Raw genomic sequence first — 56,819 nt, forward strand, 5'->3', positions numbered from 1 at the left:
CGATGACCTCGACGACGTCCACGAGAAGGGTCATCTCGATCCCCGTGTAGGCGTCCAGGTCCTCGTGCACCCTCTCGTCGAGCAGACCCGCGTAGGCGTCGTCGATGTCGTCCGGACCGCGTATGTCCGGCACCTCGACCGGGCTGTACGGCGCCAGTGCGTTGTCGTCGTCGAGACCGCCACAGGCGGTGACGCCGAGTCCGGTGGCGGCGAGCAGTGCCGTCAGGACGCGGGCCGTCGGCCCCCGGTGTGCATGAGCAGGCACTGCTGGGACTCCTCTCCGAGGTCACCCGGTCGGCGGCTGCCGCTGGTCACGCACCCCCCAGGGTGGGCTCGGTCACGGTGTGCCCGGGCCATGGCCGCCCACCCGGCTCCGGGCGCTACGTCACCCAAGCGTCATGTCGCGCGCTCCACGCGGGGGAGCCGATGCTCGGGTCAGCCGCCCGCCCGGTCGCGGCGTGCCGGTGTCCTCGTCGTCGTCCCCCAGACCCCCGGTCCCGGTCGGTGCTGTCGGCCTCCTCGTCCCGTCGAGCTCCTCACGCGAGCCGTCCTCGTCGGCGTCACGTCGGGATCGATCCGGTGGCGCAAGGGGGCCGATGTCACCCCACGGCCGGCTCGTCCGCTCCCGGCGGTCGGAGCGTGCGGAGCGATCTCCGGATGTTCTCCACGATCCCGCTCGCGACGAGGAGGTCCTCATCGGTCGTCGCCCTCGTGCGACGCAGCTGCGCTGTCAGCGTCCTCAGTGCGTCACATGCCCGTTCGGCCGCCACCGGATCCGGTTCCTGCCCGTCCACGCTCCGCAGTAGCGGGGCGAGGCTGCCCAAGGCCTCAGCCACGGGGAGGCGCAGGGATGGTCCCAGTGCCATTCGTTCCCTCCCCGCGACGTCGGCCTCGGTCAGGAACTGCGTGATGCTCGCGACCAGGAAGGCCAGCCGCTGCAACGCTTCGGCCTGTCGCCGCTGGCGCTCCAGGGAGTCGCGGAACCGACCCGCGATCCGGTTGCCCCTTCGCGCCTCCGCCGCTCGGCTCACAGCCTCGCGCGCCTGTGCGACCACAGGGTCGATGGCGTGCACGTGGGCATCCCACTCGCCGGGGGTGGGGGCACCTCCCTGTCGGAGGCCGGCGACGAGGTCCTCCAGCTGATCGGCGAGGGTCGTCCGCAGCCGGTCCAGGGCTGCGCTCGCGGGCGCCAGCGGCAGGGGTGGGAACGCAGTGATCAGAACCAGCCCGATCAGTGCACCCAGCAGGGTCAGCCCGGCGAACCCAGCGACGTAGTGCAGCGGGTGTTCGTTCCCGAGGACCAGCACGAACAGTCCCGATGTGGGCAGCCACGCGGCTCCGCTGCCCAGTCGCTTCCATCCGCCCAGGAGAACGCCGATGCCCACGACGGCGGCCATCGTGGCCAGGTTCCGCCCCAGCAGCGACTCGATCCCGAGTGCCACCGCGGCGCCGAGGGCGATGGCGGTGACGGTCTGCGCCGACTGCTGCGCCGCCCCGGCGATCGTCGTGGACGTGGCGATCACGGCGCCCAGGGGCGCGTAGTAGGGGTAGTCCGCCGCGAAACCCGGTAGGACCTGCACGAATCCCCAGGAGATGGCGGCTGCGACAGCGGCCCTGACGGCGAGCCCGAACCGGGGATTCGTCGCGAGCCTTCGTGCCGCTTGCCGCGACCAGCGCGTTCGGCGCCCACTGCGCTCGGGTTCCTCGCTCACGACGCGGTCCGTCTCCATGCAGTGCGTCTCCTGGCGGCGCCGAGCGCTGGTTCGCCCGGTCGGTCGACGACCGCGCCGGCCGGTGCGAGGCAACCTGGCGGGCCGGTCGGTGTGCACGCATCCGAGGGGACCCCTCCCACCGCTCGCCCCCGCAGGTCTCCCGGTCCCGCCGTCCTCGTGCCTGCTGCACGAGCCGACCTGCGCGACCCGTTCTCCGCCACCCCCCAACCGTGTCCACGCGCTCCCTGCCGCGTCCGCTCGGTCGGTCCTTCGTCACGCGTTCGACACGCCTCCGGTCGTCCGGGAGGCAGCGTCGTTGCGGTGGGGTGACAAGCGGGGCCCCCCGTGCGCGGGCTCGTCCTCACCGGGCACCTCCCTGGCCGACAGGACCAGGTGCCGGACGTCCTCCAGCGGCTCGGCCGCAGGTGGCGCCCGGCCGACGAGGAGGAGACCCCGTGTCGACCGTCAGATCTCCGATCACCCGCATGCTGGGCGTGCCCGCGCTCGCCCTGTCCCTGACCTTCGGACTGGCGGCCTGCGGCGACGACCCCGAATCGGCGGTGACCCTCGAGGACATCAACGAGGAAGGCGCCGAGGACCTCGGGGGGGTCCAGTCGCTGGAGGACGAGGTCAGCGAGGAGGACATCGCGAACGCTCCCGAGGAGGAGAGCGAGACCGCCCTCTTCGACGCGACGCCCGGCACTCCCGTGACCGTCGAGGGCAAGATCGTCGAGGTGCTCAACCCGCAGGCCTTCGTCATCGGGCAGGGGGACCGGGCGACCCTCGTCGTGCGGCCGGTCCCCGACGGCGTCGCGCTGCTCCCCGGGTACACCGCGCAGGTCACGGGCACGGTGGGCACGTTCGTCCTGCTGGAGGTGGAAGCGGAACTCCAGGCCGATCTTCGCGACGCGGAGTTCGAGGTCTTCGAGGGCGGGCCCTACGTCGCCGCGGTCGACGTCAACCTCCTCGACGAGGACTGAGCGGTGAGGGACCGGCGTGGTCGCGGGTCAGTGCGGATCGGCGCCCGGGCTCCCGTCGGGGACGCAGGGGTCGGTCATCGCTGAGCAGGCGGCGTGCGGTCGGGGCCGGGGGTGTGGCCACCGGAACCGGCTGGGAAGCGGTCGGTCGGGGCGGACACGTCCGCGGTGGGCAGGAGCAGCACGAAGCGGGCGCCGCCGCCGGGGCGGTCCTCGATGCGCAGGTCACCGCCGGCCAGACGGGCGTGCAGGCGGATCAAGCCGAGTCCCAGGTGGCTGCCGCCGGTGGTGGAAGCGGTGGAGGTGCCCATCAGATCGGTGAACAGCCTCTCCCGGCGGTCGGCGGGTACGCCCGGGCCGGCGTCCTCGACGGTCACCCGGGCCTCCTCCGGGGTTCCGGCGACGTGCACGGCGGTCGCGCCGCCGGCGTGCCGGTCGGCGTTGTCCAGCAGGTTGGCCAGGATCCGGCGCAGTCGCAGGTGGTGGATGGTCACCAGCAGCTCGGCCGCACCGGGGCCGGGCTGCACCGGCACCGTGCGGCGGTGCCTGCCCACCGTCTCCACCACCTCCGGCAGCAACGCGGTGGCGCGGGTCGACGGAAGCTCGGCGCGGGCCAGGTCCAGCAGCTCGAACAGCAGGCGCTCCTGCCGCTGCAGCTCGTCACCGAGCAGGTCGAGCGCTTCCTGACCGGCCGGGTCCAGCTGGCTTCGCTGACCCAGCAGGAAGTCCTCGGCCGACCGGGTCACGGTCATCCCGGATCGAAGGTCATGGGCGAGCAGAGCCACCACCGACCGCGTCTGCGCCAGCCGGTCGAGGGCGCGTTCCCGGTCGGTGGCGGCCAGCAGGGCCAGGCCGGCCAGCGCGGCGAACGCCGATCCGGTGATGCCGCTGTGCGGGGTCAACGCGCCCGCCGTCGTGGCGGATGCGTTGAGCGAGCCGGCCACCCCGGAGCCATCGGGCAGCGGCACGCTGAGCATGGCCCGCACGGGTAGCCGCGCGGCGCGGGCGGTGAACCGCGGCCAGCGCGTCTCGGTCGCGACATCGCCGACCAGGACGGTGTCGCCGGTCAGGCTCGCGGTCACGCAGGGACCCTCGCCGGTCCGGTACTGGACCTCGTCGACCTGCCGGGCCAGCGGCCCGCTGGCCGCCGCGGTGACCAGCCGACCCGCCGCCGGCACGGTGACCGAGACGTGTTCGGCGCCCGGCATCATCGCCGGCGCCAGCAAGACCACCTGCGACAGCACGGCGACCCGGGTCCGCGCCGCGGCCAGCCGCTGCGCGGCACCGTTCAGCTCCGCTGGTCCCACGGTGAACCCGGGTCCGGACACGTCCGCGCTCCTTCGGTCGAGAGCGGGGCCTTCGAGGAGTTCCCCGGCCCGGTGGGGAACCACGGCATCGGCCGACTCGCCAGTGATCCGGATGCCGGGTCGCCACCTTCGCCACCCGGTCACACGCGCCGCGAGCCTCGCTTCGACCCGCCCGGATGCTACGCCCACGAGCGGCACCGGCTGGGGGCAGGGTCGGCGGACCCCCTGTGCCCCGACGCACCGGCCGGATGACGTCCCCGCGGGTGGTGCAGGTCCAGGTCACCGTTCCCGTGGGGATCCACCGATCGCAGCGTGCGGGCCGTCGCCCGACCAGCTGTGCACACCGACGAACTCCCGACCGGCCCGCGCCGGCCCGCGCAGCCCCCGGTTGCGGCGCCGGCTCGGGTGGCATGACCGCCCGGGGGCTGCCGGGGGGAGCCGACCGGTTCAATAGGCGCCGGCGAGGGGCCGAAGGTCCAGCTCCAGGTCGGCGCCGTCGCCGCCGACGACCTCCACGCGGGTCACGTCCCCGGCCGGCAGGACGAGCTCGGTGATCACCGAGCGCCCGTCGGCGCCGAAGACCTCCAGGGAGTTGCGGTCCCGCAGCACGTGCAGCGTGATCGGGTCCTCGGCGCCGGTCGGTGCCACCGGCGTGGGGCCGGGGAAGGTGGGCGCCACCTCGAGGTTGCCCTCGTCGGGTCGCTCGACGAGGAAGCCCTCGCCGGGCAGCACCCGGACGGTGGCGGCGACGTCCCCGGACTCCAGCAGCAGCCGCAGCTCGACGGGCGAGCCGGCGCCCGCGCCGAGGGCGAGCCGGGCCTCGAAGGCGTCGAGCTCGTCCGGATCGAGCTCGGCCAGGGCGTCGGTGAGCTCGCCGGCCGAGCCGGTGGCGGTGACCTCACCGGTGCGCAGGGCTTCCAGGTCACCGGCCGGCTCCTGCGCCAGCCGGGGCCCGTCAGGGGTCGGGACCAGGGACAGCTCGCGGGCCAGGGTCATGCTGCCGCGCCAGGGATACGTGGGCACCTGCGGGGCGTACAGCCAGTCGTTGAGCCAGCCGAGCCACAGCTGGCGGCCCGGTTCGTCCACGCCCTCGGCGAAGGTGGTGGCGCAGTAGAAGTCCCTGCCGTAGTCCACCCACAGCGGGGCGGCGTCGGGCTCGTCGGGGACGAAGGTCGTGCCGTCGAACCGGCCGACGAAGTACTGCCCGCCGGAGCCGCCGGCGACGTGGCCGGGGTTGAGGTCGACCTTCATCACCCAGCGGGTGTCCTCCGTGCCTTCCACGGTGAGCGGGAACAGGTCGGGGCACTCCCAGATGCCGTCGACGGCGCCGGCCGGACCGAACTCGCTGAGCGGCTCCCACGCCAGCAGGTCGGGGGAGCGGTACAGCAGCACCTGCCGCTCGATGGGCAGCACGACGACCATCACCCACGAGGCGGTGGGCTCGTGCCAGAAGACCTTCGGGTCGCGGAAGTCGGTGAGCCCCAGGTCGAGGACCGGGTTGCCCTCGTACTTGGTCCAGGTGCGACCGCGATCGGTGCTGACCGCGACGTCCTGGGTCTGGATCGTCCGCTCCCCGAGGTCGCGGTGGGTGGTGTAGATCGCTACGAGGCACGCGCCCGGCTCGGCCTCGGCGCACAGCCCGCTGGTGTCGTCGCGGTCGACGACGATGCTGCCGCTGAAGATCAGCTCGGCGTCGGTGGGGGCCAGTGCGACCGGCAGCGGCTGCCAGTGGACGAGGTCGGTGCTGACCGCGTGCCCCCAGCCGATCCGGCCGAAGTCGACGCTGTAGGGGTTGTACTGGAAGAACAGGTGGTACTCGCCGTCCACGCGGACGAGGCCGTTGGGGTCGTTCATCCACCCGAACGGCGGGGACCAGTGGAACTGCGGTCGCAGCTCCTCGGTGTACAGACCGAGCGCCGGGGAGGGGAGCTGCTCCAGGGGCGGGGTCTGGGTGGTGGCGGCGGGAACCGTCCCGTCGTCCGCGCTCGTGCAGCCGGTCAGGAGCGCCAAGGCCACCAACGGGGCGGCCCGGCGCCCGGGGCGCACCCTCACGACTGCGACTCGAGCATGGTGTGCTGGCCGACGATCCGGATGTCGAACAGCGGCCCGGGGGTGCCGCCGAAGTGCTCGCGCTGCCACTGCCGGGACTGCTCGCCGATCTCGGACAGCGACACGTCACCCAGGTTGACGTAGTTCACGTAGTTGAGGACGTTGCCGCCGGGCAGCACCAGGAAGCTGTACAGCTCCTGCGGGGCCTCCGCCGGGTTGGCCAGCACCAACCCGTTGTCGTTGAGCGGCAGGTAGTGCCCGCGCACGGACGCCGAGTCGGCCACGAAGCCGTACAACCCGGCCGGTGCCTCGATGTCCTCGGCGAAGCTGAACCCGTGCGTGGTGACGAACAGGTAGTACCGCCCGTCCTGCACCACGATGTGCGGCCGCTCGAGCTGGCTGTTCGTCCCGGTGGCGTTGAGCAGCGCCGGCAGCGTCCGCCAGGTGCCGTCGGACAACCGCTCCGCCGCGCCGACCACCGCGGCGTGCGACCCCTCGTACAGCGCCGAGGACGCCGCGAACAGCAGGTACTCCCTGCCGGTCCTGGGATCGAGGAACCAGAACGGGTCGCGGAACACGTAGGGCCCGTTGCCCCGCCGGCTCATCTCCGCCGTCACGTAGTACTCGCCGTCGGCGGTCAGGATGATCTCGTGCGGCGCGAAGTCGCTGAAACGCACGCCGTCCCCGGTCACCACCTGCGCGCTGGTGGCGGCGATCTCCTGGCGGGACTCGGCGGCCGGGTCCTCGAACTGGTCGGCGTCGTCGTAGCGGGCGTCGTCGGGGAGGTTCCCGCCGAGGGCCGAGTAGTACATGGTGGCCCGGCCGGTCGCGGGGTCGTAGACGGTGCTGCCGGCCCACTGCCGCTCCCCGAGCGCGGTGCCCTCGGGGAACACCGGCCCGCCCTCGATCCACTCCTCGCCGCGGGTGAAGTAGTAGCTCCACTGGGCCAGGCCGTGCCGCTCGCCCGGGATGTTGCCCTCCCGCGGAGCGGTCAGCGCGACGAGGACGACGTAGCCGTCCACGACCGCGACCTCCCCGGTCGGGGTGCGCATCGGCCAGTTGTCCCAGACGTAGGCGTCGGTGTCGATCAGATCGGGGATCTCGACGACCGGCAGGGTCGTCGTCCCGTCGGGCGTGATCCCCCGGGCCGAGGACTCCAGCCACACGCTGGTGAACGCGCCGTCGAACTCGTAGCCCTCGGGCAGGCCGGGCTCGTCCTCGACCAGCGCCCCCCCGCCACCGGGGTCCTCCCCGGCGGTGGTGGGCTGGGGTGCCCCGGGCTCGGGGCCCTGGTCACCCTGCCCGTCCGGGGACGGGCCGGCGGTGGGCGGCGGCGAGGGCGCCGGGGAGGGCGGTTCGGGCGCCTGGGCGGACGCGGCGGTCGCGGGCCCGGCGAGGGCCACCGCCGTGGCCACCAGCAGCGCAGCGGTCTTCCGGGTGGTCATCGCGGCACCTCCGGCAGCGCCTGCTCGAGGATCGGGATGCCCGGTCCCGGGGTCGTCGGCTCCTGCGGCACGGGTGTCGGCTCCGGTACCGGCGGCCGGTCCTCGTCACCCAGCGGGGTGAGCGCATCGGCGATCCACGCCCGGTCCTCCGTCATCTGCAGCTCGAACATCGGGGCCGGTTCGCCGATCCAGCCGCCCGGGTACTCGTCGCTGTCCGGGTCCCCGGCGTTGTTGAGGTAGGCCATGACGTGCCCGGAGGGCAGCACCAGCCACGAGTAGGCCTGGGTGGGTGCCGTCGGCGGGTTGCCGGCGACCAGGCCACCCCCGTTGAGCGGCCGGTAGCCCGCCCGCCAGTCCGGACCGTCGGTGACGAACCCGTAGAGCCCCTCCGGGCCCGCGTACGCCGGCGCGAACGTGAACGCGTGGGTGGTGAAGTACAGGTAGACGTGGTCGTCGCGGAACACCAGGTGCGGCCGCTCCAGCTGGCTGTTCACCTGGTCGGCGGCGAGGATCGGCTCCTCCAGCTCCCAGGAACCGTCCTCGGTCCGGTGGCCGACCCCCACGACGCCGTTGTGCGGGCCCTGGATGAACGTCGCGTTGCCCACGAACAGCAGGTACTCGTCGCCGGTGTCCGGGTCGGTGAAGACCCACGGGTCACGGAAGCCGTAGATGACCGCGTCCGGGTCGAACTGCTGGAACGTCTGGTAGATCTCACCGTCGGGTTCCAGGATCACCTCGTGCGGCGCCCAGTCGGTGAAGGTGACGCCCTCGTCGTCCACCACGACCTGCGCGCTGGTGAGCGCGATCTGCTGCAGCACCGGCGGGCGGCCGGCGGCCGGGTTCCCCGGCGCGAAGTCCTCCGGGTAGGACGGCGGCTCGGGGTTCGGCGACGGGGGACCGGCCTCGGGCGACGGTGCGCCGCCCTCGCCCGGCGTCTTCCCGACGGCGGTGTAGTAGAAGCTGGCGCGCCCGGTCTGCTGGTCGTAGCGCACCGAGCCGGCCCACTGCCGTGCGCCGAGGGCGTCGTCGCCGAACAGGTAGCCGCCGTCGATCCAGCGGCCGTCCTTGGTGAAGTAGTAGCGCCACTTGGCGACGGTGAAGAAGGCCTCGCCGTCGCCCGGTGTCCGGTCGGACGCCAGGGTGACCCACACCTCCCAGCCGCCCGGCAGGGTCGTGATCTGCCCGTCGTCCATGTTGCGCATCGGCCAGCTGTCCCAGAGGAAGTGCTCCGGGTCCAGCAGCTGCTCGGGCGGCACGTAGAGCGGGATGGTGGTCCGCTCGGTGCGGTTCTCCGCGATCCCCTCGACCGCGTCGATCGTCCACAGCGAGACGTCCTGGCCGCTGACCTCCACGGTCGGCACCCCGGGGTCGTCGGTGCCGGCCGTCGGCGGGCCCTGCTGCTCCGCCGTCGGGGGCTCGGAGGTCGGGCCCGGCGGTTCGGCCGTCGGGCTGGGCGGTGTCGGTTCGGGCGACGGGGAGGCGAGCGCCGTGCCCCCGGCCACCAGCCACGCCGTCACCAGAGCCACCACTGCGGCGCTCCGCCGGCGGATCACCGCGTGCCTCCGGGGGCGACCTCGAGCGCGAGCACCGCGGAACGCCCGGTCCAGGCGCCGAGGGCCTGGTCGTCGAGCTCCAGGCCCAGCTGCTCCTCGAACATCGCCTCGTCGAACGTCCGCACCTTGCCGGTCACCTCGACCGTCTGCCCGGGCTCCAGTGGGATCCCGGCCTGGTGGACCACGAGCACGGGATCCCCGGAGGTCTCCGACAGTCCCTCGGCCACGAAGGTCTGATCGGTCAGGACCTCGACGACGTCGACCGGCTCGGTCACGGTGGGCCCGGGCGGCGTGACCGCGGGAGCGTCCTCCTCGACCGCGGCGTCGAGCTCGGTCTCCTCGGCCCCGGCGCCGGTCGTACCGGCGCCGGCCGAGGTGTCCTCGTCGGCAGTGCAGGCGGTCGTACCCGCGGCGATCAGCAGAGTGGCCAGCAGCCAGGCGGTCCGGCGGGGACCGCAGCGTCCGTTCATGGAACCCTCGAGAGAACGAGGAGGTTGGAACGGGACTGATTCCGGCGCCCCACTACCCGGGCCCTCGATGAGCGCAACCGCGGGCACCGCGACCGTCACACAGCCGTAACTCCAGCGGACCGGCCCCGGTCGGGGGCCTGGAGGAGCAGGCGGCCGGAGGATGGCGTCATCCGGGCCGCCTCGTCGCGATGACGATCAGACCGCCGGTGCGGGCGGTCCGTGACGCCGGTCCGCCGGTCGGTGACCGCGGTCACGCGGATCCGGGATCCGTGTGGCCGGGACGGGTCGATGCGGGGCCCGCAGCTGACGACCGCGGTGGCGGCCTGCCCGGGGTGATCTCCCGGTGCCGGTGGTCGACCGGATCCCGGTGCAGGCCACGCGGATCCGCGCCGAGCCAGGCGCCACGGCCTACCCTCCCGGTGACCCGGTAGGCCGTGGCGACACCGCACCTCCTCGACCCGGCCCCCTCTACGACGGCAGTTGGTCGTCGGGGACGTCGAGCTGGGTGGCCAGCTCGATGGCGCCGCAGGTCAGTGCGTCCTGGACCAGCAGGTGACATCGCTGGGCTCGGGACAGGACGTCGTCGCCGACCGGCTCCTGCCGTCGGGTGTCCCGCAGTTCGGCGCACAGCCGCCGGCTGTCGCGTTCTGCTTCGGCGAGCAGGTGGGCGAGGCGGCGGGCGCGCTCGGCCGGCCTCGGCCCCGCTCGGCCCCCGGTCCCCGCCTCGGCGGGGCGGGAGTGGGGGCGGTCGGCGATCCGGACGGCCAGCAGCGTCACGTCCTCGTGCCGTTCGGGTTCGACCAGCTCGTCGAGGACCCCCTGGCAGAGCGCGGAGGGGGTGGCCGTGCCGGGCACGGTGGCGAGGGTGTCGGCGACCATCTCGATCGCCTCCCCGGGACCGACCTCCCGCTCCTCGGTGAGGCCGTGCAGGAGGCTGTCGGTGTAGAGCAGCAGCGTGGCGCCGGCCGGCAGGTCGGTGGCCGCCTCCGACCGTGGTCGGTGCCCCTGCGGGGGGACGCCGATCGGGCCGGACGCCGCGCCGGCCAGTCGGGTCACCGCGCCGTCGGGACCCCGGAGCAGGGGTGGGGGGTGCCCGGCGTTGCCGTAGAGCAGCAGCGCCCCGCCGGTGTCGACGACCAGCCGGCCGTAGAAGACCGTCGCCTGCTCCGCCAGCCGGAACCCCTCGACCAGCCGGTCCATGCGGTCGAGCACCAGGGAGGGGCTGGCGCCCTCGTAGGCGTAGGAGCGCAGGACGCTGCGCAGCTGCCCCATCGTCGCCGCCGCGGTGCCGTGGTGGCCCACGGCGTCGCCGATGACGAGCCCGACCGCGCCGTCGGGCAGCGGGAACAGGTCGTGCCAGTTCCCACCCATCCGGTCGGCGCGGACATCGGCCACGTGCCGCACCGCGGAGGCCAGCCCGGGCAGGGCCGGTAGCTCCGGCAGCAGGCTGCGGCGCAGTTCCTCGACCACGCGGTGCTCGACGGCCCGGCGGCCCTCCTCGGCGTGCCGCTGCTGCAACTGGTCGAGGATCACCGCTCCGTGGCGGGCGAGCGTCCGCGCGGTGCCGCGGGGACCGTCGCCGAACGAGCCCGGCCGCCCCGCGTAGACGTTGAGCGCGCCGATGACACCGTCGTCGGCGCGCAGCGGCACCGACAGCGAGCTGCTCACCCCGGTCGACCGGGCCAGCCGGGCCAGGTCGGGCCAGCGCCGGTCGACGGCGTAGTCGTGGCAGGTGATCTCCTCGCCCGCGCGCAGCGCCGTCAGGCAGGGGCCCTCGCCGTCGCGGTACTGCACCTCGTCGAGGAGCCGGGCGGACTCGCTGGTCAGTGCGACGGTGTGGACCTCGCCGTCGATGGCCAGGGACACCCCGACCCCCAGGCAGCCGGGAACGGCCTCGGTCGCCAGCGACGCGACGTCGGCCAGCGCCGCGTGGGCCTGCTCGGCCACGGGTCGGGACACCCCGGCCACGTCCACCCGCACGCTGCGCGATCCGCCGGTCGACGTCACGGCCCGACCACCTCCCGGGCGTGCTCCGCCGGCCTCACGGCGCTCAGTCCAGGCAGGGGGCGGTGCCGGTCCGTGGCGCACCGGGGGCCGGCCCCCGCGCACCGCCGGCCAGCGGGACCCGTGCGGCGTCCGACCCCCGGTCGGAGGCGAGGACGTGCCCGTCCAGGCGCAGCCGGGACAGCGCTCGGACCAGCGCCGGCGGCGCGCCGACCAGCGTCATCCGCCGGTCGTGCCGCAGCGCCCGGCGGTAGGTGGCGCCGATGGCCCGCAGCCCGGAGTGATCGCATGCGGTCAGCCCGGTGACGTCCACCGTCCAGCGGCCGGCACCGGCGCGCACCAGGCTCGGGACGGCGGCGAGGAGCAGGTGCGCGGTGCGCGCGGTCAGTGCTCCGGCCAGCTCCATGCGGCCGGTGACGAGATCGATCCGGACGAGGAACGTGGGGGTGCCCGCGGGGCGCGGTCCACAGGGGGAGGAGGAAGGGAGGGGCAAGCGATCACCTCTGCCGGCGAGCACGGGGCGCGGCCCGGTGCGGGCCCCCCGACGCGCTGCCTGCCGGTGAGCGGTCGGGCCGTGAGCTCGACCCGGGGCCAGGCTATCCGGACGCGGCACACTCCCCGTAGGACCGGACGGCCCCCTCCGATGCGAGTCCTCCGGTGCACTCAGTCCTCCTCGGATGCAGGCGGAACCGTCGGCGGCGGTCCGGCCGTCCGGTGCACCGCCGTACGCCGGGCTCGCCCCGGGACGGCGGTGCGGACGGCGGGCGCGACGTGAGTGCCGGCCACGGTCATCGCCTCCGGTCCTGCTCCGAGGGGCGCCGGCCCGGCACGGGGGAGGCCGGGCCGGCGCCTCTCCCACGGTGAGCGGGACGGCAGTCCGTCGACCACGTCCGCCGGTGCTCGTCAGGGAGACGTCACATCGACCGCTCGCCCCGCTGGCGCCAGATGACGAGCCCGCGACTCGGTCGGCAGGGCCCGAGCGGGCAGCCGGGCACCCTGGCCGGGGCGCTCGCCCGACCGGCGATCCGGCCCGACGGCGGCGGACCCTACGCCGCGCGGTCGGCCTCCGACAGCCGGGACCTCTCGTGCCGACGTCCCCACTGCAACACCAGGAGACCCGCGACCAGCGAGCCCAGCATGCCGGCGAAGAGATCGACGATCGTGTCGGTGTAGCCGACGATCATGCCCGCGGGGCTGATCTGCTCGACCACCCACTCGTAGAACTCCCACAGGGTCGCTGCGGCCAGCCCGACCGCCGTGACCCACACCACCGGAGCCCAGGGGCGGAGCCGCTCGGGCGGGGCGACCACGGTCGGCATGAGACGCCAGTGGACCAGCGCGAAGTAGGACACGGCAGCCAGGCTGCCCGGCGTCAGGAAGTGCACCAGCACGTCGAACCAGCTGAAGTCCCGGTACCAGTGCTGCACCGACGCCCAGGTGGCCAGCAGCAGGAAGGTCGCGAAGGCCGCGGCGAAGGACGGTGGGACGTCGGAGGCGCGGGGCAGGTACATGAGCACCGCGACCCCGGCGAAGCGGAGGGCCGCCTCCCAGTCGCCGACCACGCCCTTGCCCACCGCACTGGCCAGGGCCAGCAGTATCGCGAACGCGAAGATCGCGCGCCCGACCGAGCGAGCGTCCATCCCACCTCTCCTCTGCTGTCCTGATGGCGACGGGCGACCGGGCGCGGGGCTGCCACGTCCGCAGGTCTCCGGCCCGACGCCCCCCCGGGGCGGTCCTCGTCATCGCAGCCCCGCCGTACCGCTTCACGCGGGTGCTCCTGCAGCGGAACACCCACCCGTGTCGCCGTTCCGTCGCGGCCATCGATGCGGCCCTCAGCTTCGTGTCGGTTCGCGAGGAGACCGGGCGGAGGAGGTCGAAGGACTCCTCGGCGGTGAGCCTCAGGCGCTCCCTGCCCTGCTGCTGGGCCGGGCGGTCCCACCTCCGGCAGAAGACCGCGGTCGGTCGGTTCTCACTGTCGGCCGTCCCGAGACGATCTGTCAACGATCCATGCGGTCCCCGGGTGCAGCGGAGCCGTGGACAGCCCCCCGTTGCGGGAGGTCCTCGTTCCTCTCGCGCCACATGCGTCCCGTCTCTGCGACGGGGGCCGAGGCCGGCAGCCGCCCGCGCGCCGCCGGAGCGGACCGGTGGCAGCAGCCGGTGGCGGTGCCCGTCCGAGCCGTGTGGCGTGTGCCTTGCGCTTCGGTGTCAGCAGTGGGTCACGACCGCTGAGCCCCCGGGTGCAGGGGCATCGACGGTGCACGGTCCGGCGCCCGCCGGCGCCGCTCGGCACCACACCTGCACGAGGAGAACGCCATGCGTACGTCTTCACGCCGATCCGTGGCGGCCATCGACGCCGACCTCCACGACAACCGGACCGTCAGGAGGGCGGCGCTGACCGAGCTGGCCGTGCTGCGGCGACGTCAGGCCGAGCTCGCCGACATCGAGGCCGAGCTCGTCGTGGCCGTCGGGTTGCGCGGCCGGCGCATCGACGCACTGCTCGATGAACGGCTGGGAGCCGTCCGCGAGGACGCCGGACAGCGTCACGCCGCATCTGCCGTCGGGTACGCCGCCGGCGTCCGCTGAGGACCGGCGCGGGCGCCGGTTCCCGCAGGTGCCCACGGCCGCGGCGGACCCCCGCCAGCCGGGAAGCGACGAGGAATGTTGCACCAGCCTTGCGGATGGATGTCGGAAGCGTCGCCGCCCGCGTCCACGGGAGTCCCTCGGGCAGGCAGGCGGTGCCCGAGGAGGCGGCGCTGCACCACGCAGCGCTCGGTGACGAAGAGGAGAAGCTATGAGCACGAGCCGGCGCCTGACCGCACTCCATGGTCGGGGTCCCGCACGCGCGGCTGCGGCCCTCGTGGCGGCCGCCATCGGCATGGGCGGGCTTGCCGCCTGTGGTGACTCAGCCGGTCCGGAGGCCGGGGGCGTCACCACGGAGGACCTCCAGGGGATCCAGGACGACATCGGTGCCCTCGACGACCGGGTCGGCGCCCTGGAGGACGGTGTCGGGGACGCCGACGCACCGGTGGACCCGGTGCCCCCGGTCCCCGAGGACGAGGCGGGGGTCTTCGAGGATGCGCAGGCCCTCATCGGCCAGGAGGTCACCGTCAGCGCCGCGGTGTCCGAGGTGCTCACCACGACCGATGTGGGCAGTGCCTTCCGCATCGCCGACGAGACGGGCGAACCGATCGCGGTCATCTCGGCCAACCCGCCGGCCGAACTGGACGTCGACGACGTCGTCCGGGTCTCCGGCACGGTGGTGCAGGTGCAGCGGGACACCTTCGAGCAGGACTTCGGCATCGCGGCCGATGGGCTCTTCGACGACGCCGAGGCCTTCTTCTCCGCGTTCGAGGGTGAGGCCGCCATCGCTGCCGACCAGCTGGAGGTCCTGCAGGAGCAGAGCGGGGGGTGACGCGAGGTCTGCTGGTGCCCCGCAGACGGCCGGCCGGGTCTCGATCCGCACGGGACGGTCTACGCGGCCTGCCCCTGCGGGCACCTCGGGGTGCCGTGGCCGTCGCGACGGCGACGCGTCGTGCGGTGGCCGTCGCGACGGCGACGCGTCGTACAGCGGCCGGAGGTCCTCGACAGCCCACCTGCCGAGGAGCGGGTCGGGTCCGTTCCTCGACGACCGGCGGGCAGGGCCCGGTACGGGTCGGTGACGTGACCGGTGGTCGTTGCACGGGCGTTACGCCTCGATGACGGACCGTCGGGGTCCTGGATGGCGGTGTCGGAGTCCGGGCACAGCGGGTCCGGCACCGAATGGTCCCCGGCCCACCGCCGGTCGTCCGAAGGAGAGTCATGAATCCCAGCCCCCTGCCCAGCCGTCGGAGCAAGTGGCGTTCTGCTGTCGCCGGCATGGCCGTGGCCGCATCGGCCTTCACCGTCGCCGCCTGCGGTGAGGAGCCCGTCGAGGAGGAGGGCGTCGTCGAGGAGGAGGGCGTCGGCGAGGAGGAGGTCGGCGAGGAGGAGTCGTCGGAGGACGAATGAGAGACCTCCGGCACGGGTGACGAGGGGACCCCTCATCCGCCGCGGGGTCCGGCAGCGGCGGCCCCGGCCCGAGCCCTCGAGCCGGCACGGAGGAGAGATCATGGCCACGGACGCCTGCTGGCCGGCTCCTCCTGCGGCGCGCACGGCGCCGGGCCGGAACGGCGGACGGGCTGACGGCCTGGCGCCTGCTGTTCATCCCCTCCCCTGATCGCCGTCATCACGGGCGCGGTGGACCTCACCGACCGGCTCGGAGCGCGGGTGGGTCGCCGATCGCTGCTGGGGTGCGTCTGGTCCTGGCCGCGGTCGGCCCTCCTCGCCGCCGCTGACCCGGCCGCCGGACCGGAACCGCCCGGCGCGCCACACCACGGGAGGCACCCGGTTCCATCCAGGCAGGGTGCCTCCTCCCGTGGGCGGGAGAACGAGGGGAGGCGGCGAGCAGGGGTGCAACTGGTCGCCGGGACGGGCCGCGCCTTCGCCGGAGCGCTCCTGTTCGCCATGCCCCTCCTCATGACCATGCAACTGTGGCGGATGGGGCTGGCTGTGGACCGCTACCGGCTGGGGCTGCTGCTGGCGGCGACCGTCGTCCTGGTGATCGGCCTGTCCCGTCAGCTGGGCGGCGCCACCCGACGACCGGGCTGGCCGGGGTGTCTGGCCGACGCGGGCGTCGCGTTCATCATGGCTGTGCTGGCCGCCGCCGTCGTCCTCACCGCGCTGGGCACGGTGGCCTGGTGGCAGGACTGGCGGGACGCGCTGTCCATCGTGGTCATCGGGGCCCTGCCGGCGGCGGTGGGCGCCTCGTACGCCCGCAGCCAGCTCGGCACCGCCAGCGAGGGGCCCCGGGGGAGCGGTTACGGCCACGAGCTGTTCCTCATGGCCGCCGGCGCGGTCGTCTTCGCGGCCAACGTGGCCCCGACGGAGGAGATCCTCCTGCTGGCCGCGGAGGCCACCGCGTGGCACGGGCTGGCACTCGTCGCACTGAGCCTCGCGCTCATGCACGGTTTCATGTACCGACGGGGCTTCCCGGGGTCAGGAGGCGCACGGTCGGCCGCTGCGGTCCTTCCTGACCCTCACCGTGGTCGGCTACGCGATCGCCGTGGCTGTCTCCGCCTCCCCGCTCTGGACGCTGAGCCGGTTCGACGACACGGGCTGGTCCGCTGTGGTCCTGGAGTCCGTGGTCCTGTCCCTGCCGGCGTCGATCGGCGCCGCCGCCGCCCGGCTGATCCTGTGAGGACCACGTGGACGCATCGAGGAGCACCCCCGAAGACCGGGACGGCTCGACCAGCCCCGGTGAGTACCTCGTCGGTGCGCTCGGCGGTCTCCTGGTCCTGGCCCTCGTCGGCTTCCTGACCTACCAGGCCCTGGGCGTCCGCGAGACCGGGCCGGAGCTGGCCGTCGTCGTGACCCGTCTCGACCGGAGCGCGGCCGGCTGGACCGTGTACTACGAAACCGTGAACACCGGTGGACGGACGGCCGAGGCCGTGCAGATCGGCGGCACCCTCGTCCGTGACGGCCGCCCGGTCGAGCAGGCGTCGAGTTCCATCGCCTACCTCCCTCCGCACAGCTCCCGCGTGGGGGCGCTGGTGTTCTCCACCGACCCGGGAAGCGGCGAGCTCCGCGTGGGCACGCGCGGCTACCGAGTCCCCTGAGCGCGGCGGTGGGCGTCTCCGGCCGGTCCTGGACGCCGGGGGAGGGGCACGGCGACGCAACGGGCCGGCGAGCTCAGCGCCCCGGCCGGACCCGACGGCGCGCCCCCCGGCCTGCCTGGGGGAGCGTCACTGGCGTCAGGTGTCCCGTCGGCCCCGGGCGGCGCGCCGTCACGGCACCTCCCGGGTTCCGGCCGCCGCCACCGGCGCCGGTGCCGGGTGCAGTCGGACGTGGTCGGCGACGCGGTAGACGACGGCCATGAGGGGGACGGCCAGCAGTGCTCCGGCCAGGCCCCACAGGAGGGTCCCGGTGGTGACCGCCACGAGGACGGCGGCAGGGTGCAGGCGCACGGTGCGCCCGACGATGAGCGGCTGCAGCAGGTTGCCCTCGACCTGTTGCACGACCAGGACGACCACGAGGACGACGAGCGCGTCGGTGAGGCCGTTGGTGACCAGGGTGACCAGGACGGCGACCGCGCCGCTGACGGTGGCACCGAAGAGGGGGACGAAGGCCCCGAAGAAGGTCAGCAGGGTCAGCGAGCCCCACAGCGGCACCCCCAGTACGAGCAGGGCTGCCCCGATGCCGACGGCGTCGATGAGGGCCACCAGGAGGACACCGCGGACGTAGTGGGACAGGACCGTCCAAGCGCAACGCCCGGCGTCGTCCACCTGCTCGCGGCGACGGCCGGGGACCCTGACCAGCAACCAGGCCCACATGCGGGCGCCGTCCTTGAGCAGGAAGAACACGAGGAAGGCGACGAGGACGACCGCGGCCAGCAGGTAGAGGGCCATGCGGGCGGTGTCCGCCGGTGGAGGCGTCAGGTCGTAGATCCAGGCGACCACGGCATTGCGGACCTCGGCGACCTGGCCGGCGTCCAGGTCCAGGGGGCCCTCGGTCAGCCACACGCGGATCCGGTCGATGCCGGCGGCCAGCGGCCGGGACAGGTCGCGCAGCTTGGTGGCCGCGCGGAAGCCGACCAGGACGCCCACGCCGGCCAGCACGGCCAGGAGCAGGAGCACCGACAGCAGGGCTGCCAGGCCCGGGGGCGCCCCCCGGCGACGCAGCCAGCGGGCGAACGGCTCCACCAGGGCCGCCAGCAGGAGCGCCACGGACACCGCGACGGTGATCATGGGCACCCGTAGCAGGAACCAGAAGGCCAACCAGCCGACCGCCGCGAGAGCCAGGACCGCGCCACTCGTGGCGAGGGTGCGGACAGCCCAGGACGGCGTACCGAACCCGGCAGGGGGTCGGCCGGCGCGGTCGTCGTCCCTGATCACCTGTTCGGGGACCGGGTCACCGCGACCCGCCGTGGACGGCTCGCCACCGGGAGGGCGGCTCGCGCCCGGGTCCACCCGCGGACGTCTCACCGGGGCCGGCCGGCGTCTCACCGGGGCCGGCCGGGGGTGCCGCCCGGCGTCCCACCGCTGGAGTCGGGACGGGGAACCGGGGCTCCGGCAGACGGGAGGGACACCTTGGCGAACGCTCCTCGGTCGATCGAGGTGGATCCGGTACACATCCCTGGGTCCTCCACGACCGGACCCAGGAACCATCGTGTCGAGCCGGGTACCCCGCGACGTCCGCCGGACGGTCACCTCCCGCCGTCTGTCAGCGAACCGTCATCCCCGTCAGGTGGCTGCGGCATCGATGACGGCGGCGGGTCAGCCGGCCGACGCCACGGAGGCGCCGTCCTCGTCCGCCCGCCCGGCCACCCGTCCGACGCCGCATCCGAGCACTGCCGGGACGAGGCCGGTGCGCCCTCGGCCGGCGCCTCACGAGCCCCTCTGGTCAGCGTGGAGCGGGGCCGGCCGTGGGGTCGGCGTGCTCCGCCGGCGGACCCGTCGTCGGTGTCGTGGCCGGCTCCGCCGGGGTGACGGACCGGTAGTCCTCGCGGGTCACCGGACGATCCGTCAAGCCGGCGTCCGTCGGCGCCTCGATGGGCGTGCCCTCCCGGGTGAACCGGACGGAGCCCACCGCGGGGAGGTCGGTCAGCGTCCAGACGACCTGTGCCACGGCGAGCAGTTGGTCCTCTCCGTTCAGCGCGGTGAACCCGCGGTTCACCGAGACCGTGGTCGTGCCCGGGTGGAACGCCTCGTCGGCGGCGACCGCTTCCGGGGCGAGCGCGGTCCGGATCCCGCTTGCTGACTCCCGCCGGGTCGGTCCCTCCACCAGCAGATCGAGGGCCGCGACCGCGGTGGCGGCAGACGTGCGCCGCTCGACCGGGGCCAGGTCGGCACCCCGGACGAAGAACACGGTCAGCCTCGGCCCGGCCGGGGGAGCGCCGTCACCGCTGGCCACCGGGGGCTGCGCGACGTCGGGCACCAGCTCGGGCCGGTTCTGGGCAGGGATCCCGCAGCCGGTCAGCAGCACCGCGGCGACCAGGAGCGGCAGCGCACGCACGAGCACCCTCCTCCCGCTCACGGCTGCCGGTGGACCGGGAGTTCCACCACGAACCGCGCGCCTCCCGACGGGCTCTCGCCGGCCGTCACCGTGCCCCCCATCACCTTCACGTGCCGGGCCACGAGCGCGAGGCCGAGACCGGCGCCCTCCGTCCGGGTGCGGATGCTGCCACTGCCGCGGGCGAACCTGTCGAAGACCCGGCTCCGCTCGTCCTCGGGGATCCCCGGGCCGTCGTCGTCGACCAGGACACGGGCCGAGGTGCCGCCGCGGGACACGGTGACCCTGGTCAGCCCTCCACCATGCTTCTCGGCGTTGTCCATCAGGTTGGCCAGCACCCGTTCCAGTCGGCGCTTGTCGGCACGGACCACCACGTCCGAGGCCTGGGCGTCGACCTGGAGGCGGGGAGGCGTCAGGCCGGCGAGTTCCCGCCGGGCCAGGGCCTCCTCCACCAGGGCGGCGAGGCGGATCTCCTCCACGACGAGATCGGCGTCTCCCGCGTCGGCACGGGCGATCTCCAGCAGGTCCGCCACCAGGCGCTCGAACCGGAGCACCTCCGACCGGAGCAGCGCCAGCCCCTCCCGGCCGTCGGGGGACAGCTCGTGCGCGCTGCTCTCCACCACCTCCACGGCACCGAGCATCGCGGTGAGCGGGCTGCGGAGTTCGTGACCCACGTCGACGGCGAACCGTGCGTCGACGCGCACGCGGGCCTCCAGGGCGGCCGCGGTGCGGTTGAACGACGTCGCGATCGGTATCAGGGACGGATCCCCGCCGTGGTCGATGCGCGCGGACAGGTCGCCCTCGGCGATCGCCTCCGCCGCCGTCGCGATGCGGTCGAGCGGGCGCAGCGCCGGGCCGGTGACCCACCAGGTCACCGACAGCAGGAGAGGTACGAGGCCGAGGACGGCCATGCCCAGCACCGTCCCCAGGACGCGGTAGGTCCTGTCCAACTCGACGAGGGGGAAGGCCTCGAAGTACGCCTCGTCGAGGCCGGCGAGCGGGATCCCCACCACCATCATCGGTGCGGCCTGCACCTCGATGCGCTGCCGGGCGGCACTGCCGTCGATGACGGTCTCGGCCAGGAGGTCCGGGATGTCGTCCCGCCCCAGCTGCATCGACGTGGTCACCCACTGGCCGTCGTCGACGTAGAGGGAGATGGAACCCGTCTCGCGGGGGATCTGGCCGAGTACCTGTGCGATGGTCTGGCCCTGCGTCTCCAGGGCGCGCTGCACCTGGACGGCGTTGTCCGCGGCCTGCACCAGCGTGGTGCGTTCCCGCTGGACGAGCAGGTACTGGGAGACCGTGCCCCAGACAGCGATCGCCAGCGTGGTGCAGAGGACCGCGGTGGCCGCGGTCAGGGCGAGGGTTGCCCGCCCGCGCAGGGTCCGTAGCCGGGCCGCTCTCCGCGGGCGCGCCCCGCCGGGAGGCTCCGGGGCGCGGTCAGGTGCGAGTGTGCGGGAGAACAGGTGCGGACGGGACCGGGTTGCCGTCATCCCGGGGTGCGGTATCCCATGCCGCGGACGGTGGTCACGATGGTCGGGTTGCCCGGATCCGGCTCGATCTTCTTGCGCAGCCTCCGGACGTGGACGTCGACCAGACGGGAGTCGCCGAAGTAGTCGTAGCCCCAGACCCGTTCCAGGAGCTCTTCCCGGCTCAGGACACGGCCGGGCCGCTCGGCCAGTTCGCACAGGAGTCGGAACTCCGTGCGGGTGAGGTCGATCAGCTTCCCGTCGCGACTGACCGTGCCGTCCTGCGGTGCGATCTCGAGGGTGCCGACGGTGAGCCGGGTGCGGGGCTCCGAGGTCCGCTTCCGCCGGGCGAGGGCGCGGATCCGGGCAGAGAGCTCCTTGGCCACGAACGGCTTGGACACGTAGTCGTCCGCGCCGGCCTCCAGACCTGCGACGACGTCGTGGCTGTCCCCCCGGGCGGTCACCATGATGATCGGCACGTCGGAGCTGCGGCGGATCTCCCGGCAGATCTCGAAGCCGTCCTTGCCCGGCAGCATGAGGTCCAGCAGCACGATGTCGAAATCTCGCTCGGCCAGCCGATCCAGCCCCGACTCGCCGCTCTCCGTCCCGGCGACCTCCAGGCCCTCCCGCTCCAACATCATCTGGACGATCCGGCGGATCCGAGGGTCGTCTTCGATGATGAGCACCGATCGGGGCACGCCGGAAAGTCTGCTCACCTGCCGTCCCCACCACCAGTCGCCCGAGGACGAAAAGGCCCCTCCCGCCGCCGAAGTCATCAAGCCGTCACGGCAGAGCGAGCACTTCCGTCGGTATGTGACGGTCGGATGACGGGAGGTGGCGTGGTGGCCGGTGTTCCGGCCCGGAGGACCACGTCCCGGAGCCCTGGACCCGCGCCGGCCGGTGCTCCGGAACGGTGCCTCCGGCTGCAGGCCGACCGGGGTGTTCCCTGGTCGTGGCGGTGTACGCGGCCAAGGTGGACGTCCAGCTCCCGGCCGTGCTCCCCAGGCCTCGCCCGGCCCCCCAGGGGTGCGGGCCGCGCCGTGCCGACGATCGGCCTCGAGGAGACGGGTCGGGCCGATGCGGCGCCGATACTGGTCGTGCAGCCTGTGGCGAGCGGTCCGGATCGCCGTCGCGGGGATGCGTCGTCCGGTGTCGCCTCTTCAATTGTCGGACGAAGGGGAATCGGCTCTCCGACCATTCTCTCGTCAGTTCCGGTATCACCCCGACCGGCGACCGACTTGCGACCGACGAACCACCCTCAACAGCCGACGGCGTGCGGTGGGGTGACCCGCCTGACCTGCGTGTCCATCGCCGACCAGCGCCCGCCAACACCCTCGTGGACAACTCGCCGGGTCATCGGTCCGGGTCCGAACGGGGGAGCATCTCCGCGGGGCAGCGGCTCGTCCGGATGATCGTCCGGAACCCCGTCCTGTTCCCCAGTGTGGCGACGTCCGGGGCCGGCTGCTGACCGGGGGCCGTCATCCACCACCGTGGTGGACGCCAGGTGCACGGTTCGTCCGCCGCGGCTCAGCCGCGCGCCGGTCGTCCTCCACGCTCGCCCGGCGGGCCCTGCGGTGGGCCGCCATGCGCACGGGCGCGTTGGCGTCGCCGTATCCGTCGTAGTCCCGGATCCGCTGGACGACCTCGAAGAAGACCCGATCGCCCAGCACCTGGGTGTAGAGGTGGAGGAGGGTCCCGTCCGGTCCCTCGTCGTAGAACACGCCGTACTCGCGCAGGTCGGCCAGCAGTTCCGGGTGGAGGTCGAAGCGGGCGTCGAGGTCGTCGTGGTAGTTGGCGGGCACGGCGAGCAGGGGCGCGCCGGCGGCCCGCAGGGCGCGGGCCGTGGCGATGAGGTCGTCGGTGGCGAAGGCGACGTGCTGCGGGGCCGGGACGTCGGGGGACCAGCCGCCGCGGCGCAGCAACGAGGCGGCCAGCGCCAGCCGCACCGAGCGGTCGCGGGTGGCGACCGCCCGGTTGCGGATGAGCCCGAACGGGGCCGGGATCTCGGTGACCGCCTCCGGGCCGAGGCCGAGGACCTCGCGGTAGAACAGCGTGGCCTCCTCGAAGGAGTCGAAGGGCTGGGTGAGCCCCACGTGGTCGATCCGGGTGAGGTGGGTGCCGCTGTCCGGGGTCTCGCCGGTGGGGAGGAAGTCGGCCGGCCAGCCGTCCGGGCCGGTGCGGGTGAAGAAGACCTGGGTGCCGTCCGGTGCGGCCACGGCGGCGAGCTCGGCCTCGGCCGCGCCGCGGACCCGGGGGAGCACCGGGGCGAGCAGGGCGGTGGCGCGGGCGGCCGACCGCGTCGGGTCCTCGCTCTCGAGACCGAGGGCGGCGACCTCGGCGATGCCCGGACCCGCGGGCCGGACGACGGAGGCGTTGAGCAGCACGCGCGCCTGGCCCTGCTCCCACAGCTGGACGGGCTTGGAGCGGTGCTGGCCGGTGTGGGTGAAGCCGAGGCCCGCGAGGGCCGCGCTCACCCGTGGCCCGGAGACGCCGTCGACGGCGAGCTCGGCGAACGAGTGACCGGTCAGCCGCGGCGCCGGCGGCGGCGCGGCCAGCCCGAGGTCCGGGCGCGCGGTGGCCACCCGTTCCTCGAGCCAGCGCAGCGAGCGCATGGCGTCGACCGCGGTCCGGGCCGGGTCGGCCTGGCGGAAGACGTCGTTGAACACCTCCAGCGACAGCGGCCCCGCGTAGCCCGCGTCGAGGACGGAGGCCAGGAAGCCGGGCAGGTCGAAGGCCCCCTGCCCGGGGAAGAGGCGGTGGTGGCGGCTCCACTGCAGGACGTCCATCTGCAGGTGCGGGGCGTCGGCCAGCTGCAGGAAGAACAGCTTGTCCCCGGGGACGGCGGCGAACCCGGCCGGGTCCCCGCCCCGGGACAGGACGTGGAAGCTGTCCAGGCACAGACCCAGGGCCGGGTGGTCCGCCCGGCGGACGGCGTCCCAGGAGCGGTCCCAGGTCGAGACGTGCCGGCCCCAGGCCAGCGCCTCGTAGGCGATGCGCATCCCGCGGTCGGCGGCGAGGTCCGCCGCGGTCGCGAGCTGCTCGGCGAGCCGGTCGGGGTCCTCGACGGCGTCGGGGGCGACCGACGAGCAGACCAGGACGGTGTCGGTGCCGAGGGCGGCCATCACGTCGAACTTGCGCGCCGCCCGGCGCAGGTTGCGGGCGAACCGTCCGGGGTCGGTGGAGTCCAGGTCGCGGAAGGGCTGGTAGAGGTCGATCGACAGGCCCAGGTCGGCGCTGCGGGCGGCGACCTCGGCCGGCGACCACGGCGCGGCGACGAGGTCGGGCTCGAAGACCTCGATGCCGTCGAACCCGGCGCCGGCGGCCGCGGCCAGCTTGTCCTCCAGGGTGCCGGACAGGCACACGGTGGCGATCGCTCGCCGGACGGCGGGGCCGCTCATGACGGGAGGCCCTTCCGGTCGGGGGCGGGTCGGCCGCCCACGGGGGTGCCGGTGGACCGGCGCAGCCGGAGCTCGGAGGGCACCACCAGCTGCGGGGGTGAGCCCGGGTCCCGGCCGGGTGCCCGGGCGTCGAGGAGCAGCTCCACCGCGGCGCGGCCGACGTTGGTGTGCGCCCCGCCGAGGGTGGTGAGCGACGGGGTGCACAGCTCGGCGGCGAAGATGTCGTCGAAGCCGGCGACGCTGACGTCGGCCGGCACGCGGACGCCGCGCTCGGCCAGCCGGCGCAGCACCCCGATGGCCAGCAGGTCGTTGTGCGCGACGACCGCCGTGGCGCCGGTGGTCAGGGCCGCGTCGGCCGCCGGGCCGCCGCTGGCCACCGTCGGGGTGAACGGGCCCAACCGGGTCGCGTCGAGCCCCAGCTCCAGCGCGGCCGAGCGGATGGCCGCCCAGCGGCTGGCCGCCATCCACGAGTTGCGCGGGCCGGAGAGGTAGACGACCGACCGGTGCCCGAGCGAGGCCAGGTGGGCGACCATCTGCCGGCAGCCCTCGGTGTGCTCCAGGACCACGCTGGCCAGGCCCGGCACCTGGCGGTTGACCATCACGATCGCGTGCGTGGCCGCGAGCTCCAGCAGGTTCTCCTCCGGCTGCCGGCTGGCCGCGAGCAGGAAGCCGTCCACCGACCGGGACAGCCGCCGGACCTGCTCGAGCTCCATCCGCGGCGACTCCTCGGCGTTGACCAGGACGAGGGTGTAGGCCGACGCCTTGGCCCGCATCTCCGCCCCGCGGATCAGCTCGAAGAAGTGCGGGTTGGTGATGTCGGAGACGACCATCGCGATCGTCTGCGTCCGCTGCGAGATCAGCGCCTTGGCGTGCGGGTTGGGTTGGTAGCCGAGCTCCTCGGCGGCCTGCATCACGCGGGCGCGGGTCGCCGCGCCGATCCGGCCGGGGCTGCCGAACGCGCGCGAGACCGTGGACGTCGCCACGCCCGCCACCCGGGCGACGTCGTAGATGGTCGGGCTGCTCACCCCCCCATCACAGTCCGGTCACGACGTTTTGGCAACAATGCGCAACCGTTTGCGCGCCCCCGTCGGGCGCTCCTACGGTCCCCCCGTGCTGTGACGACCGGCACAGCAGCCGGTCGAGGGGAGGGAGCGCGGATGGCCGAGCGGGACGGAGCGCCCCCGGCGCGACGGTGGTGGACGACGCCGGTCGCGGTGGTCACGCGGGTGGAGCTCGCGCTGGCCGGCGCGGCGCTGGTGGTGATGGCGGCCCTGGTGCTGCTCCAGGCCGCCCAGCGCTACCTGCCGGTGGGCGGCTGGTCGTGGACCGGTGAGCTGGCGCGCTTCTGCCTGGTGTGGGTGACCTTCACGGTGGCCGGGGTGCTGGTCACCACCGACTCGCACATCGCCCTGCAGCTGGTGGACACCATCCGCCGGCCCGTCGTCGTCCGGGTGGTCCGGGTGATCGCCAGCGCGGTCGTCGCCGTCATCGGGGTGGCCTTCGCGGTCGAGGCGTGGGAGCTCATGGCCTCCCAGGGGCGGCTGCGCTCCCCGTCGCTGCGGATGCCCCTGTGGGTCCTCTACCTCTTCCCGTTCCTCGGCTTCGCCAGCACCGCCGTGCGCGGTGCGGTGGCGGCCGTGGTCTTCGCGGTCCGCGGCGTCCCGGCCCCGGCCGGCGAGCGGGGGGTGCGCCCGGCATGAGCACCGAACTCGTGCTGCTGACCGTCGGGATCGTGGTCCTGCTGCTCCTGCGCGTGCCCGTCGCCTTCGCCTTCCTCGGCCCCTCGCTGGCCTACATGTGGCTGACCGGGCAGTCGGTGGGGCTCAGCCTGCGGCTGGTCGTCAACGCGACGGCGAGCTTCCCGCTGCTGGCCGTGCCGCTGTTCATCCTGCTCGGCGTCATCGCCAACCGCGCCGGCATCGCCGACCGGCTGTTCGACTTCGCCCTCGCGCTGCTGGGGCGGGTGCGCGGCGGGCTCGGCTACGTCAGCGTCGGCGTCAGCCTCGGCTTCTCCTGGATGAGCGGCTCGGCGGTCGCGGACGCCGCCGCGCTGGGCAAGATCCAGATCCCGGCGATGCTGCGCAACGGCTACCCGCTGCGTTTCGGGCTCGGTGTCACGGGCGCGGCGTCGCTGATCGCCCCGGTGATGCCCCCGAGCATCCCCGCGGTCATCTTCGCCGGGCTGGCGGCGGTCTCGACGGGCGGGCTGTTCGCCGCCTCGGTCGTGCCCGCGCTGCTGATGGCCCTCGGGCTGTGCGTCGTCGTGTTCGTCCTCGTGCGACGCCAGCGGGACATCGTCCCCACCGAGTTCTCCGCCCACCGGCTGGCGGTCACCGGGCGGCGGGTGATCGGGCCGATCCTCGCCCCGGTGATCATCCTGGGCGGCATCCTCGGCGGCTTCTTCACCCCGACCGAGGCCGCCGCCGTCGGCGTCGCCTACATGCTCGTGCTGGGCCTTGCCTACCGGAGCCTGCCCCTGCGGGCACTGCCCGCGGTGGTCACCGAGGCGGTGGTCACCACCGGGGCGATCATGCTGATCGTCTCCTCGGCCTCCCTGCTGGGCTACATCCTCGCCCGCGAGCGGGTGCCCCAGCTGCTGGCCGAGAACGTCTTCGGGTTCACCGAGAACGGCACCGTCTTCCTGCTGATGACCGCCGTCCTGATGCTGGTCCTGGGCACGGTCGTCGACCCGACCGCCGTCCTGGTGCTCGTCGTGCCGATCCTGCTGCCGATCAGCGCCACCTTCGGGGTGGACCCCATCGTGCTCGGCGTCCTCATGATCGTCGCGCTGATGATCGGGTTGCTCACCCCGCCGGTCGGCACCGTGCTGTACGTCCTGAGCACGGTCGCCGACACCAAGGTGAGCAACGTCTTCCGCGGGTCGCTGCCCTTCATCGTCCCGCTGCTGGTGATCCTCGGGCTGATCATCGCCTTCCCGGACGCCGTGCTGTGGCTGCCGGAGGTGCTGGGCCTGTGAGTGCGCACCCCACCGACCGGGCCGCCCGCCTCTCCTGCTCGGCGGCGCTGCTCGGGCAGGGCATCGGCCCGTCGCTGTCCCCGGAGCTGCACGAGCGCGAGGGCGCGCGCCAGGGGCTGCGCTACACCTACAAGCGGGTGGAGCTGGGGGACGACCAGCTCGGCGCCGACCACCTGCGCCCGCTGCTGGCGGCGGCGGTCGAGCTCGGCTTCGACGGGCTGAACGTCACCCACCCGGTCAAGCAGGTGATGGCCCCGCTGGTCGACGAGCTGGCGCCGGAGGCCGCCGCCATCGGCGCGATCAACACCGTGGTCGTCGAGGACGGGCGCACCCGCGGCCACAACACCGACGTCACCGGCTTCGCCGAGGCGCTGGCCGACCGGCTGCCCGGGGTGGCGCTGGACCTGGTGGTGCTGGTCGGCGCCGGTGGTGCCGGCGCCGCGGTCGCCCACGCGCTGGTGGCCGCCGGCGCCGGCGAGCTCGCGGTCGTCGACCGGGACACGGCCCGGGCCCGTGCCCTGGTGGCCTCGCTGCCCGACACCCACCGCAGCGCCGGCGTCGCCGAGCCGGAGGCGCTGCCGCGGCTGCTCGCCGCGGCCTCCGGCCTGGTCAACGCCACCCCGGTGGGCATGGCCGCCCACCCGGGGACGCCGGTGCCCACCGAGCTGCTCGACGAGCGGCTCTGGGTCGCCGACATCGTCTACCGCCCCCTGGTGACCCGCCTGGTCTCCGACGCCACCGCCCGGGGCTGCCGGGTGATGACCGGCGCCGGCATGGCGGTGAACCAGGCCGCCGACAGCTTCGAGCTGTTCACCGGTCGCACCGCCTCCCGCGCGGCCATGCAGGCCGTCTTCGACGAGCTGGTGGCCGCCGAGGTCACCGCAGCCGCACCGCCCGACCGCACCTGACCGTCCCGACGAGGGGAGACCTCATGTCCGTCCGCCCGCCGCACCGCCGCGTCGTCCTCGCCGCGTCCGCCCTGCTGCCGCTGGTCCTCGCCACCGCCTGCGGCGGGGACGACGCCGGCGGGGGAGGAGCCGCCGGGGGAGGTGACGTCGAGCTGACCCTGGCGCACAGCTACACCGAGCAGCAGCCCCAGCACCGCTGCGGCGCCCAGGTCATCGCCGACGAGGTCGCCGCCGCCGACGTCGGCCTGACCGTGGAGATCTACCCCAACAGCCAGCTCGGCGGCGACGCCGACCGCATCCAGTCGGTCGTCTCCGGCGACATCGACCTCGACATCCAGGGCGCCTCCGCGCTCGGTGCGGTGTACGAGCCGATGAGCGTCGTCGACGCCGCCTACGCCTTCGACGACGGCGAGCACCTCGCCCGGTTCTTCGGCAGCGACGCCTCGCAGGAGCTCACCCAGGGCTTCGCCGACGCCACCGGCGTCGAGGTCCTCGGCGCCTGGTCGGCCGGGGCCCGGCACTTCACCGCCAACCAGCCGATCCGGGAGCCGGCCGACCTCGAGGGGCTGCGCATGCGGTTCCCCAACTCGCCGCAGTTCCTGATGAACGCCCGCGCCCTGGGGGCCGAGCCCACCGAGGTCGCCTTCGAGGAGCTCTACCTGGCCCTCCAGCAGGGCATCGTCGACGGCCAGGAGAACCCGATCGTCAACATCGACGCCCTCAACCTGGGCGAGGTGCAGGACTACATCAGCCTGTCCGGGCACCAGGAGAACTCCAACCTGGTCATCGCCGGACCGGCCGTGGCGGAGCTGTCGGACGAGCAGCGGGAGGCCCTGTCGGCCGCGGTCGAGACGGCCGTGGAGCAGGTGCCCGGCTGCGTCGAGGAGGACGAGCAGCAGATCCTCGACGAGTGGACCTCCGGCGGCGAGTTCGAGGTGGTCGAGGACGTCGACACCGACGCCTTCCGCGAGCGGGTGGAGCCCTACCTGCGGGAGAACTTCACCGAGGAGCAGCTGGCCGTCTACGAGGCCATCCGCGACTCGGCCGAGTGACCGCGGCACCGCCCACCACCCCCCGGGACGGCGCCGGCGAGCGCCGTCCCGGGCCGGTGGTCCAGACCCTCCGCGGCCCCGTCCGGCCGGACCGGCTGGGGACGACGCTCATCCACGAGCACGTCTTCGTCACCAGCCCGGAGCTCGACGTCAACCACCCGCACCCCGAGTGGGACGAGCCCGCGGCCCTCGAGCGGGCGGTCACCGATCTGACCCGGCTGCACGAGCTGGGGATCGGCACGCTCGTCGACCTCACCGTCCTCGGCCTGGGCCGCGACATCGCCCGCCTGCTGCCCGTGGCCGAGCGCGTCCCGGTGCACCTGGTGGCCTCGACCGGCTACTACACCGACGACGTCCTGCCGCCGTTCTTCCGCACCCACGGGCCGGGCCGGCTGGTGGGCGGCCCCGACCCGCTGGTCGAGTTCTTCGTCCGGGACATCGAGGAGGGCATCGCCGGCACCGGCGTCCGCGCCGGCATGCTCAAGGTGGTCACCGACGCCCCCGGCATCACCGAGGACGTCGCCCGGGTGATGACCGCCGCCGCGGAGGCGCACCGGCAGACCGGCGTCCCCCTCACCACGCACAGCCGGCCGGACCTGCGCAACGGCCTGGAGCAGCAGGCCTTCCTGCGGGCCCACGGGGTGCCGCTGGACCGGGTGGTGGTCGGGCACTCCGGGGACACCGAGGACCTCACCTACCTGCGGGTGCTCATGGACGCCGGCTCCACGATCGGAATGGACCGCTTCGGCATGGAGCACGTGCTGCCCGACGAGCGGCGGGTGGCCACCGTGCTGGCGCTGCTGCGGCTCGGCTACGCCGACCGGATGGTGCTCTCGCACGACGCGGCCTGCTTCAGCCGGGTCACCCCGCCGTCCTGGCGGGCGGTGCACGCGCCGCGCTGGCACTTCGAGGACATCCCGCGCCGCATCGTCCCGATGCTGCTCGAGGGCGGGGCGACCGAGGCCGACGTCCACCAGATGACCGTGCTCAACCCGGCGCGGCTGCTGACCCCGAGCACGCCGTGACCCGCGTCCGGGTCGTCGCGGCGGCGGAGGCGGCCGGCGTGCCGGTCCTGGTCGGCCACCACCGACGGCACAGCCGCTGCTGGGCACCGCCCGCCGGCTGGTCGCCGACGGCACCCTCGGGCGCCTGGTCGCCGTCCAGGGCAGCGCGCTGTTCACCGAGCCCGACGACTACCTCACCGCCGCCCCCTGGCGCGCCGAGCCCGGCGGGGGACCGATCCTGATCAACATGGTCCACGAGGTGGACGGCCTGCGGTCCCTCTGCGGCGAGATCACCGCCGTGCAGGCCGTGGCGACCAACCGCACCCGCGGCTTCCCCGTCGAGGACACCGTGGCCGTCACCCTGCAGTTCGCCGACGGGCGCGCTGGGGAGCTTCCTCCTGTCCGACACCGCCGCCGCACCGCGCAGCTGGGAGCAGACCTCCGGGGAGGACCCGAGCTACCCCCGGTATCCGGAGGAGGACTGCTACCTGCTCGCCGGCACCCGCGGATCCCTCGCCGTGCCCAGCATGCGGCTGCGCACCTACCCCGGGCGCCGGTCCTGGCGGGAGCCGTTCGAGGCCACCGTCGCGGCCGTCGAGCCGGCCGATCCGCTCGTCCGGCAGCTCGACCACTTCTGCGGCGTCGTGCGCGGGACGGCGACGCCGCTGGTGGACGGCCGGGACGCCTTGTAGACCCTGCGCGGCACGCTGGCCGTCGCGGCCGCGGCCCGGTCAGGTGCCGCCGGTGGGCAGGTGACCGGCGCCTCCGAGCTCGTGCCGCCTCCTGGTGCCGGTGGGGCGTCACCCGGCCCCCCGGGGGCCCGGGTCGTCCCGGGGTTCTTGACGAGGTGGGGGACGGAGGACGTCGAAGTCGGTGGCATGGCCCGCGGCCGGCAACGGTTCGATGAACGTCGCGCTGGCGGCGCTCCGATCCGGACCGCCCACGCGGTGGCTGCCGATCGGCTGCGGCCGTTCGGTGGGCGTCGCGGCGGTCGCGGTGGGCGACGTCGAGGACGGGCCTGCCGTCTGGCGCGGCTGGGTGGTGGAGGGCGACGACCGGCCGCTCATGCCGGGCGCGTGAGCAGCTCGGCGAGGTTGCGGTCGATGACCTCGTTGTCGGCCTCGTTCATGCCCAGGCCGCCGAAGTGGCCCCAGACGGTGTCGAGCACCCGGACCTCGCCGTCGGGGATGTGCTCCGACCAGGCCTGCTCGTCCTCGGGCGGGAAGTAGAGGTCGGTGCGGGCGGGCATGGCCATGAGCGGGCAACGGATGGAGCGCAGTGCGGCCTCCGTGTCGCCGTCGAAGCCCGGCGTCCTGCCGACGTCGCCGTGCTCCCAGGTCCAGAGCATGGCCAGCAGGTCGTTCGGGTCGCGCTCGGCGAGCCAGTAGCCCTCCCAGAAACCGACGAGGAAGTCCTCGAGCGAGGAGTAGCCCATCGAGCGGTACTCCCGCTGCCAGTAGAAGGCCTGGGACAGGCCCCAGCCGGCGTAGATGCGGGCGAACGCGCGGATGCCGGCGGTGGGCGGTGCGTCGGGGGAGTACTCGCCGGCGCGGAACGCGGGGTCGAGGGTGAGCGTGGCGCGCAGGCTCTTGAGGAAGACCTGGTTGTGCTCGCTGGTCCGGGGGGAGCCGACGATCGGGGCGGCGCGCTTGACCATCTCGGGGTGGCTGACCGCCCACTGGTAGGTCTGACCCGCGCCCATGGAGGAGCCGAGCACCAGCTCGATGCTCTCGATGCCCCACTTCTCGGTGAGCAGCCGGTGCTGGGCCTCGACCTGGTCGTGGAAGGTCACCCGGGGGAAGTGCGGCCCGTCGAACGGCGGCGGGGTGTTGCTCGGGGACGACGAGAGCCCGTTGTTGATCTGGTTGGGGACGACGACGAAGTAGTCCTGCGGATCGCACGCCCGGCCCGGGCCGATCGACCACTCGTTGGCGTCGTGCCAGGCGCTGAACCAGGTCGGGTGGACGATGACGTTGGACCTGTCCTCGGCGAGCGTGCCGTAGGTCTTGTACGCCAGCTGCGCGTCCCGGAGGGTTCCCCCGGCCTGCAGGGGCAGGTCGCCGAGGTCGAACGTCTCGTGATCGGTGGGCCGTGGCACGGCGGCTCCTTTCAGGTGAAAGGTTCGCCTGTCAGCCTGGCGCTATCCCGTGGAGCCCCGCAACCCCTGCGCTCGACCGGAGTCCGTCGCCAGCCGCTCCAGCAGGCGGCGCAGGGTGCGGGTCTCCGCCGCCGACAGCGGGGACAGGCCGTCGCGCTCCGCCGCGGCGATGCGGGGGGCCAGCGTGCGGCACAGGGCACGGCCGCGTTCGGCGGCGAAGACGAGGACACGGCGGCGGTCGGCCGCGTCGACGTTGCGGTAGAGCAGGGCGCGCTCCGCCAGCCGGTCGACGACGCGGGTCACCGTCGGGCCGGTGATGCGGGTGCGGCCGGCGATGTCGCTCATCGAGAGGGGGCCGTGCTCGACGAGGGTCCACAGCACGCGCCACTGGTCGAGGGTCAGGTCGGCGTCGCCGAGGATCTCCTCGACGCGGTCGCTCAGACCGTCGGCGGCCTGCCGGAGCAGGTCCACGTGGGGCAGCGAGCTCCCCTCGTTCAGCTGCCGCATGCGTCTCTCTTCTCGCCCCGGTGGCCCTTCCCTCGGCCGGGTGGGATCAGCATAGTGGGCTCTCACCCGGCTGCCCGGTCAGCGCGGTCGCCGGGGCCAGCGCTCCTTCGCCGTGCACGGCCGCCGGGAGGACGGGATGCCTCGGGCCCGAGACGTCGCGCGCATCGGCCTGGTGGTCCCGCTGCAGGGGCCGGCCGGGCTGTTCGGGCCGTCCTGCGAGGCCGTCGCCGCGACGGCGGTCGCCCTGGTCAACGCCTCCGGCCTGCTGGAGCAGGAACTCGAGCTCGAGGTCGTCGACGGGGGCGCCCGTCCCGACCTGGTCGGCGCCGAGGTCGCCCGGCTGGTCGACGCCGGCCGCATCGACGCGGTCACCGGCTGGCACATCTCGGCGGTCCGTCACGCGGTGGCCCCGAGGACCGCCGGCCGGGTCCCCTACGTGTACACGTCCCTCTACGAGGGCGGCGAGGCGCGGCCCGGGGTGTTCTGCTCCGGCGAGACCCCGGGCCGGCAGATCGCTCCTGCTCTCCGCTGGCTGCGCGACGAGTGCGGGGTGCGGCGGTGGTTCGTCGTGGGGGACGACTACGTCTGGCCGCGGGCCTCGGTCGCGGTGACCCGCCGGTTCGCCCGGGAGCTCGGTCTGGACCTGGTCGGGACGGCGTTCGTGCCCCTGGGCACCACCGACTACGGCGGTGTGCTCGAGCGCATCCGACGGACCGACGCGCAAGGGGTGCTGCTGTACCTCGTGGGGCAGGACGCGGTCCAGTTCAACCGGGTGTTCGCCGCGCGGGGGCTGCAGGAGCGGCTGGTCCGCTTCACCCCGCTCATGGAGGAGAACATGCTCCTGGCCAGTGGAGCGGAGGCGACGAGGAACCTGTTCGTGTGCGCCTCGTACTTCCGTTCGCTGGCCACCGCATCGGCGCTGGAGTTCAGCGGCGCCTACACCGATCAGCACGGGCCCGACGCGCCCCCGCTGAACAACGCCGCCGAGTCCTGCTTCGAGGGGCTGATGGCGCTGGCCGCACTCGCCGCCCGCGCCGGCGGACTCGACGTCGGGCGGATGCTCGCCGTGGCCGACGGGCTCGGCTACGACGGGCCGCGCGGCGCGGTGTCCTTCTCCGGCAACCACCTGCAGCAGCGCGTGCACCTCGCGGTGGCCGACGGCTACGACTTCGACGTCCTGGCCTCCCTGTAGGGAGGGGCTTGACAACTCCTTTCACGTGAATAAGTTTCACTCGAAAGGAGTTGACCCATGGCGACCTACGTGTTCCGCTGCCCCGACTGCTCGGTCTTCGAGGTCGTGGTACCGATGTCCGCGGTCCGGCCCACCCACGCCTGCCCGGCGTGCGGGGCCGACTCCACCCGCGTGTTCACCGCCCCGGCGCTGAGCACGACGCCGGCGGCGCTGCACCGGGCCGTGGCCGGCGCCGAGGCCAGCGCCGAGACACCGCAGGTGGTGCGGTCCATCCCCGCCGGCGCGCCGCGGCCGCGCAGCCGCCGGTGGAGCCCGCAGACCGGAGCGACCCCCATCAGCGCCGCCGCCCGGCCGGCCGGTCCCCACCAGCCCCTGCCGCGCTGGTGACGCCGTGGCCACCGTCGGGCTGCTCTACGTCGGCGCGGTGCTCGTCGTCAACGGGATCATGCTGCTCGGGTACGTGGACCCGCGCGGCGCGGCACCGCTGAACCTGTTCGTCGGCGCGCTGCAGGTCGTGACGCCGACGTACCTGATCATCTTCGCGGCCGGCGACCCCGCGCGGATCGCCCTCGCCGCGGGCCTGTACTTCTTCGGGTTCACCTACCTGTGGGTCGGCATCAACGCCATCACCGGGTGGCCGGCCGAGGGCCTGGGCTGGTTCTCCCTCGTCGTCGCCGCCGCCGCCGTGGGGTTCGCGGTCCACTCCTGGGCGGTCGTCGGCGACCGGGTCTTCGGCGTCATCTGGCTGCTCTGGGCCGTGCTCTGGTTCTCCTTCTTCCTGCTCATGGCCCTGCACCGGGACGGCCTGACCGCGGCGATCGGCGTCCTGGCCACGGGGGAGGGGCTGCTCACCGCCCTCGTCCCCGCCTACCTCATCCTCGCCGGCTGGTGGACGGACTCGGTCCCCGCCGCCGTCACCGTCGCCGTCCTCGGCCTGGCCCTGCTCGCCGCGAGCGCGCCGCTCGGCCGGTCCCTGACCACCCCCGCCTCCCGTGTTCCCGCCCAGCCCGGCACCGCGCCGGGCGCCCACTGAGAGAGGAAGCCGCCGTGCCCGAAGTCGTGTTCAGCGTCGACCAGAGCAGGTCCATGCGGGACCAGGAGGTCCCCGGCCACAACCGCTGGCACCCCGACATCCCCCCGGCGGTGACGGTCCGGCCGGGGCAGGACATCCGGGTCGAGTGCAAGGAGTGGACCGACGGCCAGATCGGCAACAACGATTCGGCCAACGACGTCCGCGACGTCGACCTCTCCCACGCCCACATGCTGTCGGGCCCCATCGCCGTCGAGGGGGCCGAACCCGGCGACCTGCTCGTGGTCGACATCCTCGACCTCGGCCCGGTGCCGCAGACCCAGGGGCCCAACTGCGGCGAGGGCTGGGGCTACTCCGGGATCTTCGCCAAGGTCAACGGCGGCGGCTTCCTCACCGACTACTTCCCCGACGCCTACAAGGCCATCTGGGACTTCCGCGGCCAGACCTGCACGTCCCGCCACGTCCCGGGCGTCCAGTACACCGGCATCACCCACCCCGGCCTCTTCGGCACCGCACCCTCGCCCGACCTGCTGGCCCGCTGGAACGCCCGCGAGCGGGCGCTGATCGCCACCGACCCCGACCGCGTCCCCCCGCTGGGGCTGCCCCCGCTGCCGGACAACGTCCTGGGCGGCACGGCCACCGGCGACATCCTGGAGGCCATCGGCCGCGACGGCGCCCGCACCGTGCCGGCTCGTGAGAACGGCGGCAACCACGACATCAAGAACTTCACCCGCGGCAGCCGGGTGTTCTACCCCGTCTACGTCGACGGGGGCCTGCTCTCCGGCGGTGACCTGCACTTCAGCCAGGGCGACGGTGAGATCAACTTCTGCGGCGCCATCGAGATGGGCGGCTACATCGACTTCCACGTCGACCTCATCAAGGGCGGCATGGAGACCTACGGTGTCACCACCAACCCGATCTTCATGCCCGGCCGGGTGGAGCCGCGCTACTCGGAGTTCCTCACCTTCATCGGCGTCTCGGTCGACCACCGCGACGACACCAACCACTACATGGACGCCACGCTGGCCTACCGCAACGCCTGCCTCAACGCCATCCGGTACCTGGAGAAGTGGGGCTACACGGGCGAGCAGGCCTACCTCATCCTCGGCACCTCGCCGATCGAGGGGCGCATCGGCGGCGTGGTCGACATCCCCAACGCCTGCTGCTCGGTGTTCCTGCCGACCGAGATCTTCGAGGAGGACATCCGTCCCGGTGGACAGGGTCCGCAGCGCAAGGACCGCGGGCAGGTCTGCGTCACCTCCTGACCGGACAGGGATGCGCGCGGGCGCGGGCGGGACGGCGGCAGCCGCCCCGCCCGCACCCCTGCCGGTGGCCGGTCGCACCGGCCGGTGACCGGTGAGCCTGCGCAGCAGCGACCGTCGGCAGCCATCCCCCCGGGTGCCGACCGCCCGCCTCGTCGCCTCCGGGGTGACCGCGAACCTCGCCGTGGGGACCCTCTTCGCCTGGAGCCTCGTGGCCCCCCGGGTCATGGCGGACGTCGGAGCGCCACCCGGCGCCGCCCCGGCCGTGTTCGCGCTGGCCATCGTGGTGTTCACCACCGTGCTGCTGGCGGTGGGCCGGGGGTTGCGACGTCTCGGCCCGAAGCGGCTGCTGGCCGTCGCAGCGGTCGCCGCCGGCGCCGGGCTGGCCCTCACCGCCGCCGGACGGCACCCCGCGATGCCCTGGCTCGGCGTGGGGCTGCTGTTCGGCGCGGCCAACGGAACCGTGTACGGGGTCGCGGTGTCCCTCGCCGCCCGCGTGCGCGAGGGGCTCCGGGGGACGGCCAGTGGCCTGGTCGTCGGTGCCTACGCCGCCGGGCCGGTGCTCCTCGGCCTGGTCGCGCCGGCAGCGCTGTCCGCCGCCGGCTGGCGGACCTGCCTCGTGGTGCTCGCCGTCGTCGTGGCCGCACTCGTGAGCCTCGCCGCCGTGCTCGCGCCTCCCGGCCGGGAGGACCCACCCTCCCCGGCCGGGGGCGCGGCACCCGTGGCGGGCCGGACGCTGGTGACCCTGTGGGTCCTGTTCGCCGGTGGGTCCGTGCCCGGTCTTGCGGTGTTCGCCACCGCCGCATCGCTGGCGCTCGCCCGGGGCCTCGACACCCGGGCCGCCGGGGTGGCCGTCTCCCTGCTGGCCGCGGGGAACCTGGCCGGCCGGCTGGTGACCGGCTGGTGCTCCGACCGCACCGGGCGCCGACCGGCCCTGGCGGCCGCGCTCGGGCTGACCGCCGTCGCCCTGGTCGGCCTGGTCGCCCCGGCCGGACCCGCCGTCGCGCTGGTCGCCTTCGCCGTCATCGGCCTGGCCTACGGCGCCGTCTCCGCACTCGTGCCCCCGCTCACGGCCGACCGGGTCGGCGTCCACGCCTTCCCCAGCGCCTACGGCCGGGTGTTCACCGCCTGGGGGTGCGCTGGTCTCGCTGCACCCGTCGTCGGCGGTCGGCTCGCCGCGGCCGCCGACGAGCAGCCGGCGCTGCTGTTCCTGCTGGCATTGCCGCTGGTCCCGGCCGTCGCCGCGCTGGCCAGGCTGGGGCGACAGGGTCGTCCGTCCTCCTCGACGGGGTGAGCGTGCCGGCTGGAGCGGCTTGGTCGGAGCCACGGTCGCGACCGGAGGCGGGGCAGGGGCAGCCAGCAGGCCGGGCAGCGGTTCGCGGTGGTGGTGCGGTCTCTGATCCGCCGGGCCGGCGACATCCGGTCCTCGCATGGGGCCTGGACCCCATCTTGGCCGCGACACGTGGGCCCGGCTCCGCCGATGGCGCACGCTTGGACCGGCAGGAGGCGGGAGGAGGGGTGGTCCATGGCGCAGCGACGTCGCGGGTCCGGGCGGATCGGCTTGCCGTTGTTCTGGCGGGTGTGCTCGATCAACGCAGCGGTGTTCGCGGTGGGCGTCCTGCTCCTCGCCGCGACGCCGGCCACCATCTCCTGGCCCATCGCGGCGACCGAGGCGCTGCTGTTGGTCGTCTGGCTCGCCGTCCTCATGGCCGCGAACGCGACGCTGCTGCACATCGTCCTGTCCCCGCTGGATCGACTCCGCCACGTCATGGGGGACGTCGACCTGCTGCGACCCGGGCACCGTTTGCCGGACGGCGGCAACGACCCGGCCTCGGCCCTGGTCCGCAGCTTCAACGCGATGCTCACCCGTCTCGAGTCCGAGCGCGCCGCCAGCGCCGGTCGGGCGCTGGCGGCGCAGGAGGACGAGCGGCGCCGGGTGGCGCAGGAGTTGCACGACGAGGTGGGCCAGAGCCTGACCGCCGTGCTGCTCGGCCTGCGGCGGGTGGTCGACAGGGTCCCGACCGACCTGGTGCCGGAGATCACCGCGGTGCAGGAGACCGCGCGCACGAGTCTCGACGAGGTCCGCCAGGTCGTGCGGCGCCTGCGGCCGGGCGTCCTCGACGATCTCGGACTGGTCAGCGCCCTGGCATCGCTGGCCAGCGAGCAGGCCCGCCTGACCGGTGCCCGGGTGGAGCGCCGGTTCGGCTCGACGATCCCCGACCTGGACGACCGGGTGGAGCTGGTCATCTACCGGGTGGCCCAGGAGGCGCTGACCAACGTCGCGCGTCACGCCGGCGCGGACTCCGTCGTGGTGGAACTGACCGAGAGTGTCGGAGGAGAGGCGTTGGTGCTGCGGGTATCGGACGACGGGCGCGGGATGAACGGGCATCCCGAGGGCGCGGGCCTACGGGGGATGCGGGAGCGGGCGCTGCTCGTCGGCGCCGACCTGACCATCACCGGGGGCGGCGCTCGAGGGACGGACGTCCGGCTGGAGGTCCCGATGCGTCCACGATCGGAGCGGTCATGAGACCCGGCCGGCCCACCCGGACCCTGGTCGCCGACGACCACGGGGTCGTCCGGCACGGCGTGCGCGCCCTCCTCGACAACGAGCCGGACTTCACGGTCGTCGCCGAGGCCGGGGACGGTGCCGAAGCCGTCGCCCTCGCGAGAGAAGTGGCGATCGACCTGGCGGTCCTCGACGTGGCCATGCCGCGGATGACCGGGCTGCAGGCCGCGCGGGAGATGTCCAGGAGGTGGCCGGCCATGCACATCCTGATGCTGTCGATGTACGACAACGACCAGTACTTCTTCGAGGCGCTGAAGGCCGGTGCCTCCGGCTACGTGCTGAAGTCCGTCGCCGACCGGGACCTCGTCGGTGCCTGCCGCGCCGCGGTCCGCGGCGCCCCGTTCCTCTACTCCGATGCACTGGCGTCCCTCATGCGGGAGTACATCCAGCGCTCACAGCGCGGGGAGCAGCCACCGGACAGCCTGCTCACCGCGCGCGAGGCCGAGATCGTCAAGCTCATCGCCGAAGGCCGGGCGTCCAAGGAGATCGCGTCACTCCTGGTCATCAGCGTGAAGACCGTCGAGCGCCACCGGGAGAACATCTTGCAGAAGCTCGGCATGCGTGATCGGACCCAGCTCACGCGCTACGCCATCAAGTCCGGACTCATCGAGCCATGACGATCGCCGCGGCACAGACCGAGGGCGTCAGCCCGGTGGCCGGGATGCTCGCCGAGATCGTGGCGGCCGCCAGCGCCCGGCACGGCGTCTCCCCCTCCCTCCTGGACGGCTACCCGCAGGCCTTGGTGGCGGTGGCGCGGACGGGACGTCAGCTCAGCCTCGAGGAGGAGGCCACGTGCAGTCGCCTCGGGCGGCAGGCGGTGGAGATGGGCGTGAGTCTCCCAGCGCTGGTCGACCTGCACATGCACACGTCGCGGCGGGTGTGGTCCCGGCTGCCCGAGCTGCTCGGCGCCTCGCGGGAGCGGCCGCTCCGCGGCACCGAGCTGCTGGGCATCGGCGAGGCCGTGTGGCGGGCCGCCGACGCCGCGTTGGGTGCGTTGACCGCGGGGTACGTCGAGGCCCAGCGGCTCGTCGTCCACCAGCAGGAGGAGGAGTGGCGCGAGTTCGTCGACGACCTGTTCACCGGTGGATCCGGCGTCGCCGCGCTCATCGAGCGCGGGGAGTCCTTCGGGCTCCAGCTCGCCGCCGGCCGTCACGCCGTGGTGGTGATCGAGTGCGACCGCGCGGTCCTCGCGGGCAGTGGCATCCGCGGGATCGTGGAGACCGCCGCCCGGGCGCGTCTCGGCAACCGGGGTCTGCTCGTGGCGGCGAAGGACGGGCGGGCGGTCTGCGTCGTCGCCTGCCCGTCCGACGACGGCTGCGGCGCAGATCTCGGGTCGCGCCTGGCCGAGCTCGCCGGCCCTCTCGTGTCACGCACGGTCGGTGGTGCCGCCTGGCGGGCGGGGGTGGGACGGCCGCAGGCCGGACCGCGGGGCGTCCAGCGCTCGTACCAGGAGGCGCTGGCAGCGCTGGACACCGCTGGCCGCCTGGCGCTGCCCCAGCACGTCGTCCACGCCGCGGACCTGCTGGTGTACCGGGTACTGGCCCGGGACGAGACGGCGCTCACCGAGCTCGTCAGCGCCGTGCTGGGCCCGCTGGCGCAGGCTCGTGGGGGAGTGCAACCGCTCCTCGAGACGCTGGAGGCCTACTTCGCTGCCGGCGGCAACGCCACCGAGGCAGCCCGCCGGCTCCACCTGAGCGTCCGAGCCGTGACCTACCGGCTGCAGCGGGTGCAGGAACTCACCGGCTACGCAGCGGGGAACCCTGCCCACCGCCTGCCGCTGCTCGTGGCGGTGACCGGTGCGCGGCTGCTCGACTGGCCGCGACGCTCCGCAGCCAGCGGCTGACCACCGTCCCGGCCGGTCACCGCCACGCTGCCGGGGACGACTTCGCGGCTGCGTGTCGCCCCCACGCGGGCTCGGACGTCGGTCCACCAGGCCGTGACCCCGGTCCAGCCCTGGACGGCGGCCGGCGGTGGTCACCTACTCCTCGGGTGGTCGGTGCGTGAGGTGGGTGGGCCGTCGGGGCGGCCCTGGATGTGGTGTTCGGGCCCGCGGCGCCTGCCGTCGCGCAACCAGTCGTCGAAACCCCGCGGGTCACGCTGCCGGAACTCGGCGAGCAGTGCCTCCTGCCACCGCGCGGCGGCGTGACCGGGGTGGTCCCAGGACGGCCGTCGTTGCCAGGCGCTGCTGCGCCACTCGGCGAACAGGTCGTCGAGCGGCAGCACCCTCAGCAGCTCGCGGGGCGGCGCGGTCTCGGCCTGCGGATCCCGCGGCCGAGAGGGTGGACGGGGGCGCGGGTCCGCGGATCCCGACGGTGCAGTCGAGGACCACACGTCATGGGCCCACACGGCGCTGAGAGCTGCCGACAGCCCCACCATCACGAGGAACAGACGAGCGCCGAGCGTGCCGAGCTGGCCCACCCCGGCGAAGAACGGCACGAAGAGCGCGCCGACGACGGCCGCGGGCAGGAACCGGGTCAGGGGTCCGCTCGTCGTCGCACGCGTCGTCTCGTGCGCGGCTCGGGCGAACAGCAGTCCGAGGAGGCCCGTGCCCGGCGTGGTCACCAGCAGGACGAGCGGCCCGAGGTGCGCGGCACCGATCAGTGCCACGGTCACGTAGAGACCGCCCAGCGTCCACGTGGTCGGCCGGACCAGGGACCGCCACAGGGGCTCGGGCCGGGCGCTGCCGGTGCTGCCGAGGGCGTCGGGCATCCGACCTCCTGCCGGTTCGGGTCGCCGGTGACAGGCCGGCCGACCGGTGCGTCGAGCCCTGAGGACCTCGGCGGGTCCGGGAGGCCCGGCCCGTTCTCCGCGGCGGCCCCGGCCGGCGACACCGTGGACCGGCTGCCGCCCGGACCCTGCGGCCGGGTACGCGGGAGGCCCCGGTGGGACGCCGGCGTCCGCACGAGGCAGAGCTCCTGGCCCTCACCCGTCATCGACCCGAACGCTAGGGGCGTCCCGGTCACTCGTCGAAGGACTACGTCGGCGAAGAAGTTGCGACGGCATTGCCGAACGCGGTCGGTTCGCCTCGCGGGGCCGCTACCTACCGAGGACACCACTGCTCTCCTCCTGGCGGCTCCGCCGACGAGCGGCACCCCACGGTCCCTGCTCCGGCCAGGACGGACCGTCGGGCATCGAGCCCGCGTCCAGGAGAGGTCCACGCCGTGGGGTGGTGCGGTGTTCTGGTCCCGGTACGGGCTGTCGTGGTGGACGGCCGTGCTCGTCGGGGTGTGCACGGGGCTGGCGTTCGCGGTGGTGCACCTGTCAGCTCCCGAGTTGTTGCTCATCGGGGGCGGTATGGCCGTGCTCGGCGTGGTCCACGGCTTGCTGGTGCGGGGCTTCGAGCTCCGCGGCGACCGGCGGCGGGTGCTCATGTCGGGACTGCTGCACGCCCTGCCCACCGTGGCCGTCGGCCTCGTGCACGAGTTCGGGTACGCGGGCCTGCTCGCGACCGCCGCTCTGGGACTCGGAGGGCTGCCGCTCCACCAACGGCACCGGCTGCACACCCGGGTCCAGGCAGCAGCGCCCATCCCGGCGGGGTGGGCTCGCCCCGGAGCCGCACGCCTCGGGGGAGTCTCCCGAAGACACCCCGCAGGTGTCGGTGCGTCGGGCACCGACCGGCCACCGCCGGTGAGCACGTCGAGCACGGCGCAGCTGTGCCACGACTGGCGCCTCAGCCACCGGCAGCTGCAGTGCACCGGCGGCGTCGACGGCCGGCATGCCGTGGTCCGGCTGCGCGCTCGCTACCTCGACGAACTGGAGCGCCGCGATCCGACGGGGTTCGCCCGGTGGCTCGCCGGTGCGCGAGCCGATACGGACCCGGCCCCCTTCATCACCTCGCCACGGCGTCACTGATCCCCGGCCCGCCCCACCCACTCGCCCGCAGCCCGTGGGACCGACCGACGTCCGCAGGGTGACGGCTTCGACCGTGGTCCGGCCGCCGGGCACGAGCGGGCCGCCATCCCTCGACCGGTGGGACGCGGTCTTGCGGACACCGGGCAACCGGGCGGCACCACTGTCGTCCGATCGCGGGCGCTGGCCGTTCCGGGCCGGCGGCCTACGTTCCCGGCATGACGCACGGAGACCTCCTCGAGGGCAGGCCGGCGGCGGCCCGGGGCGGTGCACAGCGACGCCCTGCGCCGGTCAGCGACGCACTCCCCGGGCCGGTCGACGGTGCGGCCCCGGCCACGCCCGCGTGGGATCTCACGATCACCGTCCGGTGCGGGGACCCGCGGCCGCTCCTGCAGATCGGCGGTGAGCTGGACCACGGGTGCGCGCCTCTCGTCGCGGCGATGGTCGACCACGTCGAAGCCGTTCACGGCCGGCCGGTGCTCGTCGACCTGACCGGCGTTCCCTACGCCGACACCCACGGCCTGGCCCCCCTCCTGCGCAAGGGTGTGGAGATCCGGCGGACCTCACGGCAGGTGCACCGGCTGCTCCGTCTGCTCCTCCTCGATCCCGGTGAGCGGCCCCTCACGGTGTCGTCACCGGCCTGAGCGCCACCGGGAACGAAGCAGGCGGGGTCGCCGCTGCTCGGGTTCGACGGGAGCTGGGGTTCGTCGTCGAGGAGCCGCGCTCCGGCGGGCTACCTGCCGCCGCGGCCGGCCTTGCCGACCTCCGGCAGCACCCGGCCTTGCCAACCTCCGGCAGCACCCGGCCTTGCCAACCTCCGGCAGCACCCGGCCCGCACGTCGTCCTGTCGGCACCGTCGTCCCCCGCCAGGTCGCTGCCTACCGTCCGGTCCATGCGAGGGCCCCCCGAGACAGAGCCGGCCCGGTGATCGGCGCGGTGCCGTCGCCGGAAGCGGGGTGGTGCGGGACGCATGGCCCCGTGCGTTCCGGGCCGTCGACCGGGACGTCCATGCGGTCGGCCCCCCGGTAGCCGCGGCTCGTGCCCGGTACCCGCGGACACCTGCGAGAAAGGCGACACCGACGTGGATTCCCTGTACTGGATGTTGATCGTGGGGCTCTGGGCGGCCTCGGGTCTGGCTGCCGTGACGCTGCTGCTCACCCGACGTGGCCACCGGGAGGGCAGCTGGTTCGTGATCGGAGGCGTCCTCGGCCCCCTGGTCGTGCCCATAGCGGTCGAACGCGCGAGGAGGGGCAGCCGGCGACTGGAGCGGCGCGTCGATCCACCCTCTGCCCCGGCGCCCTCGACCAGAGGCCGGCTGTGCGTCCTGGTGGGCGTGGACGGGTCCCCGGAGTCGGACCAAGCGGTCCGTGACGCCGCCCGGCTGGTGGCTCCGGACGCCGGCCGGCTGCTCCTGGCCACCGTGGTGGACGCCGACGCGACGGAGGCCCGTGACGGCGGCGACGCGGAGCGCCGGCGTGCCCGGGAACTGCTCGAGTGCTCGGCCCGCTCGCTGCCGACCTCGGCCGTGACGGTGGAGACCGAGATCCTGGCCGGTCACCCGGCGACGGCGCTGCAGGAGCTGGCCGAGGCCGAGGACGTCGACCTGATCGTCGTGGGGCGCCGGGGCAGGGGGGTGTCCCGCACCGTGCTGGGCAGTGCGGCGGCCACGCTGAGCACCAGGTCCCGGTGTCCGGTGCTGCTGGCCGCCCAGCCTGGTCCCCGCAGCTGATCCGCAGCACCTCGGTGGCCGATGCGGCAAGAAGGCGCGCCGTACCTGTCCGGGGAAGCACCGATGCGCCGGGCCACGGGCGGTGAACGCTGCGGGGGCACAGCACCGGGGCCGCGACCGCGGACCCGGGCACGCCACACCGACCGAGGAGAAACCATGATCTGGAACATCGTCGTCCTGCTGGTCATCGGCCTGGTCGCCGGGCTCATCGCCCGGGCGGTCATCCCCGGCAAGCAGGACCTCAGCATCGTCGCCACCATCGGGCTGGGGGTCGTCGGTTCGTTCGTCGGCAACCTGCTCGGCGGGCTCCTCAGCGGCCGGGGCTTCGAGCTGGCACCGGCCGGGTGGATCGGGTCCATCGTCGGGGCGATCATCGTGCTGGGCGTCTACGTCTCCGTCACCGGCCGCCGCGGCACCCGGACCCGCTGACCGTCCGCGGACACCGGCCCCCTCCGCCGGCCGGTGTCCGCGGACAGCCGCCCACCCGGGGGGCCCACGGGGTGATCGGTGACGGCGCCACCCTGCGCGCTGGTGGCCGGGGCGGGTGATCTGGCGGCTGTGCCGGCCGGGGTCATCAGCTCGCCCGTCCGCGTCGGGCTCCCGGCAGGGATCGTCGTCCGGTTGCGGTCGGTGCCGCACCGGCTGTTCCCGGACGCCGTGACCGAGCCCGACGTCCCCCGGCTCCCGCCATCCCTCTGGCGACCCCGTCGGGGCGGCCACCGAGAGGCAGGTGGGGGGCGGCCGGGGACTGACCACGGGAGCGGCCGGTCGCGTCACCGCTCGCCGGCGCTCTCACCGGAACCGTCCCGCCCGTGGCCGGCGCCGAGGTCGTCGCAGCGGGTGCCCGCAGTGACCGGGGCGCCGGAGAGGAGGGCCGCCTCCCCGATCTTGTACCCGGCGATCGGCACGGTGAACAGCTGCAGGACGACGGCAGCCAGCAGGACCACCACCGCAGAGGTGCTCGGGGCCAGCACCACCACACCCAGCAGGACGGACACCAGACCCAGGCTCACCGCCTTCGCGACGGCGTTGGCCCGGTTGTAGACGTCGGGCAGGCGCAGCAGCCCGATCGCGGCCACGCCGATGAGCGAGACCCCGAGCACGACGAAGACGCCACCGACCACCGCCTGCACCGTCACGACGACGACCTCGCGGCGACCAGGCGCGCGAAGGCGACCGTGCCCAGGAACCCCACGAGCGTGGCGACGAGGACCAGGTCGAGCAGCGCCGGGGCCTCCAGGCGCACCGCCAGCAACGCGACGGCGCCGATCACCACGGCGAAGCCGAAGTCGACGGCCAGGACCCGGTCTGCGTCGGTGGGGCCGATCACCAGCCGCAGCACCGCCACCACCAGGGCCAGCGCCAGGACCGCGACGGCGAGGTCCACCACGATCACGTCCTCCTCCTCCCGTCGAGTCCGGAGCCGGCGTCCCGGCACCGGTGCCCCACCGGGCGCCAGGCCGCCAGCATCTGCTCCTCCAGCGCGCGCAGGTCCGCGCGGAAGCACTCGACGTCCCCGGCGTGCATGCCGTGCACCGTCAGCCGGGACCCGTCCGCGCTCAACGCCAGTGCCATCGTCCCCGGCGTGAGGGTGACCAGGCTCGTGTACGAGGCGATCTCGAACCGGCTGCGGCTGCGCAGGGGCACCTCGACGATCGCCGGGGCCAGCCCCGTCCCGGGCGTGACGATCTCGCGCGCCACCTCGTAGTTGGCCCGCAGGAAGCGCAGCAGGTAGGCGCCCGCGAAGGTCGCGATCCGCCCGGCGCGGATCAGCGTCCGGCGCGGCGCCGACGGCGGGCCCGAGCTGCTCACCGTGCGGTCACCGCCGCCACGTACCCCTCGGTGTCGAGGAGGCCGTCCGCTGCTGCGGCGGCGGCCGCCAGCAGCGGCTCGGCCCACAGGCCGAGCACGACGGCGAGGCCGGCCAGCACCAGGGCGGGTGCGGTCAGGGCCGGCCGCACCCGGCTGCGGACGGCGTGCGCGGTGCTGCCCTGCGAGGTGACCTGCACCCCGTCGCCTGGTCGCTCCTCGTCCGGGGCCGGCCCCCAGAACACCGTGTTCCAGACCTTGAGCACGGACGTCAGGGTCAGCAGGCTGACCCCGACGACGACCGCGGCTGCCACGTGCTGCTGCTCGGCCACCGCCGCGGTGGCCAGGCCCAGCTTCGCGACGAAGCCCGACAGCGGCGGGATGCCCACCAGGGCGAGTGCGGAGACACCGAAGGCCACCGCCAGCACCGGCTCCCGGCGCGCCAGGCCGCCCAGCCGGGAGAGCTCCTCGGTGCCGTGGCCCACGAGCACCGCGCCGGCGCAGATCAGCAGCGCTGCCTTGACCAGGACGTACTGGACCAGGAAGAAGACCGCTGCGGCCAGTCCGGCCGGGGTGAACAGCGCCAACCCGAGCAGCATGTAGCCGATCTGGCTGACCATGTGGAAGGTGAGGACCGGGCGCACGGCCTTCTCCCCGACGGCGCCGAGGACGCCGACGACCATCGTGAGCAGCGCGGCGGCCATGAGCACCCGGAGGTGCTCCCGCTCGCCGTCGAAGACCACCGCGTAGATGCGGAACAACGCGTACAGCCCCACCTTGGTGAGCAGGCCGGAGAAGAGCACGGTCACCGCGGGGCCGGCGGCCGAGTACGTCCCGGGCAGCCAGCCGTGCAGCGGGACGACGGCGGCCTTGACGGCCATCGCCACCAGGAGGACCGCCCCGGCGGCCGCGGCTGCCGGGGTCGCCCCGGCCACGCCGGCCAGCTCACCGAGGTTGACCGTCCCGGTCGCCCCGTACATGAGGCCGACCCCGCCCAGGAAGATCGTCGATGCCAGCAGGTTGACCGTCACGTACAGGCGGCCGGCAGCCAGCCGCCGGGCACCGCCGTCCGCGACCAGCAGCACGTAGCTGGGGACCAGCATGACCTCGACGAAGACGAAGAGGTTGAACAGGTCGGCGGTGAGCAGGGCTCCGTAGACCCCCGAGGACAGGACCAGCGCGAGGGGCAGGAAGAACGGGCTCTCGTCCTCCCGGGTGGCCGCCGCGAAGGTCAGGGAGACGAGGACCAGGAGCGCGGTCACGGTGAGCAGGAGGGCGCTGAGGACGTCGGCGACCAGGGTGATCGCGACGCCGGGCGGCCAGCCGCCGAGCCGCAGGGTGGGCCGCTGCCCGGCGAGGGTGCCGGCGAGCAGGATGCCGGCGACGACGAGGACCGCGGCGCTCACCCCGGCGCCGGCCACCCGCCGCACGATCGGTGCGGCGGGCCTGCCCCCGGAGTCGAGCAGGACCAGCAGCCCGGCCGCTGCCAGCGGGGCGACCACCGGGAGGGCGAGCAGGCCGCCGTTCACCGGACCTCCCCGGTGCGCTCGGCCGGCGGACCCTCCGCGCGGTCCGGCTCCACGTCGTCCGCCCGGCTGCCGGCGCGGGCGAGGGCGAGCAGGTAGACGGTGATGCCGAAGGTGATGACGACGGCGGTCAGCACGAAGGCCTGGGGCAGGGGGTCCGCCGCCGCGCGCGGATCACCCTGGCCGATCAACGGCAGGCCCCGCCGGTCCATGCCCCCGGCCGACAGCAGCAGGACGTTCACCCCGTGCCCGAGCAGGACGAAACCGATGACCACGCGGACCAGGCCGCGGTGCAGGACCAGGTACACGCCCCCGGCCACGAGGACGCCGACGGCGACGGCTGCGCTCACGGGACCACCTCCTCCTCGGGAACGCCCGGGGTGGGGTTCCCGTCACGAGCCGCGCCGCCCGCCGAGCAGGGGACCGGTGCGGGCCGCCGGTCCCCGCGGGGGTCGCCGCTGCGGGGCCGGGGCAGGGGGCCGCCCACCCCCGCCCCGAGCCGCTCGACGGCCGCCACCAGCAGGCCGAGGACCAGCAGGAGGACCCCAAGGTCGAACAGCAGGGCCGAGCCGATGCCGAGGGCACCCAGCACGGGGACCTCGACGGGGGTCAGCAGCGGGTCCCCCTGCAGGACGGCGGACGCCCCCGTGCCGAGCGCCAGGACGAGGCCGGCGCCCACCAGCGGCCCGGGCCGCAGGAGTCGCGGCAGACCCGGGAAGTCGTGGGCGCTCTGGTGCAGCGCGACGGCGGTCCCGGCCACCAGCGCGGAGATGAAGCCGCCCCCGGGCTCGTCGTGGCCGCGCCAGAGCAGGTAGGCCGCGAGCGCGGCCATCGCCGGGACGAGCACCCGGCTCGCGACCTGCAGCACCAGGCCGTCATCGGCCCGGCGCGCGGCGGGGCCGGCAGCGGGCGCCGCCCCCGACGCGCGGTGCGGGGCAGGGTGCACCAGGACGAGCAGCCCCAGGGCGGCGGCGCCCAGCACGATGGCCTCGCCGAGGGTGTCCATCCCCCGGAAGTCCACGAGGATCGTGTTGACGACGTTGCTCCCGCCGGTCTCCGGCTCGGCGGAGCCCAGGAACCAGGCCCCGGCGTCGGACAGCTCGCGGCGCCCCGTGGCCGCCAGCGTCGCGGAGGCGGCCGCGGTACCGGCTGCGAGGCCCAGCGCCGCGGCGAGCACCGTCCGCGGTCGGCCGGCCCTGCCCAGCCGCGGCGGCAGGTGCCGCAGGACGAGGACGGCGATGACCGCCGTCAGGACCTCCACCAGCAGGAGGGTGAGGGCCACGTCCACGGCGCCGGCCAGCAGGAACCACCCCGCCACGACCAGGCCGACCATCCCGACCAGGCCCAGGGCCCCCAGCGCCGAGCGCGCCGACACGGCCCCGGTGACCGCCAGGGCGAGCAGCGCCAGCACCGGCCAGTCCAGCGGCTGGTCGGTCGACCCGCGGGGAGGCAGGTCGCCGACCGCGGCGGTGCCGACGGCACCGAGCACCACGAGAGCGACGACGGGTCGGGCCAGGTGTGCAGCCAGGGCGGGGGACCGGTCCGGCCGCCCGACCGCGTACCCGAGGTCGACGACCGCATCGTGGGCGCGGTCGAACAGCGCGGCGCCGTCGGGCAGTGGCAGCCGTGCGAGTGCCCGGTCGACAGGGTCGCGTCGCACGAACAGCGCGGTACCGAGGACGATCGTGACCGCCGACATGAGCACCTCGGGACTGAGACCGTGCCAGAACGCGAACTCCGGCACCGCTCCGACGTAGACCACGTCGGCGGCGGCACGGGTCACCATCGGGTTGAGCAGGTCGACGCCGGGGCCCAGGGCCAGGCCGGCGACAGCGGCCACCACGGCGGGGGCGAGGAAGGCTGCGGAGGGTTCGTAGAGGTCCGGCTGCCGGGTCGGCCCGCCGAAGGCGCCGTGGACGATCCGCATGCCGTAGGCGAAGGTCAGCGCCGAGGCGGTGACGCCCAGGGCGCCGGCGACCGGCCCGGCCCAGGGTGCGACGTCGGCCTGCAGCAGCCCCTGGAACAGGTACTCCTTGCTGACGAACCCCAGCATCGGCGGCACGCCGGCCATGGACAGGGCGGCGAGGCCGGTGACGGTGGCCGTGACCGGCATGACCCGGCGCAGCCCGGACAGTTCCCGGATGTCGCGGCTGCCGGTCTCCTTGTCGATGATCCCGACCAGCATGAACAGCGTCGCCTTGAACAACGCGTGCGCAGCGGTGTGCAGCATGGCCGCCGCCAGCGCGGTCGGGGTGCCGACGCCGATCACCGCGACCAGCAGGCCGAGCTGGCTGACGGTCGACTGGGCCAGGATCGCCTTGAGGTCGTGCTCGCGCAGCGCCATGAAGGCGCCGGTGATCGCCGAGGTCAACCCCACGGTGATCAACAGCGCGGACCAGGCCTGCTGGTCGGCGAACAGCGGGGTCGTGCGCATGAGCAGGTAGATGCCGGCCTTGACCATGGTCGCCGCGTGCAGGTAGGCGCTCACCGGGGTCATCGCGACCATCGCGCCCGGCAGCCACGAGTGCAGCGGCACCTGGGCGGACTTGGTGAACGCCGCGAAGGCGATCAGCCCGCCGATCGGCCAGGCCAGCGGTGAGGCGAGCACCTGCTCGCGGGCGGCGAGGACGGTGGTCAGGTCCGTGGTGCCGACGAGCACCGACAGCATGACCACGGCGAGCAGCAGGGCCAGCCCCCCGGCGGTGGTGATCAGCAGCGCCCGCCGGGCGGGCCGCACCGCCACCCGGCCCGCGGTCGCGACGAGGAAGAAGGAGCAGACGGTGGTCAGCTCCCAGAACACGTACAGGAGCACGAGGTCGGCGGCCAGGACCAGGCCGAGCATGGCGCCGGCGAAGACGGTCAGCAGGCCGTAGACGGTCCCGTTCCGGCCGCTGTCGCCCAGGTACCGCGGGCAGTACGCCATGATCAGGGTGCCGACGCCGAGGACGATGAGGCAGAACAGCCCGGCCAGCCCGTCCAGTCGCAGCGAGAACGACACCTGCAGCGAGGGCAGCCAGGACCAGCTGGCGGTGACCTCTCCGCCGGCGAGCACGGTCGGGGCCGCGGTCACCAGCAGCCCGCCGATCCCCGCGAACCCGACGGCGAGCACGTAGCCGGTGTCGCGGCCCAGCCGCCGGTGGAGCAGCGGGGCGGCCGCGGCCAGGGCGGCCATGGCCCCGAGGGCGAGGACGAGCATCAGCGCCGTCCCGGGCCGACGGCACGGACGGCGAGGCCGGCGCGCGGCGCGACCCGTCCACCACTCAGGCGCACGATGGTCCTCCAGCTGACGTCATGGACTCGGCCTCCGGTACCGACGAGGTCGTGCACGCTGCGGGGACCTGTACGGACCTGAGCCGCGATGTCATCTACCGGCGCGCTCGTGCGCGTCCACGCGAGCCACTCGGCAGGGATGGGGCACCGTGCCTTCCGCGGGACTGCAACTCACGGCTCCGTGGGGCCTTCCGAGCCTTCCGGGACCACCACGGGCCGCCTCATCGGCCCGTCCTCCGTGTGATCGGCACCGGTGGGGTCCCGGCTCGGCCGGTCACCGGTCCTCGCCGGAGGGGGCGCTGCTCCGGGCGGGGGCGTCCGGGCGCCCGGTGCGGTCCGTGCGCCGCAGCAGGCGGTTGTTGCGGGGTTCGCGGCGGGTCGCCATGTCGTCGAGCTGGCGGCGCAGGCCCTCACGCACCCGCTGGACGGCAACCGAGAGCTCACGCTGCGCCGAGCTGGCCACCAGGCGCGGACGTCCGGCGATCCAGCACTCGAGGGTGAGCCGCTGACCGCGGGTGCCGCGGTCCTTCAGGGACACCTCCAGCTCGACCCGGTCGGCCGGGTAGCGCGACAGCTGCGCGTCCAGGCGGGCCAGGAGTCGCACCAGGACGGCGCGCTCCTCCCCGGTGAGGCCGGCGGCGAGCCGCAGCGCACCCGCGACCGTGGCCGGCCGGGCGCCGCCGGTCGGCCCGTCACGGAGGACGGGCCCGTCGGTGTGGGCCCGGCTCATCTCCGTGCCCGTCCCCGGGGGTGGAGGGGCGCGGCGTCGGAGGACCGGTGCGGGCGCAGGAGAGCCCGCGCGCCGCCGTCGCGGTCGGCCCCGCGCGGGTGCCGTCGCCCGTTCCGCGGGCGGGCGCGACCCGTCCGGCGTCGGCCGGCCCGCGCGGCCTCGGTCGGGGACTGGCACAGGGTGGGCCCTCCTGTTCCAGGGCTCGCCGGCCTCGGTGTGACGCGGCTCATCGCGGTCTCCTCGGGATCGGGGTGTGGTTGCCCGGCGACCGGTGACGCGGCGGACCGCCCCGGTTCGCGGGGGTCACCTGGCGCCTCGCGTGGGGGCCTCGCCTCGTCACCGCGCCTCGCGGCTGTCGGGCCGGACGCTAGGTGCCGTCCGTGCGGACGGCGAGGACGGCGATCGGCGAAGAACGGCACGGTCTCCTTGCCGACCGCGCCCGGCAACGGGTGCCGGCCGGGTGGGCACGGTGCGGACGTCGGGCAGGCCGCGGAACGGCGCAGGTCGTGGCGGCTGCCCGCCGGGCCCGTGAACCGACCCCTGGAGTTCCGCATGACCCGCACCCCGATCGACGCCCACGCGCTGCTGTCGGACACCCACACCACGGCGCTGGTGGGTCCGGGCGGCGGCATCGAGTGGATGTGCGTCCCGCAGGCCGACGGCCCGAGCCTGTTCGCCCGCATCCTGGACGCCGAGCGCGGGGGGACATGGGAGATCGCCGTGGCCGGCGGCCGGGTCACCGGGCAGGCGTACCGGCCGGAGACCTTCGTCCTCATCACCCGGTGGGCCGGACCGGACGGCGCGGCGGAGGTGGCCGACCTGCTCTGCGTCGACGCGGGGGAGGGCCCGGACGACCTGTCCGCCCGGCACCTGCTGCTGCGTCTGGTGCGGGTCACCCGCGGCACCGTGCGTCTGGTCGTCGACGTCGACGCGCGCCCGGATCACGCCCGGACCCGGCCGGACTGGCGACGGGACGGGGGTACCTGGACCGATGCGGTGACGGGCGTCCGTCTCCAGGCCGGCGTCCCGCTGGAGGGTGGCGGTGAGCGGTTGGGCACCACCGTCGAGCTCACCTCGGGGGACGTCGTCCCGTTCGCGCTCGCCTACCTGCCGGACGCCCCGGGGTGCACCACCCCGGCCGAAGGGGAGGACCTGGTCGCGCGGACCGGCCGCGCGTGGCGGCGCTGGTGCCGGCGCAGCGGCTACGAGGGGCCGGCGGCGGAGGCGGTGCAGCGCAGCGCTCTGGTCCTGCGTGCCCTGTCGTTCGACGAGACCGGGGCGTTGCTCGCCGCCCCCACGACCTCGCTGCCCGAGGCACCCGGAGGGGAACGCAACTGGGACTACCGGTTCACCTGGCACCGCGACGCGAGCCTGCACGTGCTGTCGCTGTACCTGCTCGGCCACGCAGGGCTCGGCCGGCGCTACGGCGAGTTCCTCGTCGATCGATGCGTGCGGCGGGCCGCCCGCCTGCGCCCCGTGGCCGGGTTGCGCGGCGAGCAGCACGGTGAGGAGACGGTCCTCGAGGGCCTGGCGGGCTACGCGGGCTCTCGGCCGGTCCGTGTGGGCAACGAGGCCTTCGCGCAGGTCCAGCACGACACCTACGGGCACGTCCTCGACGCCGCCTACGCCTACCAGCGGCTGACCGGGCGGCTGCCGCGCGAGCACTGGACGGCGCTGCGCTCGGTGGTCGACACGGCCTGCCGCCACTGGTCGGAGCCCGATTCCGGGATCTGGGAACTGCGCGGCCGCCGTCGGCACCACGTCAACAGCAAGGTGCTCAGCTGGGTGTGCCTCGATCGGGGACTCCGCCTGGCCGAGGACCTCGGCGACGAGACCGCGCCGCTGGCGGAGTGGCGAGCCGCTCGCGACGCCGTCCGGGTGGACGTGCTCGACCGCGGCTTCGACACCGGGCAGGGCGCCTTCACCATGGTCTACGGCGAGCCCGCCCTCGATGCCTCACTGCTGCGCATCCCGCTGGTCGGCTTCCTCCCCGGGGACGACCCTCGAGTCATCGGCACGCTGGACCGCATCGCCGAGCGGCTCGGCGTCGGGCCGGCCCTCGTCCGGCGCTACGACACCGAGACGGTCGACGACGGCGTCGCCGGGGGCGAGGGGGCCTTCCTGCTGTGCTCCTTCGAGATGGTCTCCGCGCTCGTGTTCGCCGGCCGGGTGCAGGAGGCCCGGCGGCGGTTCGACTGGCTGCTCGCCCACGTCGGTCCGCACGGTCTCTACGCCGAGCAGATGGACGTCGACGGCACCGCCCTGGGCAACTACCCGCAGGCGTTCACCCACCTGGCGCTCATCGAGGCGGCGGTCAACCTCGCTCGCGCCGGTGAGGGGAAGGCGCTGCAGGCGTGGGCGATCCGCGACCCGGACCCGCTCGCCCAGGCGTGGTGACCCGGCCGGCGTCCGCATCCGGACACCGACCGGTGTCGGCCCTCGGCAGCAGCCGGCCTCCCCTCCGTTCCGGGACCGCACGGGGTGGCGTCGGGCCGGGGGAGGCAGACCGGGGTCGTTCCATCGACCCCGAGGAGGTTCTCGTGCTGTGGATCGCGCTCGTGCTGCTGCTGGCTCTGGCCGGTGGGTTCCTGGGCACCCTGCTGGAGCTGGCCCTCTGGGCCGTCGTGCTCATGGTGCTCGGCTTCGCGCTGCTGGGTCTCGTCGTCCGGCGGGCGGTGGGGTCCCGCACCGACGCCTCCCGCCGCCTCGGTCCACGCTGACGGCCGGGGGTCGCGTCGTGCCCCGATCGCCGCTGCCGTCCGGGCGGTCGGGGGGACGCGTCCGACCGCCCGGGGACGTGGCGCCTGACGCCCTCAGGCACATGTGGGCGGAGGCCAGCCGTCGGTCAGGGTGCGGCGCCGGCGACCTCGCGGTCGCACGTCCTCGACCGACGTCTCTGGTCAGTGCAGCGAGAAGTCGAACGCGGGGCCGCGGGGGAGGACGCCGGACGGCGGCCCCGTGATCGCGGACACGGTCGTCTGACCGGCTCGGGCGAAGGTCAGGGTCAGCTCCACCGACTGCGCGGCGTCGATGCGCCGGGTCAGTCCGGAGAGGACGACGGTCGGGGTGCTCGTCCCGACGAAGACGGCTCCGCCGGCCGGGAGGAGGACGTCCACGGCGGTGGTCTCCGCGGTGGGCGGCTGCTCGATCAGCGCCATGGCTTCGAAGGCGTCGGGTCCGGGCGAGGACGGGTCCGCGGTCGTGGGGGAGGTGCCGACCGTGGCGGCGCCGAAGTCGGCGCCGGTGATGTCCACCAGCCGGTCGTCGACCCGCCCGCTGTTCACGATCGCCATGGTCGCCTGCGCCTGCTCGCCCACCTCGTGGACGCCACCGGGTGGGTGGACGAGCTGGACGGCGCGAATCGTGATGTCACCCACCTGGCCGGTGCCGCCGGTGGAGTCACGCGCCTGGGTGGCGGTCTGGGTGACCTGGCCGGCGCTGCACCCGATGAGCGCGGTCGATGACAGGAGCAGGAGGACCGCGACTGCCGATCGCGCGGCCCGGTTCACGGCCGGCACCGCTGCGTCCACCTGCCCGCGAGGCCGGGCATGCGACGGCTCGCGGCGCGGTCGGCGTCGCGCCGAGCCACGGCCCCCGCGCCACGCGTGCGTGTCGGTCCCGTCCATGTCACCGCCTCTGTGTCCGGCCCCGGCTCGATGCGCGGGCCGGCGTCCGGACCTGCTCCGGGCCGCACGGTGAGGAGCGGTCGGCGGGGGTGAGTACGCCTGCGTCCGACGATCTCCGCGGTGCCTGCTTGCCGGACCCCTGCAACCGGTCCGCGGTCATCGGGGTGGGTCCTCGGTGCGCTCGGTCGTCGCCCCGTCGGAGCCGGCGCGGATGTGGTCTTCGGGACTTCCCCGCATGCCGTCGAACAGCCAGTTGTCGAAACCGGCCGGGTCACGGTGCCGGAGCTCGTCGAGGAGGGCCTCCCGCCACCGGACGGCGATGTGCCGGGGCACGTCGGAGGACGGGTGCATCTGCTGGGCGCTGCTGCGCCACTCCCCGAGCAGGTCGTCGAGGGACAGTGCGCTCAGCAGTTCGTGCGGTGGGGAGCAGGGCTCCGGGGACTCCTCCGGCGGAACCGGGGGTCGAGGGGGCTCGTCCCCGGTGGTCGGCCGCACCGGCGGGGTCTCCGTCCGGAACGCCCACACCGTGCCGATGACGGCCGCCAGGCCCAGCACGAACAGCAGCAGGTGGGCCCCGAGCCTGCCGAGTTGCTGGCTGCCGGCGAGGAACGGCACGACGAGTCCGCTCGAGACGGCCGCCGGCATGAAGTGGGTCAGCGGTGCGGCGGTCCGGGGGTGCAGGGCCCTGTGCACGGATCGGGCGAGGACGGCGCCGAGCAGCCCCGGGCCCAGAACGCCGAGCAGCAGCAGCCCCGGTCCGATCACGGCGGCGCCGATCAGCGACACGGGCACGTACAGCACTCCCAGGACCCAGGCGGCCAGGTGGATGGCGGACCGCCACGAGGAGCGGTGTTCCCCGGAGCCGGTCACCGGGTGCCTCGGCAGGACAGGACCTCGGTGGCGCGCTCAGCTGGTGCCGACGGGACGAGGGATGCCATGTGACCTCCTGGTGCAGTGGCTGGCCGGCGTCGCCGCGCTGGTGCGGGCGGGCCGACCACGTGGTGACGGGGTGTTGCGGGGCCGGGATGCCGGGAGTGGCGTGGCCACGGGGGCCTCGGTCCTCGCACCGGCGCCCCACCGTCCGTGCGCCCGGTGACACGCGAAAGGGCACCGCTCGGCGGGGACGGCGGCGGGCACGATGCCGACGACCGGAAGTGCCTGCCGTGCCCAGCGGGGAGCGGGGGATCGGCAGGGGCCACGGCAGCGAGGAGGTCTTCGCCGTCCGTATCCGGGCCGGGCAGGCGGCCGGTTGCGGGGCACCGGCAGCCCTCCGCC

54 protein-coding genes and 2 pseudogenes (1 of these 56 running past the window's edge) are annotated in these 56,819 nt (G+C 74.4%); 28 read left to right on the plus strand and 28 right to left on the minus strand.

Features of this window, described 5'->3' with window-relative positions:
• Both ACI8AC_RS07300 and ACI8AC_RS07305 read right to left on the minus strand, forming a co-directional pair.
• Positions 1-265, minus strand: partial view of a hypothetical protein gene (locus ACI8AC_RS07300; protein ID WP_456896643.1) — the 5' portion only. The gene continues 248 nt to the left of window position 1, outside the view; only the first 265 of its 513 coding nucleotides appear in the window; it begins with the start codon at positions 263-265; its stop codon lies off the left edge, out of view.
• A gap of 334 nt (positions 266-599) precedes the next feature.
• Positions 600-1,730 carry an FUSC family protein gene (locus tag ACI8AC_RS07305; RefSeq protein WP_456896645.1) on the minus strand — a complete coding sequence of 377 codons (1,131 nt, stop codon included), beginning with the start codon at positions 1,728-1,730 and terminating at the stop codon, positions 600-602.
• 437 nt (positions 1,731-2,167) lie between these two features.
• Here ACI8AC_RS07305 and ACI8AC_RS07310 point away from each other — a divergent pair, with 437 nt between their 5' ends.
• Positions 2,168-2,692 (plus strand): hypothetical protein, encoded by a 525-nt coding sequence (locus ACI8AC_RS07310; protein ID WP_456896647.1) that lies wholly within the window; start codon positions 2,168-2,170, stop codon positions 2,690-2,692.
• Positions 2,693-2,766: 74 nt separating this feature from the next.
• On the opposite strand, the gene ACI8AC_RS07315 is transcribed toward ACI8AC_RS07310, so the two are convergent.
• The 8 genes from ACI8AC_RS07315 to ACI8AC_RS07350 all read right to left on the minus strand — a co-directional run bounded on the left by ACI8AC_RS07315 (position 2,767) and on the right by ACI8AC_RS07350 (position 13,157).
• Positions 2,767-4,017, minus strand: coding sequence for an ATP-binding protein (locus ACI8AC_RS07315; RefSeq protein ID WP_456896649.1), 1,251 nt, complete (start codon positions 4,015-4,017; stop codon positions 2,767-2,769).
• Positions 4,018-4,443: 426 nt separating this feature from the next.
• Positions 4,444-6,048, minus strand: a complete 1,605-nt coding sequence (locus ACI8AC_RS07320) for a GH32 C-terminal domain-containing protein (protein ID WP_456896651.1) — start codon at positions 6,046-6,048, stop codon at positions 4,444-4,446.
• Entirely contained in the window at positions 6,045-7,490 is a 1,446-nt protein-coding gene (locus ACI8AC_RS07325) for a glycoside hydrolase family 68 protein (RefSeq protein WP_456896653.1), read from the minus strand. Before ACI8AC_RS07325 ends, ACI8AC_RS07320 begins: the two co-directional genes overlap by 4 nt.
• Positions 7,487-9,007 (minus strand): glycoside hydrolase family 68 protein, encoded by a 1,521-nt coding sequence (locus ACI8AC_RS07330; protein WP_456896655.1) that lies wholly within the window; start codon positions 9,005-9,007, stop codon positions 7,487-7,489. Before ACI8AC_RS07330 ends, ACI8AC_RS07325 begins: the two co-directional genes overlap by 4 nt.
• 32 nt (positions 9,008-9,039) lie before the next feature.
• Positions 9,040-9,513 (minus strand): hypothetical protein, encoded by a 474-nt coding sequence (locus ACI8AC_RS07335; protein WP_456896657.1) that lies wholly within the window; start codon positions 9,511-9,513, stop codon positions 9,040-9,042.
• 468 nt (positions 9,514-9,981) lie between these two features.
• Positions 9,982-11,520 carry a PP2C family protein-serine/threonine phosphatase gene (locus tag ACI8AC_RS07340; RefSeq protein ID WP_456896659.1) on the minus strand — a complete coding sequence of 513 codons (1,539 nt, stop codon included), beginning with the start codon at positions 11,518-11,520 and terminating at the stop codon, positions 9,982-9,984.
• 43 nt (positions 11,521-11,563) lie between these two features.
• Positions 11,564-12,010, minus strand: coding sequence for an STAS domain-containing protein (locus ACI8AC_RS07345; protein WP_456896661.1), 447 nt, complete (start codon positions 12,008-12,010; stop codon positions 11,564-11,566).
• A gap of 553 nt (positions 12,011-12,563) precedes the next feature.
• Complete coding sequence (locus ACI8AC_RS07350; protein WP_456896663.1) at positions 12,564-13,157, minus strand: hypothetical protein; 594 nt, start codon at positions 13,155-13,157, stop codon at positions 12,564-12,566.
• A 673-nt stretch (positions 13,158-13,830) separates the two neighbouring features.
• Here ACI8AC_RS07350 and ACI8AC_RS07355 point away from each other — a divergent pair.
• The 5 genes and pseudogenes from ACI8AC_RS07355 to ACI8AC_RS07375 all read left to right on the plus strand — a co-directional run bounded on the left by ACI8AC_RS07355 (position 13,831) and on the right by ACI8AC_RS07375 (position 17,150).
• Positions 13,831-14,100, plus strand: a complete 270-nt coding sequence (locus ACI8AC_RS07355) for a hypothetical protein (RefSeq protein ID WP_456896666.1) — start codon at positions 13,831-13,833, stop codon at positions 14,098-14,100.
• 208 nt (positions 14,101-14,308) lie between these two features.
• Positions 14,309-14,929: a hypothetical protein gene (locus tag ACI8AC_RS07360; RefSeq protein WP_456896668.1), complete on the plus strand. Its 621-nt coding sequence runs from the start codon at positions 14,309-14,311 to the stop codon at positions 14,927-14,929.
• A 386-nt stretch (positions 14,930-15,315) separates the two neighbouring features.
• On the plus strand, positions 15,316-15,504 hold the full coding sequence (locus ACI8AC_RS07365; RefSeq protein WP_456896670.1) for a hypothetical protein: 189 nt from the start codon (positions 15,316-15,318) through the stop codon (positions 15,502-15,504).
• A gap of 513 nt (positions 15,505-16,017) precedes the next feature.
• Positions 16,018-16,732: pseudogene (locus ACI8AC_RS07370) on the plus strand (DUF2391 family protein).
• Between the two features lie 7 nt (positions 16,733-16,739).
• Complete coding sequence (locus tag ACI8AC_RS07375; RefSeq protein ID WP_456896672.1) at positions 16,740-17,150, plus strand: hypothetical protein; 411 nt, start codon at positions 16,740-16,742, stop codon at positions 17,148-17,150.
• 168 nt (positions 17,151-17,318) lie between these two features.
• Here ACI8AC_RS07375 and ACI8AC_RS07380 read toward each other — a convergent pair whose 3' ends face one another.
• From ACI8AC_RS07380 to ACI8AC_RS07405, 6 genes are all read right to left on the minus strand, one after another.
• Entirely contained in the window at positions 17,319-18,698 is a 1,380-nt protein-coding gene (locus ACI8AC_RS07380) for an AI-2E family transporter (protein ID WP_456896673.1), read from the minus strand.
• A gap of 235 nt (positions 18,699-18,933) precedes the next feature.
• Positions 18,934-19,545 carry a GerMN domain-containing protein gene (locus tag ACI8AC_RS07385; RefSeq protein ID WP_456896675.1) on the minus strand — a complete coding sequence of 204 codons (612 nt, stop codon included), beginning with the start codon at positions 19,543-19,545 and terminating at the stop codon, positions 18,934-18,936.
• Positions 19,546-19,562: 17 nt separating this feature from the next.
• Entirely contained in the window at positions 19,563-21,035 is a 1,473-nt protein-coding gene (locus ACI8AC_RS07390; RefSeq protein ID WP_456896677.1) for a sensor histidine kinase, read from the minus strand.
• Positions 21,032-21,709: a response regulator gene (locus ACI8AC_RS07395; protein WP_456896679.1), complete on the minus strand. Its 678-nt coding sequence runs from the start codon at positions 21,707-21,709 to the stop codon at positions 21,032-21,034. Before ACI8AC_RS07395 ends, ACI8AC_RS07390 begins: the two co-directional genes overlap by 4 nt.
• A gap of 780 nt (positions 21,710-22,489) precedes the next feature.
• On the minus strand, positions 22,490-24,409 hold the full coding sequence (locus ACI8AC_RS07400) for a bifunctional sugar phosphate isomerase/epimerase/4-hydroxyphenylpyruvate dioxygenase family protein (RefSeq protein ID WP_456896681.1): 1,920 nt from the start codon (positions 24,407-24,409) through the stop codon (positions 22,490-22,492).
• Positions 24,406-25,434 carry a LacI family DNA-binding transcriptional regulator gene (locus ACI8AC_RS07405; RefSeq protein ID WP_456896683.1) on the minus strand — a complete coding sequence of 343 codons (1,029 nt, stop codon included), beginning with the start codon at positions 25,432-25,434 and terminating at the stop codon, positions 24,406-24,408. Before ACI8AC_RS07405 ends, ACI8AC_RS07400 begins: the two co-directional genes overlap by 4 nt.
• A 132-nt stretch (positions 25,435-25,566) precedes the next feature.
• Between ACI8AC_RS07405 and ACI8AC_RS07410 the strand changes: the two genes are divergently transcribed.
• From ACI8AC_RS07410 to ACI8AC_RS07445, 8 genes and pseudogenes are all read left to right on the plus strand, one after another.
• On the plus strand, positions 25,567-26,109 hold the full coding sequence (locus tag ACI8AC_RS07410) for a TRAP transporter small permease (protein ID WP_456896685.1): 543 nt from the start codon (positions 25,567-25,569) through the stop codon (positions 26,107-26,109).
• A complete protein-coding gene (locus ACI8AC_RS07415) occupies positions 26,106-27,386 on the plus strand; it encodes a TRAP transporter large permease (protein ID WP_456896687.1) in 1,281 nt (426 codons plus the stop codon). The genes ACI8AC_RS07410 and ACI8AC_RS07415 overlap by 4 nt, the downstream gene beginning before the upstream one ends.
• On the plus strand, positions 27,383-28,294 hold the full coding sequence (locus ACI8AC_RS07420; RefSeq protein WP_456896689.1) for a shikimate dehydrogenase: 912 nt from the start codon (positions 27,383-27,385) through the stop codon (positions 28,292-28,294). The genes ACI8AC_RS07415 and ACI8AC_RS07420 overlap by 4 nt, the downstream gene beginning before the upstream one ends.
• A 23-nt stretch (positions 28,295-28,317) precedes the next feature.
• Entirely contained in the window at positions 28,318-29,346 is a 1,029-nt protein-coding gene (locus tag ACI8AC_RS07425) for a DctP family TRAP transporter solute-binding subunit (RefSeq protein WP_456896691.1), read from the plus strand.
• On the plus strand, positions 29,343-30,371 hold the full coding sequence (locus ACI8AC_RS07430; protein ID WP_456896693.1) for a phosphotriesterase family protein: 1,029 nt from the start codon (positions 29,343-29,345) through the stop codon (positions 30,369-30,371). Before ACI8AC_RS07425 ends, ACI8AC_RS07430 begins: the two co-directional genes overlap by 4 nt.
• Before the next feature lie 97 nt (positions 30,372-30,468).
• Positions 30,469-30,732 (plus strand): annotated as a pseudogene (locus tag ACI8AC_RS07435) (Gfo/Idh/MocA family protein); the annotation flags it as partial.
• Positions 30,733-30,868: 136 nt separating this feature from the next.
• On the plus strand, positions 30,869-31,042 hold the full coding sequence (locus ACI8AC_RS07440) for a hypothetical protein (RefSeq protein ID WP_456896695.1): 174 nt from the start codon (positions 30,869-30,871) through the stop codon (positions 31,040-31,042).
• Positions 31,043-31,223: 181 nt separating this feature from the next.
• A complete protein-coding gene (locus ACI8AC_RS07445) occupies positions 31,224-31,430 on the plus strand; it encodes a hypothetical protein (protein ID WP_456896697.1) in 207 nt (68 codons plus the stop codon).
• Here ACI8AC_RS07445 and ACI8AC_RS07450 read toward each other — a convergent pair.
• Together ACI8AC_RS07450 and ACI8AC_RS07455 are read right to left on the minus strand one after the other, a co-directional pair.
• Positions 31,414-32,448, minus strand: a complete 1,035-nt coding sequence (locus tag ACI8AC_RS07450) for an alpha/beta fold hydrolase (RefSeq protein ID WP_456896699.1) — start codon at positions 32,446-32,448, stop codon at positions 31,414-31,416. The genes ACI8AC_RS07445 and ACI8AC_RS07450 overlap by 17 nt on opposite strands.
• 42 nt (positions 32,449-32,490) lie before the next feature.
• On the minus strand, positions 32,491-32,955 hold the full coding sequence (locus ACI8AC_RS07455) for a MarR family winged helix-turn-helix transcriptional regulator (RefSeq protein WP_456896700.1): 465 nt from the start codon (positions 32,953-32,955) through the stop codon (positions 32,491-32,493).
• A 136-nt stretch (positions 32,956-33,091) separates the two neighbouring features.
• On the opposite strand from ACI8AC_RS07455, the gene ACI8AC_RS07460 reads away from it, so the two are divergent.
• The 8 genes from ACI8AC_RS07460 (at position 33,092) to ACI8AC_RS07495 (ending at position 40,848) form a co-directional block, all read left to right on the plus strand.
• Positions 33,092-34,147, plus strand: a complete 1,056-nt coding sequence (locus ACI8AC_RS07460; RefSeq protein WP_456896702.1) for a substrate-binding domain-containing protein — start codon at positions 33,092-33,094, stop codon at positions 34,145-34,147.
• 57 nt (positions 34,148-34,204) lie between these two features.
• A complete protein-coding gene (locus tag ACI8AC_RS07465; RefSeq protein WP_456896704.1) occupies positions 34,205-34,534 on the plus strand; it encodes an FmdB family zinc ribbon protein in 330 nt (109 codons plus the stop codon).
• Positions 34,535-34,538: 4 nt separating this feature from the next.
• The gene (locus ACI8AC_RS07470) at positions 34,539-35,180 is read left to right on the plus strand and encodes an AmiS/UreI family transporter (protein WP_456896706.1); all 642 of its coding nucleotides are present in this window, start codon (positions 34,539-34,541) and stop codon (positions 35,178-35,180) included.
• Positions 35,181-35,194: 14 nt separating this feature from the next.
• The gene (gene fmdA, locus ACI8AC_RS07475) at positions 35,195-36,442 is read left to right on the plus strand and encodes a formamidase (protein WP_456896709.1); all 1,248 of its coding nucleotides are present in this window, start codon (positions 35,195-35,197) and stop codon (positions 36,440-36,442) included.
• 133 nt (positions 36,443-36,575) lie between these two features.
• Entirely contained in the window at positions 36,576-37,733 is a 1,158-nt protein-coding gene (locus tag ACI8AC_RS07480) for an MFS transporter (protein ID WP_456896710.1), read from the plus strand.
• Between the two features lie 231 nt (positions 37,734-37,964).
• Positions 37,965-38,966, plus strand: a complete 1,002-nt coding sequence (locus tag ACI8AC_RS07485) for a HAMP domain-containing sensor histidine kinase (RefSeq protein WP_456896711.1) — start codon at positions 37,965-37,967, stop codon at positions 38,964-38,966.
• On the plus strand, positions 38,963-39,622 hold the full coding sequence (locus tag ACI8AC_RS07490; RefSeq protein WP_456896713.1) for a response regulator: 660 nt from the start codon (positions 38,963-38,965) through the stop codon (positions 39,620-39,622). Before ACI8AC_RS07485 ends, ACI8AC_RS07490 begins: the two co-directional genes overlap by 4 nt.
• On the plus strand, positions 39,619-40,848 hold the full coding sequence (locus tag ACI8AC_RS07495; RefSeq protein ID WP_456896715.1) for a PucR family transcriptional regulator: 1,230 nt from the start codon (positions 39,619-39,621) through the stop codon (positions 40,846-40,848). Before ACI8AC_RS07490 ends, ACI8AC_RS07495 begins: the two co-directional genes overlap by 4 nt.
• Before the next feature lie 131 nt (positions 40,849-40,979).
• Here ACI8AC_RS07495 and ACI8AC_RS07500 read toward each other — a convergent pair whose 3' ends face one another.
• Positions 40,980-41,714, minus strand: coding sequence for a hypothetical protein (locus ACI8AC_RS07500; RefSeq protein ID WP_456896717.1), 735 nt, complete (start codon positions 41,712-41,714; stop codon positions 40,980-40,982).
• Positions 41,715-42,179: 465 nt separating this feature from the next.
• On the opposite strand from ACI8AC_RS07500, the gene ACI8AC_RS07505 reads away from it, so the two are divergent.
• From ACI8AC_RS07505 to ACI8AC_RS07520, 4 genes are all read left to right on the plus strand, one after another.
• Positions 42,180-42,857 (plus strand): hypothetical protein, encoded by a 678-nt coding sequence (locus tag ACI8AC_RS07505; protein WP_456896719.1) that lies wholly within the window; start codon positions 42,180-42,182, stop codon positions 42,855-42,857.
• 215 nt (positions 42,858-43,072) lie between these two features.
• Entirely contained in the window at positions 43,073-43,498 is a 426-nt protein-coding gene (locus ACI8AC_RS07510) for an STAS domain-containing protein (RefSeq protein ID WP_456896721.1), read from the plus strand.
• Positions 43,499-44,187: 689 nt separating this feature from the next.
• Positions 44,188-44,583, plus strand: coding sequence for a universal stress protein (locus tag ACI8AC_RS07515; protein WP_456896723.1), 396 nt, complete (start codon positions 44,188-44,190; stop codon positions 44,581-44,583).
• A 156-nt stretch (positions 44,584-44,739) separates the two neighbouring features.
• Positions 44,740-45,012, plus strand: a complete 273-nt coding sequence (locus ACI8AC_RS07520) for a GlsB/YeaQ/YmgE family stress response membrane protein (RefSeq protein ID WP_456896725.1) — start codon at positions 44,740-44,742, stop codon at positions 45,010-45,012.
• A gap of 344 nt (positions 45,013-45,356) precedes the next feature.
• On the opposite strand, the gene mnhG is transcribed toward ACI8AC_RS07520, so the two are convergent.
• The 7 genes from mnhG to ACI8AC_RS07555 form a co-directional block, all read right to left on the minus strand.
• Positions 45,357-45,722: a monovalent cation/H(+) antiporter subunit G gene (gene mnhG, locus ACI8AC_RS07525; RefSeq protein WP_456896727.1), complete on the minus strand. Its 366-nt coding sequence runs from the start codon at positions 45,720-45,722 to the stop codon at positions 45,357-45,359.
• The gene (locus tag ACI8AC_RS07530; RefSeq protein ID WP_456896729.1) at positions 45,719-45,979 is read right to left on the minus strand and encodes a monovalent cation/H+ antiporter complex subunit F; all 261 of its coding nucleotides are present in this window, start codon (positions 45,977-45,979) and stop codon (positions 45,719-45,721) included. Before ACI8AC_RS07530 ends, mnhG begins: the two co-directional genes overlap by 4 nt.
• Positions 45,976-46,395 (minus strand): Na+/H+ antiporter subunit E, encoded by a 420-nt coding sequence (locus ACI8AC_RS07535; RefSeq protein ID WP_456896731.1) that lies wholly within the window; start codon positions 46,393-46,395, stop codon positions 45,976-45,978. Before ACI8AC_RS07535 ends, ACI8AC_RS07530 begins: the two co-directional genes overlap by 4 nt.
• On the minus strand, positions 46,392-47,921 hold the full coding sequence (locus ACI8AC_RS07540; protein WP_456896733.1) for a monovalent cation/H+ antiporter subunit D family protein: 1,530 nt from the start codon (positions 47,919-47,921) through the stop codon (positions 46,392-46,394). The genes ACI8AC_RS07535 and ACI8AC_RS07540 overlap by 4 nt, the downstream gene beginning before the upstream one ends.
• Positions 47,918-48,268 carry a sodium:proton antiporter gene (locus ACI8AC_RS07545; RefSeq protein ID WP_456896735.1) on the minus strand — a complete coding sequence of 117 codons (351 nt, stop codon included), beginning with the start codon at positions 48,266-48,268 and terminating at the stop codon, positions 47,918-47,920. Before ACI8AC_RS07545 ends, ACI8AC_RS07540 begins: the two co-directional genes overlap by 4 nt.
• Positions 48,265-51,114 (minus strand): hydrogen gas-evolving membrane-bound hydrogenase subunit E, encoded by a 2,850-nt coding sequence (gene mbhE, locus ACI8AC_RS07550; protein ID WP_456896737.1) that lies wholly within the window; start codon positions 51,112-51,114, stop codon positions 48,265-48,267. The genes ACI8AC_RS07545 and mbhE overlap by 4 nt, the downstream gene beginning before the upstream one ends.
• Positions 51,115-51,462: 348 nt before the next feature.
• Positions 51,463-51,918 (minus strand): hypothetical protein, encoded by a 456-nt coding sequence (locus ACI8AC_RS07555; protein WP_456896739.1) that lies wholly within the window; start codon positions 51,916-51,918, stop codon positions 51,463-51,465.
• 552 nt (positions 51,919-52,470) lie between these two features.
• On the opposite strand from ACI8AC_RS07555, the gene ACI8AC_RS07560 reads away from it, so the two are divergent.
• Complete coding sequence (locus ACI8AC_RS07560; protein WP_456896741.1) at positions 52,471-54,315, plus strand: glycoside hydrolase family 15 protein; 1,845 nt, start codon at positions 52,471-52,473, stop codon at positions 54,313-54,315.
• Between the two features lie 143 nt (positions 54,316-54,458).
• Complete coding sequence (locus ACI8AC_RS07565) at positions 54,459-54,638, plus strand: hypothetical protein (protein WP_456896743.1); 180 nt, start codon at positions 54,459-54,461, stop codon at positions 54,636-54,638.
• Positions 54,639-54,818: 180 nt separating this feature from the next.
• Here ACI8AC_RS07565 and ACI8AC_RS07570 read toward each other — a convergent pair whose 3' ends face one another.
• Complete coding sequence (locus ACI8AC_RS07570) at positions 54,819-55,436, minus strand: hypothetical protein (protein WP_456896745.1); 618 nt, start codon at positions 55,434-55,436, stop codon at positions 54,819-54,821.
• Between the two features lie 264 nt (positions 55,437-55,700).
• Positions 55,701-56,414 carry a hypothetical protein gene (locus tag ACI8AC_RS07575; RefSeq protein ID WP_456896747.1) on the minus strand — a complete coding sequence of 238 codons (714 nt, stop codon included), beginning with the start codon at positions 56,412-56,414 and terminating at the stop codon, positions 55,701-55,703.
• Positions 56,415-56,819: the final 405 nt, after the last annotated feature.

Source organism: Geodermatophilus sp. SYSU D00758, from assembly GCF_054049955.1.

Bases quoted from the DNA above. Each gene is read 5' to 3' on its own strand.
- ACI8AC_RS07305 (WP_456896645.1), bottom strand. From the start codon at position 1,730: ATGGAGACGGACCGCGTCGTGAGCGAGGAACCCGAGCGCAGTGGGCGC.
- ACI8AC_RS07325 (WP_456896653.1), bottom strand. From the start codon at position 7,490: ATGACCACCCGGAAGACCGCTGCGCTGCTGGTGGCCACGGCGGTGGCC.
- ACI8AC_RS07335 (WP_456896657.1), bottom strand. From the start codon at position 9,513: ATGAACGGACGCTGCGGTCCCCGCCGGACCGCCTGGCTGCTGGCCACT.
- ACI8AC_RS07350 (WP_456896663.1), bottom strand. From the start codon at position 13,157: ATGGACGCTCGCTCGGTCGGGCGCGCGATCTTCGCGTTCGCGATACTG.
- ACI8AC_RS07355 (WP_456896666.1), top strand. From the start codon at position 13,831: ATGCGTACGTCTTCACGCCGATCCGTGGCGGCCATCGACGCCGACCTC.
- ACI8AC_RS07360 (WP_456896668.1), top strand. From the start codon at position 14,309: ATGAGCACGAGCCGGCGCCTGACCGCACTCCATGGTCGGGGTCCCGCA.
- ACI8AC_RS07365 (WP_456896670.1), top strand. From the start codon at position 15,316: ATGAATCCCAGCCCCCTGCCCAGCCGTCGGAGCAAGTGGCGTTCTGCT.
- ACI8AC_RS07380 (WP_456896673.1), bottom strand. From the start codon at position 18,698: ATGGTTCCTGGGTCCGGTCGTGGAGGACCCAGGGATGTGTACCGGATC.
- ACI8AC_RS07390 (WP_456896677.1), bottom strand. From the start codon at position 21,035: ATGACGGCAACCCGGTCCCGTCCGCACCTGTTCTCCCGCACACTCGCA.
- ACI8AC_RS07400 (WP_456896681.1), bottom strand. From the start codon at position 24,409: ATGAGCGGCCCCGCCGTCCGGCGAGCGATCGCCACCGTGTGCCTGTCC.
- ACI8AC_RS07410 (WP_456896685.1), top strand. From the start codon at position 25,567: ATGGCCGAGCGGGACGGAGCGCCCCCGGCGCGACGGTGGTGGACGACG.
- ACI8AC_RS07415 (WP_456896687.1), top strand. From the start codon at position 26,106: ATGAGCACCGAACTCGTGCTGCTGACCGTCGGGATCGTGGTCCTGCTG.
- ACI8AC_RS07425 (WP_456896691.1), top strand. From the start codon at position 28,318: ATGTCCGTCCGCCCGCCGCACCGCCGCGTCGTCCTCGCCGCGTCCGCC.
- ACI8AC_RS07455 (WP_456896700.1), bottom strand. From the start codon at position 32,955: ATGCGGCAGCTGAACGAGGGGAGCTCGCTGCCCCACGTGGACCTGCTC.
- ACI8AC_RS07460 (WP_456896702.1), top strand. From the start codon at position 33,092: ATGCCTCGGGCCCGAGACGTCGCGCGCATCGGCCTGGTGGTCCCGCTG.
- ACI8AC_RS07465 (WP_456896704.1), top strand. From the start codon at position 34,205: ATGGCGACCTACGTGTTCCGCTGCCCCGACTGCTCGGTCTTCGAGGTC.
- ACI8AC_RS07485 (WP_456896711.1), top strand. From the start codon at position 37,965: ATGGCGCAGCGACGTCGCGGGTCCGGGCGGATCGGCTTGCCGTTGTTC.
- ACI8AC_RS07490 (WP_456896713.1), top strand. From the start codon at position 38,963: ATGAGACCCGGCCGGCCCACCCGGACCCTGGTCGCCGACGACCACGGG.
- ACI8AC_RS07495 (WP_456896715.1), top strand. From the start codon at position 39,619: ATGACGATCGCCGCGGCACAGACCGAGGGCGTCAGCCCGGTGGCCGGG.
- ACI8AC_RS07500 (WP_456896717.1), bottom strand. From the start codon at position 41,714: ATGCCCGACGCCCTCGGCAGCACCGGCAGCGCCCGGCCCGAGCCCCTG.
- ACI8AC_RS07510 (WP_456896721.1), top strand. From the start codon at position 43,073: ATGACGCACGGAGACCTCCTCGAGGGCAGGCCGGCGGCGGCCCGGGGC.
- ACI8AC_RS07520 (WP_456896725.1), top strand. From the start codon at position 44,740: ATGATCTGGAACATCGTCGTCCTGCTGGTCATCGGCCTGGTCGCCGGG.
- mbhE (WP_456896737.1), bottom strand. From the start codon at position 51,114: ATGCTCGTCCTCGCCCTCGGGGCCATGGCCGCCCTGGCCGCGGCCGCC.
- ACI8AC_RS07555 (WP_456896739.1), bottom strand. From the start codon at position 51,918: ATGAGCCGGGCCCACACCGACGGGCCCGTCCTCCGTGACGGGCCGACC.
- ACI8AC_RS07560 (WP_456896741.1), top strand. From the start codon at position 52,471: ATGACCCGCACCCCGATCGACGCCCACGCGCTGCTGTCGGACACCCAC.